This window comes from Actinomycetospora cinnamomea, from assembly GCF_003096675.1.
In the GTDB taxonomy this organism is placed as follows: Bacteria; Actinomycetota; Actinomycetes; order Mycobacteriales; family Pseudonocardiaceae; genus Actinomycetospora; species Actinomycetospora cinnamomea.
Genome location: NZ_QEKW01000007.1, coordinates 1 through 56,898 on the forward strand (window position 1 = coordinate 1; position 56,898 = coordinate 56,898).

53 protein-coding genes (1 of these 53 only partly in view) are annotated in these 56,898 nt (G+C 75.5%); 11 read left to right on the forward strand and 42 right to left on the reverse strand.

Translation table 11 applies throughout. The features are described from left to right. Positions 1-342 precede the first annotated feature (342 nt). From tyrS to C8D89_RS14610, 15 genes are all read right to left on the reverse strand, one after another. Positions 343-1,644 carry a tyrosine--tRNA ligase gene (tyrS, locus tag C8D89_RS14540; RefSeq protein ID WP_116708862.1) on the reverse strand — a complete coding sequence of 434 codons (1,302 nt, stop codon included), beginning with the start codon at positions 1,642-1,644 and terminating at the stop codon, positions 343-345. Positions 1,645-1,683: 39 nt separating this feature from the next. Then, complete coding sequence (locus C8D89_RS14545) at positions 1,684-2,313, reverse strand: DNA-3-methyladenine glycosylase (protein WP_116708863.1); 630 nt, start codon at positions 2,311-2,313, stop codon at positions 1,684-1,686. Positions 2,314-2,344: 31 nt separating this feature from the next. After that, on the reverse strand, positions 2,345-3,298 hold the full coding sequence (locus tag C8D89_RS14550; protein WP_207787229.1) for a lytic transglycosylase domain-containing protein: 954 nt from the start codon (positions 3,296-3,298) through the stop codon (positions 2,345-2,347). Between the two features lie 145 nt (positions 3,299-3,443). After that, the gene (argH, locus tag C8D89_RS14555) at positions 3,444-4,880 is read right to left on the reverse strand and encodes an argininosuccinate lyase (protein WP_116708864.1); all 1,437 of its coding nucleotides are present in this window, start codon (positions 4,878-4,880) and stop codon (positions 3,444-3,446) included. Further along, positions 4,877-6,070 carry an argininosuccinate synthase gene (locus C8D89_RS14560; RefSeq protein ID WP_116708865.1) on the reverse strand — a complete coding sequence of 398 codons (1,194 nt, stop codon included), beginning with the start codon at positions 6,068-6,070 and terminating at the stop codon, positions 4,877-4,879. The genes argH and C8D89_RS14560 overlap by 4 nt, the downstream gene beginning before the upstream one ends. After that, positions 6,067-6,639: an arginine repressor gene (locus C8D89_RS14565; protein ID WP_116708866.1), complete on the reverse strand. Its 573-nt coding sequence runs from the start codon at positions 6,637-6,639 to the stop codon at positions 6,067-6,069. Before C8D89_RS14565 ends, C8D89_RS14560 begins: the two co-directional genes overlap by 4 nt. After that, positions 6,636-7,583 (reverse strand): ornithine carbamoyltransferase, encoded by a 948-nt coding sequence (argF, locus tag C8D89_RS14570; protein ID WP_243418107.1) that lies wholly within the window; start codon positions 7,581-7,583, stop codon positions 6,636-6,638. The genes C8D89_RS14565 and argF overlap by 4 nt, the downstream gene beginning before the upstream one ends. Further along, complete coding sequence (locus C8D89_RS14575) at positions 7,580-8,788, reverse strand: acetylornithine transaminase (RefSeq protein WP_279323385.1); 1,209 nt, start codon at positions 8,786-8,788, stop codon at positions 7,580-7,582. Before C8D89_RS14575 ends, argF begins: the two co-directional genes overlap by 4 nt. 2 nt (positions 8,789-8,790) lie before the next feature. After that, a complete protein-coding gene (argB, locus tag C8D89_RS14580) occupies positions 8,791-9,759 on the reverse strand; it encodes an acetylglutamate kinase (protein WP_243418108.1) in 969 nt (322 codons plus the stop codon). Continuing rightward, positions 9,756-10,931 (reverse strand): bifunctional glutamate N-acetyltransferase/amino-acid acetyltransferase ArgJ, encoded by a 1,176-nt coding sequence (gene argJ, locus C8D89_RS14585; protein WP_116708867.1) that lies wholly within the window; start codon positions 10,929-10,931, stop codon positions 9,756-9,758. Before argJ ends, argB begins: the two co-directional genes overlap by 4 nt. Next, entirely contained in the window at positions 10,928-11,968 is a 1,041-nt protein-coding gene (gene argC / locus C8D89_RS14590; protein ID WP_116708868.1) for an N-acetyl-gamma-glutamyl-phosphate reductase, read from the reverse strand. Before argC ends, argJ begins: the two co-directional genes overlap by 4 nt. A 30-nt stretch (positions 11,969-11,998) precedes the next feature. Next, the gene (locus C8D89_RS14595) at positions 11,999-12,526 is read right to left on the reverse strand and encodes a hypothetical protein (protein ID WP_116708869.1); all 528 of its coding nucleotides are present in this window, start codon (positions 12,524-12,526) and stop codon (positions 11,999-12,001) included. 59 nt (positions 12,527-12,585) lie between these two features. Further along, positions 12,586-14,670, reverse strand: coding sequence for an NAD(P)/FAD-dependent oxidoreductase (locus tag C8D89_RS14600; RefSeq protein ID WP_116708870.1), 2,085 nt, complete (start codon positions 14,668-14,670; stop codon positions 12,586-12,588). Positions 14,671-14,898: 228 nt separating this feature from the next. After that, positions 14,899-15,939, reverse strand: coding sequence for a winged helix DNA-binding domain-containing protein (locus tag C8D89_RS14605; RefSeq protein WP_165825710.1), 1,041 nt, complete (start codon positions 15,937-15,939; stop codon positions 14,899-14,901). Then, positions 15,936-16,739 (reverse strand): alpha/beta hydrolase family protein, encoded by an 804-nt coding sequence (locus tag C8D89_RS14610; RefSeq protein WP_116708872.1) that lies wholly within the window; start codon positions 16,737-16,739, stop codon positions 15,936-15,938. The genes C8D89_RS14605 and C8D89_RS14610 overlap by 4 nt, the downstream gene beginning before the upstream one ends. A 61-nt stretch (positions 16,740-16,800) precedes the next feature. On the opposite strand from C8D89_RS14610, the gene C8D89_RS14615 reads away from it, so the two are divergent. Then, positions 16,801-17,355 (forward strand): TetR/AcrR family transcriptional regulator, encoded by a 555-nt coding sequence (locus C8D89_RS14615; RefSeq protein ID WP_165825711.1) that lies wholly within the window; start codon positions 16,801-16,803, stop codon positions 17,353-17,355. A gap of 43 nt (positions 17,356-17,398) precedes the next feature. On the opposite strand, the gene pheT is transcribed toward C8D89_RS14615, so the two are convergent. From pheT to C8D89_RS14650, 7 genes are all read right to left on the reverse strand, one after another. Then, the gene (gene pheT, locus C8D89_RS14620) at positions 17,399-19,960 is read right to left on the reverse strand and encodes a phenylalanine--tRNA ligase subunit beta (protein ID WP_116708874.1); all 2,562 of its coding nucleotides are present in this window, start codon (positions 19,958-19,960) and stop codon (positions 17,399-17,401) included. A 47-nt stretch (positions 19,961-20,007) separates the two neighbouring features. Continuing rightward, positions 20,008-21,075 (reverse strand): phenylalanine--tRNA ligase subunit alpha, encoded by a 1,068-nt coding sequence (gene pheS / locus C8D89_RS14625; protein WP_116708875.1) that lies wholly within the window; start codon positions 21,073-21,075, stop codon positions 20,008-20,010. Positions 21,076-21,191: 116 nt separating this feature from the next. Further along, positions 21,192-22,022 carry a TrmH family RNA methyltransferase gene (locus C8D89_RS14630; protein WP_116709088.1) on the reverse strand — a complete coding sequence of 277 codons (831 nt, stop codon included), beginning with the start codon at positions 22,020-22,022 and terminating at the stop codon, positions 21,192-21,194. Further along, positions 22,019-22,402, reverse strand: a complete 384-nt coding sequence (gene rplT, locus C8D89_RS14635) for a 50S ribosomal protein L20 (RefSeq protein ID WP_116708876.1) — start codon at positions 22,400-22,402, stop codon at positions 22,019-22,021. The genes C8D89_RS14630 and rplT overlap by 4 nt, the downstream gene beginning before the upstream one ends. 73 nt (positions 22,403-22,475) lie before the next feature. After that, complete coding sequence (gene rpmI, locus C8D89_RS14640; RefSeq protein WP_116708877.1) at positions 22,476-22,673, reverse strand: 50S ribosomal protein L35; 198 nt, start codon at positions 22,671-22,673, stop codon at positions 22,476-22,478. Positions 22,674-22,810: 137 nt separating this feature from the next. Beyond that, a complete protein-coding gene (gene infC / locus C8D89_RS14645; protein ID WP_116708878.1) occupies positions 22,811-23,416 on the reverse strand; it encodes a translation initiation factor IF-3 in 606 nt (201 codons plus the stop codon). Positions 23,417-23,692: 276 nt separating this feature from the next. Further along, a complete protein-coding gene (locus C8D89_RS14650; RefSeq protein ID WP_116708879.1) occupies positions 23,693-24,430 on the reverse strand; it encodes an alpha/beta fold hydrolase in 738 nt (245 codons plus the stop codon). 214 nt (positions 24,431-24,644) lie between these two features. Here C8D89_RS14650 and C8D89_RS14655 point away from each other — a divergent pair, with 214 nt between their 5' ends. Continuing rightward, entirely contained in the window at positions 24,645-26,744 is a 2,100-nt protein-coding gene (locus C8D89_RS14655; protein WP_116708880.1) for an alpha/beta hydrolase, read from the forward strand. Between the two features lie 6 nt (positions 26,745-26,750). On the opposite strand, the gene C8D89_RS14660 is transcribed toward C8D89_RS14655, so the two are convergent. The 3 genes from C8D89_RS14660 to C8D89_RS14670 form a co-directional block, all read right to left on the reverse strand. Continuing rightward, a complete protein-coding gene (locus C8D89_RS14660; RefSeq protein ID WP_116708881.1) occupies positions 26,751-29,900 on the reverse strand; it encodes an ATP-binding protein in 3,150 nt (1,049 codons plus the stop codon). Positions 29,901-30,044: 144 nt separating this feature from the next. Next, positions 30,045-32,945, reverse strand: a complete 2,901-nt coding sequence (gene uvrA, locus C8D89_RS14665; RefSeq protein WP_116709089.1) for an excinuclease ABC subunit UvrA — start codon at positions 32,943-32,945, stop codon at positions 30,045-30,047. Positions 32,946-33,120: 175 nt separating this feature from the next. Next, positions 33,121-33,948 (reverse strand): AraC family transcriptional regulator, encoded by an 828-nt coding sequence (locus tag C8D89_RS14670; RefSeq protein WP_243418109.1) that lies wholly within the window; start codon positions 33,946-33,948, stop codon positions 33,121-33,123. Between the two features lie 52 nt (positions 33,949-34,000). Here C8D89_RS14670 and C8D89_RS14675 point away from each other — a divergent pair, with 52 nt between their 5' ends. The 4 genes from C8D89_RS14675 to C8D89_RS14690 all read left to right on the forward strand — a co-directional run bounded on the left by C8D89_RS14675 (position 34,001) and on the right by C8D89_RS14690 (position 36,717). Next, the gene (locus C8D89_RS14675; protein ID WP_116708882.1) at positions 34,001-34,573 is read left to right on the forward strand and encodes a TIGR03086 family metal-binding protein; all 573 of its coding nucleotides are present in this window, start codon (positions 34,001-34,003) and stop codon (positions 34,571-34,573) included. 26 nt (positions 34,574-34,599) lie between these two features. Continuing rightward, on the forward strand, positions 34,600-34,821 hold the full coding sequence (locus tag C8D89_RS14680; RefSeq protein WP_133251915.1) for a hypothetical protein: 222 nt from the start codon (positions 34,600-34,602) through the stop codon (positions 34,819-34,821). Between the two features lie 20 nt (positions 34,822-34,841). After that, positions 34,842-35,519 (forward strand): MBL fold metallo-hydrolase, encoded by a 678-nt coding sequence (locus C8D89_RS14685; protein ID WP_116709091.1) that lies wholly within the window; start codon positions 34,842-34,844, stop codon positions 35,517-35,519. A gap of 274 nt (positions 35,520-35,793) precedes the next feature. Next, a complete protein-coding gene (locus C8D89_RS14690) occupies positions 35,794-36,717 on the forward strand; it encodes an alpha/beta hydrolase (RefSeq protein ID WP_116708884.1) in 924 nt (307 codons plus the stop codon). A gap of 9 nt (positions 36,718-36,726) precedes the next feature. On the opposite strand, the gene C8D89_RS14695 is transcribed toward C8D89_RS14690, so the two are convergent. The 4 genes from C8D89_RS14695 to C8D89_RS14710 form a co-directional block, all read right to left on the reverse strand. Beyond that, on the reverse strand, positions 36,727-37,176 hold the full coding sequence (locus tag C8D89_RS14695; protein ID WP_116708885.1) for a pyridoxamine 5'-phosphate oxidase family protein: 450 nt from the start codon (positions 37,174-37,176) through the stop codon (positions 36,727-36,729). Positions 37,177-37,254: 78 nt separating this feature from the next. After that, positions 37,255-38,244, reverse strand: coding sequence for a magnesium transporter (locus tag C8D89_RS14700; protein WP_243418110.1), 990 nt, complete (start codon positions 38,242-38,244; stop codon positions 37,255-37,257). Between the two features lie 155 nt (positions 38,245-38,399). Then, entirely contained in the window at positions 38,400-38,819 is a 420-nt protein-coding gene (locus C8D89_RS14705; RefSeq protein WP_116708886.1) for a TIGR03668 family PPOX class F420-dependent oxidoreductase, read from the reverse strand. Next, positions 38,819-39,664 (reverse strand): LLM class F420-dependent oxidoreductase, encoded by an 846-nt coding sequence (locus tag C8D89_RS14710; RefSeq protein WP_165825712.1) that lies wholly within the window; start codon positions 39,662-39,664, stop codon positions 38,819-38,821. Before C8D89_RS14710 ends, C8D89_RS14705 begins: the two co-directional genes overlap by 1 nt. A gap of 68 nt (positions 39,665-39,732) precedes the next feature. Between C8D89_RS14710 and C8D89_RS14715 the strand changes: the two genes are divergently transcribed. The 3 genes from C8D89_RS14715 to C8D89_RS14725 all read left to right on the forward strand — a co-directional run bounded on the left by C8D89_RS14715 (position 39,733) and on the right by C8D89_RS14725 (position 43,784). Further along, entirely contained in the window at positions 39,733-40,110 is a 378-nt protein-coding gene (locus C8D89_RS14715; RefSeq protein ID WP_116709094.1) for an RNA-binding S4 domain-containing protein, read from the forward strand. A 132-nt stretch (positions 40,111-40,242) separates the two neighbouring features. Further along, positions 40,243-43,344, forward strand: a complete 3,102-nt coding sequence (locus tag C8D89_RS14720) for an ATP-binding protein (protein ID WP_116708887.1) — start codon at positions 40,243-40,245, stop codon at positions 43,342-43,344. A 77-nt stretch (positions 43,345-43,421) separates the two neighbouring features. Then, positions 43,422-43,784: a hypothetical protein gene (locus C8D89_RS14725; RefSeq protein ID WP_116708888.1), complete on the forward strand. Its 363-nt coding sequence runs from the start codon at positions 43,422-43,424 to the stop codon at positions 43,782-43,784. Positions 43,785-43,790: 6 nt separating this feature from the next. Here C8D89_RS14725 and C8D89_RS14730 read toward each other — a convergent pair whose 3' ends face one another. The 5 genes from C8D89_RS14730 to nadA all read right to left on the reverse strand — a co-directional run bounded on the left by C8D89_RS14730 (position 43,791) and on the right by nadA (position 49,366). Continuing rightward, positions 43,791-44,531 (reverse strand): GH12 family glycosyl hydrolase domain-containing protein, encoded by a 741-nt coding sequence (locus tag C8D89_RS14730; protein WP_243418111.1) that lies wholly within the window; start codon positions 44,529-44,531, stop codon positions 43,791-43,793. A 127-nt stretch (positions 44,532-44,658) separates the two neighbouring features. Then, on the reverse strand, positions 44,659-45,801 hold the full coding sequence (locus tag C8D89_RS14735; RefSeq protein ID WP_116708890.1) for an NAD(P)/FAD-dependent oxidoreductase: 1,143 nt from the start codon (positions 45,799-45,801) through the stop codon (positions 44,659-44,661). Positions 45,802-45,837: 36 nt separating this feature from the next. Then, positions 45,838-46,713, reverse strand: a complete 876-nt coding sequence (gene nadC, locus C8D89_RS14740) for a carboxylating nicotinate-nucleotide diphosphorylase (RefSeq protein WP_116708891.1) — start codon at positions 46,711-46,713, stop codon at positions 45,838-45,840. Further along, entirely contained in the window at positions 46,710-48,341 is a 1,632-nt protein-coding gene (locus tag C8D89_RS14745; RefSeq protein WP_116708892.1) for an L-aspartate oxidase, read from the reverse strand. The genes nadC and C8D89_RS14745 overlap by 4 nt, the downstream gene beginning before the upstream one ends. Further along, on the reverse strand, positions 48,338-49,366 hold the full coding sequence (gene nadA / locus C8D89_RS14750; protein ID WP_116708893.1) for a quinolinate synthase NadA: 1,029 nt from the start codon (positions 49,364-49,366) through the stop codon (positions 48,338-48,340). The genes C8D89_RS14745 and nadA overlap by 4 nt, the downstream gene beginning before the upstream one ends. A 230-nt stretch (positions 49,367-49,596) precedes the next feature. Here nadA and C8D89_RS14755 point away from each other — a divergent pair, with 230 nt between their 5' ends. Continuing rightward, positions 49,597-50,316, forward strand: coding sequence for an NUDIX hydrolase (locus C8D89_RS14755; RefSeq protein ID WP_116708894.1), 720 nt, complete (start codon positions 49,597-49,599; stop codon positions 50,314-50,316). A gap of 63 nt (positions 50,317-50,379) precedes the next feature. Continuing rightward, the gene (locus C8D89_RS14760) at positions 50,380-51,081 is read left to right on the forward strand and encodes an LON peptidase substrate-binding domain-containing protein (RefSeq protein ID WP_116708895.1); all 702 of its coding nucleotides are present in this window, start codon (positions 50,380-50,382) and stop codon (positions 51,079-51,081) included. On the opposite strand, the gene C8D89_RS14765 is transcribed toward C8D89_RS14760, so the two are convergent. The 8 genes from C8D89_RS14765 to C8D89_RS14800 all read right to left on the reverse strand — a co-directional run. Beyond that, positions 51,078-52,151 (reverse strand): M20 family metallopeptidase, encoded by a 1,074-nt coding sequence (locus C8D89_RS14765; RefSeq protein WP_116708896.1) that lies wholly within the window; start codon positions 52,149-52,151, stop codon positions 51,078-51,080. The genes C8D89_RS14760 and C8D89_RS14765 overlap by 4 nt on opposite strands. 33 nt (positions 52,152-52,184) lie before the next feature. Next, positions 52,185-52,793: a DUF2567 domain-containing protein gene (locus C8D89_RS14770; protein WP_116708897.1), complete on the reverse strand. Its 609-nt coding sequence runs from the start codon at positions 52,791-52,793 to the stop codon at positions 52,185-52,187. A gap of 38 nt (positions 52,794-52,831) precedes the next feature. Beyond that, positions 52,832-53,110, reverse strand: coding sequence for a biotin synthase auxiliary protein BsaP (bsaP, locus tag C8D89_RS14775; RefSeq protein ID WP_165825708.1), 279 nt, complete (start codon positions 53,108-53,110; stop codon positions 52,832-52,834). Further along, positions 53,107-54,144, reverse strand: coding sequence for a biotin synthase BioB (gene bioB, locus C8D89_RS14780; RefSeq protein WP_243418112.1), 1,038 nt, complete (start codon positions 54,142-54,144; stop codon positions 53,107-53,109). Before bioB ends, bsaP begins: the two co-directional genes overlap by 4 nt. A gap of 56 nt (positions 54,145-54,200) precedes the next feature. Then, a complete protein-coding gene (gene bioD / locus C8D89_RS14785; RefSeq protein WP_116708898.1) occupies positions 54,201-54,902 on the reverse strand; it encodes a dethiobiotin synthase in 702 nt (233 codons plus the stop codon). A 27-nt stretch (positions 54,903-54,929) separates the two neighbouring features. After that, positions 54,930-55,826: a hypothetical protein gene (locus C8D89_RS14790; protein ID WP_133251916.1), complete on the reverse strand. Its 897-nt coding sequence runs from the start codon at positions 55,824-55,826 to the stop codon at positions 54,930-54,932. Beyond that, positions 55,823-56,701, reverse strand: a complete 879-nt coding sequence (locus C8D89_RS14795; RefSeq protein WP_165825713.1) for an STAS domain-containing protein — start codon at positions 56,699-56,701, stop codon at positions 55,823-55,825. The genes C8D89_RS14790 and C8D89_RS14795 overlap by 4 nt, the downstream gene beginning before the upstream one ends. Positions 56,702-56,850: 149 nt before the next feature. After that, positions 56,851-56,898, reverse strand: the 3' portion of a protein-coding gene (locus tag C8D89_RS14800; RefSeq protein ID WP_207787250.1) for an 8-amino-7-oxononanoate synthase. 1,104 nt of this gene lie beyond the right edge of the window; the window shows 48 of its 1,152 coding nt (coding positions 1,105-1,152); its start codon lies beyond the right edge, outside the window; it ends in the stop codon at positions 56,851-56,853.

Sequence of the window (56,898 nt, forward strand, 5' to 3'; positions counted from 1 at the left end):
ACCCCACGACACCACAACCACAAAGCCATGGCGCCGACGAGGACAAACACACCAAACATTCAGCACACTGTTGAGTTCTCAAAGGACAACCACACGCAACTCACCCGGACCGTTTCCGGCCGAGTTCCTCGCGGTGACGACCACCGTACCACCCGCTTCGGGAGCGGGCCATCGGGAGGGCGACCTCCCAACCTACTTGCCTGCGTGGCCCGGGGACAACCCCTGACCTCGCGATGAGCAGAACTCTACACACACCGGAATCGTGCTCTCACGAGGGGGGTCGATCACCGCGTCTCCGCTGGTCAGAGGGGGTTCCCGCCGCGGAGCGCGCGCAAACCCCCGTCAGGTGCCGGCGAGCTCGACGCCGGCGGCGTTGCGCTTGCCCCGGCGCAGCACGAGCCAGCGCCCGTGCAGGAGGTCGGCGTCGGCGGGCGTCCAGTCCTCGGTCTCGACCTTCGCGTTGTTCACGTAGGCCCCGCCCTCGGCAACGGTGCGCCGGGCCGCGCCGCGGCTGGCCGACAGCCCGCTGCCGACGAGGAGGTCGACGATCGTCGGGTTCTCGGACCGTGCCGCGGTGTACGAGGGGATCTCCGCGACGGCGGCGGCCAGCGTCGTGGCGTCCAGGGCCGCGAGCTCCCCGCGCCCGAACAGCGCGCGGCTGGCGGCCTCGGCCCGGGCGACCTCGTCCTCGCCGTGCACCAACGTGGTCACGGCCCGGGCCAGCGCTCGTTGGGCCTCGCGGGCCTGGGGCTTCTCCTCGGTCAGCCGCTCGAGCTCGGTGATCTCGTCGTGGGAGAGCCACGTGAACGCCCGCAGGTAGGTGCCGACCATGGCGTCCTCGGCCTGGATCCAGAACTGGTAGAAGGCGTAGGGGCTGGTCAGGCCGGGGTCGAGCCACACCGTGCCGCTCTCGGTCTTGCCGAACTTCGTCCCGTCGGCCTTGGTGATCAGCGGCGTGCCGATCGCGTGCAGCGACCGTCCCTCCACGCGGTGGACGAGGTCGGTGCCGGCGGTGAGGTTGCCCCACTGGTCGCTGCCACCGGTCTGCAGCGTGCAGCCGTAGCGGCGGTAGAGCTCGAGGAAGTCGTAGGACTGCAGCAGCTGGTAGGAGAACTCGGCGTAGCTGATGCCCTCCTCGGACTCCATCCGCCGGCTCACAGCCTCCTTGGCGAGCATCCGCCCGACGCGGAAGTGCTTCCCGACGTCCCGGAGGAAGTCCAGCGCCGACAGGCCCTCGGTCCAGTCGAGGTTGTTGACCAGCAGGGCGCCGTTCGGCGCGTCGGAGAAGTCGAGGAACGGCCGCAGCTGCGCGCCGAGCTTGTCCACCCACCCGGCGACGACGTCGCGGTCGTTGAGCGTGCGCTCGGAGGTCGGCTTGGGGTCGCCGATCAGACCCGTCGCCCCGCCCACGAGCGCGATCGGCCGGTGACCGGCCTGCTGGAAGCGGGCGAGCGTGAGCCACTGCAGCAGGTGCCCGATGTGGGCGCTGGGCGCGGTCGGGTCGATGCCCGAGTAGAGCGTGACCGTGCCGGTGTCGAGGTCGCGGCGCAGCGCGTCGAGGTCGGTGCTCTGGGCGATGAGGCCCCGCCAGGCGAGGTCGTCGAGGATGTGCAGGCCCCCGGTGGATGCGGTCACGCCGTCCATTCTGGCGATCGGCGGCGGCCCGTCGCAGGGGTGGTGGCCCTACCAGTCGGGACCGTCGGGACGGGCGCGCCCGGCCTTGTAGGGCGTGACGGCCGGGGAGCCGGCCACCCAGAACCGCCACGGGCGCTGCTGCCCGGCCGCCACGCCGACGCGGGGGCCGGTGCGGACGTCGGCGTCGGCTACCGCTTCGCCGACCTCGAGGCGCACCGACGACGTGGGGTCGAGCACATCCACGCCGTTGTGCTGGCGGTCGAGCCCGAGCAGCGTGCAGAGCCGGGCGGGCCCGCGGGCGAGCTCCGCGTCGCGGCCCCGCGCCGTCGGGCGGCGCACGTGGGCCGGACCGGTGTCCGAGAGCACCTCCCCCGCCCGCAGCAGGACCGCACCGGCGACGCCGTCCTGCAGGCAGACGACGTTCGCGCAGAAGTGCATGCCGTAGACGAAGTAGACGTAGAGGCGCCCGGCGGGGCCCCACATCACGGCGTTGCGGGCGGTCCTGCCGCGATGGCAGTGCGAGCCCGGGTCGTCGGCGCCGCGGTAGGCCTCGACCTCGACCAGGCGCAGGCGTACCTCGCCCTCCGGGACCTCGGCGACGAGCTCGGTGCCGAGCAGGCGCCGCGCCGCGCCCAGGACGTCGTCACGCAGGGCGTCGGCGGAGAGGAGGGAGGCCATCGCCGACGATCCTCCCCGGAGGGGTCGGGGCTCAGCGCGGGGAGGTCCGGGCGAGGTGGTCGACGGCACGGATCGCCCGCGGCTCGTCGTAGCCGACGGGCAGGTGGACGCGGCCCGCGGTGGTGCGGAAGTAGACCTCCCAGGCGTGGAAGCCGAGGAAGGCGCGCTCGTCGGCGGCCATGACCTCGGCGTAGGCGCGCACCGCCCGGACGTAGCGGACGTCGTTGTTGTAGCGCTTCAGCGCGTGGTCGAGGCCGCCCTCGGAGGCCCCGCCGTTGGCGCTCAGGTAGTGGGCGGCGCCGAGGACGGCGTCATGCGGGTCGTCCACGTCGCCGCCGAGGCCGTAGCTCGCCCAGGTGGCGGGCATGAACTGCATCGGCCCGCGAGCGCCGTCCTCGGAGTGGGAGGCGATACGGCCCATGCGGCTCTCGACGAGGTTGACCGCGGCGAGCACGGTCCAGGGCACACCGAAACGGCCCTCGGCCTCGACGTAGATCGCGCGGAGCCGGTCGGGCGGGAGCGGCGCGACGATCCGCCAGGCGGGCAGCTCGTCCCCGGGGCGGCCGCGGGCCATGGCGAGCAGGTCGCGGCCGGCGGTGACGGTGCGCTCGGTGACGCCGGCCCACCGCGGCGGCAGGGCCGCGAGCACGGGGGCCAGGCGCTCGGGGTGGAACGCCAGCTCCTCGTGCGCGACCTGGGCGAGCCGCGCGGCCGCCGCGACCTCAGCCGGCGACCGGGCGGGGTCGGCGACCACGTCCTGCGCGTGCGCGATCGTCCCGGCCAGGGCCACCGGGTCCTCCGGGACGGTGGGGCCGTGCGGCCCGATCGCGGCGGGCAGGGGCGGTGTCGACGGCGCCGACGATGTCGCGGCCGCCGGGGGCGGCGGTGCCGGTGCGTCGGGTGCGCCGGGCGCGTCGGCGCAGGAACCCAGGGTCGCGAGCAGGGCGAGCGCCACCGTCAGCCCCGTCGCCCGTGCCGCGCCCACGTCGTCCCACGCTAGCGAGCGCCCGGGCCGTTCGGCCGGTCGGCGTCCTGGGCCGTCGCCCGGACGGACGCGAGGTCGGATCGAGCGTGTGGCGTTACGGACACTCAGTGTCTGCGATGGCCCACCGCTGACACGGGGAACCGGGTCAGCGGCGGTCGATCGGACGGCCGGCCCAGGCGTGGGCCTCGATGGCGGCGCCGAAGATGCGATCGAGTTGCTCGGATACACGCTCCGGTGCGGTGCCGCCGTGCGCGTCGCGCGAGGCGATCGACCCCGCGACGGTGAGCACCGCGCGCACGTCCGGGGTCAGGGCCGGGTCGCAGGCGGCCAGCTCGTCGTCGGTGAGCTCGTCGAGCCCCACCCCGCGGGCCTCGGCCGCCCGGACGCACGCGCCCGCCGCCGTGTGGGCGCGCCGGAACGGGACGCCCTGGCGCACGAGCCACTCGGCGAGGTCGGTGGCCAGCGTGAAGCCCGCCGGGGCGAGCTCGGCGAGCCGGTCGGTGTGGAACTCCAGCGTCCTGACCATGCCCGCCATCGCCGGGAGCACCATCGCCAGCTGGGCCGCGGAGTCGAAGAGCGGCTCCTTGTCCTCCTGCAGGTCGCGGTTGTACGCCAGCGGCAGGGCCTTGAGCGTCGTCAGCAGCCCGGAGAGGTTGCCGACGAGGCGCCCCGCCTTGCCGCGGGCAAGTTCGGCCACGTCGGGGTTCTTCTTCTGCGGCATGATCGACGACCCGGTCGACCACGCGTCCGCGAGCGTCACGTAGCCGAACTCCGCGGTCGCCCAGAGGATGACCTCCTCGGCGATCCGCGACAGGTCCACCGCGATCATCGCCAGCACGAACGCGCCCTCGGCGGCCAGGTCGCGCGACGCGGTGCCGTCGATGGAGTTGTCGACGGCGTCGGCGAAGCCCAGGTCGTAGGCGACCGCCGCCGGGTCCAGGCCCAGCGACGTCCCGGCCAGGGCTCCCGACCCGTAGGGCGAGTACGCGAGCCGGCGGTCGAGGTCGCGGCACCGGCCGACGTCGCGCAGCAGGGCCTGGGCGTGGGCGCCGAGGTGGTGCGCGAGCAGCACGGGCTGGGCGTGCTGCAGGTGGGTGCGCCCCGGCATCGCGGCGTCCGGGTGCGCGCGGGCCTGGATCAGCAGCGCGTCGACGACACCGGCCACGCCCCGCACGACCGACCGCAGCGTGTCCCGCAGCCACATCCGCAGCTGCGTCGCGATCTGGTCGTTGCGGGAGCGCCCCGCCCGCAGGCGGCCGCCGAGATCCTCCCCCACCCGCTCGATCAGCCCGCGCTCCAGCGCGGTGTGCACGTCCTCGTCCTCGGGCGCCGGTCCGAACGCCCCGGACGCCACGTCGGCCTCGAGGCGCGCGAGCCCGTCGAGCATGCCCTCGAGCTGGGAGTCGGTGAGCAGCCCGGCGCCGTGCAGCACGCGGGCGTGGGCGCGGGAGCCGGCGATGTCGTAGGGCGCGAGCACCCAGTCGAACTGCGTCGAGCGCGACAGCGCCGCCATCACCGCGTCGGGGCCGGACGCGAAGCGCCCGCCCCAGAGCCCCGTGGACTCGGTGCCCGCGGAGCTCACTGCTGGTCGCGCCGGGCGGCGATCTTCGACGGCAGGCCCCAGAGCTGCACGAAGCCCTTGGCCAGCGACTGGTCGAACAGGTCGCCCTCGTCATAGGTGGCGAGATTGAAGTCGTAGAGCGACTCGGCGCTGCGCCGGCCCGTCGGCACCGCGCGGCCGCCGTGCAGCGTCATCCGGATCTCGCCGGTGACGTGCTCCTGGGTGGAGTCGACGAAGGCGTCGAGGCTTCGCCGCAGCGGGGAGTACCAGAGGCCGTCGTAGACGAGCTCGCTCCAGCGCTGCTCGACCTGGCGCTTGAACCGCGCCTGCTCGCGCTCGAGCGTGACGTTCTCCAGCTCCTGGTGCGCCGTGATCAGCGCGATCGCGCCCGGCGCCTCGTACACCTCGCGGCTCTTGATGCCGACCAGGCGGTCCTCGACCATGTCGAGCCGCCCGACGCCCTGGGCGCCCGCGCGCTCGTTGAGCTGCTCGACGGCCTGCAGCACCGAGACCTTCTGCCCGTCGATCGTCACCGGCACGCCGGCGGAGAACCCGACGACGACCTCGTCGGCCTCACGGGGCTCGGCGGGGTTCGCGGTGTAGGCGTAGACGTCCTCGATCGGCCCGTTCCAGATGTCCTCGAGGAACCCGGTCTCGACCGCGCGGCCCCAGACGTTCTGGTCGATCGAGTACGGCGAGCGCTTGTTCACGTCGATCGGGAGCGCACGCTCCTCGGCCCAGGCGATCGCCTTCTCCCGCGTCCAGGCGAAGTCGCGCACCGGGGCGATGACGTCGAGGTCGGGGGCGAGCGCGCCCACGCCGACCTCGAAGCGCACCTGGTCGTTGCCCTTGCCGGTGCAGCCGTGCGCGACCGTGGAGGCGCCGTGGGCGCGGGCGGCGTCGGCGAGGTGCTTGACGATCAGCGGCCGCGACAGCGCCGAGACCAGCGGGTAGCGGTCCATGTAGAGCGCGTTGGCCCGCAGCGCCGGCAGGCAGTACTGCTCGGCGTACTCGTCGCGGGCGTCGGCGACGGCCGCCTCCACCGCGCCGCAGTCCAGGGCCCGCTTGCGGATGACCTCGAGGTCCTCGCCGCCCTGCCCCACGTCGACCGCGACGGCGACGACCTCGCGCCCGGTCTCCTCGGCGATCCAGCCGATGGCGACCGAGGTGTCGAGGCCCCCGGAGTACGCCAGCACGATCCGCTCGCTCACTGCTCTCCCTCTTCCTGCTCGTGCTCGTTCACGTGTGTGGTGGACGACCGCGCCGTCGTCCGGGTGCCCAGTGCCCGCAGCCGCCTCGCGAGGCCGGCCCCGTCGAGGGGCTCACGGGCGACGACGAGCACCGTGTCGTCACCGGCGATGCAGCCGACCACCTCCGCCAGTGCCGCGCGGTCCAGCGCGCTGGCCAGGTAGTGCGCGGCTCCGGGCGGGGTGCGCAGCACCGCGAGGTTGCCCGAGTGGTCCGCGGAGACCAGCAGCTCGGCGAGCAGCCGCGACAGTCTGTCGGTGCCGCCCACGACCCCGCGCACCGGGCTGCCGTCGTCGGGCACGACGTAACGCCCGACCCCGCCGTCGGCGCCGCGCAGCTTCACCGCGCCCAGCTCGTCGAGGTCCCGCGACAGCGTCGCCTGGGTGACCTCCACCCCCTCGCCGGCCAGCAGCGCGGCCAGCTCGGCCTGGCTGTGGACCTCGCGCTCGGTGAGCAGCGCGACCACGCGGGCCTGGCGCGCGGCCCGGGTCCCGATCGGCGTGCTCCCCTGGATGCCTCGCGTCTCGGTCACGACGAGTGCTCCAGCACCCACGCCAGCACCGCCTTCTGCGCGTGCAGCCGGTTCTCGGCCTCGTCCCACACCGCCGAGCGCGGCCCGTCGATGACCTCGGCGGTGATCTCGTCGCCGCGGTGGGCCGGCAGGCAGTGCAGGACGGTGACATCGGGTTTCGCGCGGGCGACGGCCGCCCCGTCGAGCCGGTACGGGGCGAGCACCGCGCGGTCGCGGCCGTCGCCCTCCTGGCCCATCGAGGTCCAGGTGTCGGTGACCAGCACGTCGGCGCCCTCGGCCGCCGCGGGGTCGTCGGTGACCTCGACCGACCCGCCCGTCCCGGCCGCCCGCGCCCGCGCGGCGTCGACCACGGCCTCGGCCGGGGTGAACCCCGCAGGTCCGGCGATCCGCACGTGCAACCCGGCGGTCGCGCCGCCGAGCAGCAGGGAGTGCGCCATGTTGTTGGCGCCGTCGCCCAGGTAGGTCAGGGTCAGCCCGGCGGTGCGCCCGTGACGCTCGACGATCGTCTGCAGGTCGGCGAGGACCTGGCAGGGGTGGAAGCCGTCGGTCAGCGCGTTGATCACCGGGACGGTCGCGTGCGCGGCCATCTCCTCGATGCGCTCGTCGCGGCTCGTGCGCCAGACGATCGCGTCGACGTAGCGCGAGAGCACCCGCGCGGTGTCGGCGATCGTCTCGCCGCGCCCGAGCTGGGCGGCGTTCCCGTCGATCATCACCGGGGTGCCGCCCAGCGCGGCGATGCCGACCTCGAACGACACCCGGGTGCGGGTCGAGGCCTTGTCGAAGACGACGGCGACCGCGCGCGGGCCGGCCAGCGGCCGGTGCCCGTAGGGTTCGGCCTTCATGGTCGCGGCCAGCTCGAGGACCTCGGCCTGCTCGGCCGGGGCCAGGTCGTCGTCCCGCAGCAGGTGCCGCACGCCGGTGGCGACCCTCGTCACCACGGTCACGAGCCGGCCGCCTCGGCCGCCGCCGCGCCCTGGTCGAGGACCTCGGGCAGCACGGCCAGGAAGCCGTCGAGCTGGGCGTCGGTGACGACGACCGGCGGGGCGAGCCGCACGCGCTCCGGGACGGCGTTGTTGATCAGGTAGCCGGACTCGCGGGCCGCGCCGGTGACCTGGGTGGAGATCGGCTGCCGCAGCGCGATCCCGATGAGGATGCCGACCGCGTCGACGTGGTCGACCACGCCGTGGCCCAGCCCCTCGACGCGCGCGGCCACGTCGCGGCCCAGGGTCGTGGCGCGCTCGAGCAGCCCCTCGGAGGCGATCGTGTCGAGCACGGCGAGCGCCGCGGCGCAGCACACGGGGTTGCCGCCGAAGGTCGTGCCGTGCTGACCCGGGCCGAGGAGGTCCCCGGCCGCGCCGACCCCGATGCACGCGCCGATCGGCAGCCCGCCGCCGAGACCCTTGGCGAGCGTGACGACGTCGGGCACGACGTCGGTGCGCTGGTGGGCGAACCAGCGGCCGGTGCGTCCGACCCCCGTCTGGACCTCGTCGAGCACCAGCAGGGCCCCGCGCTCGGCGGTGATGTCCCGGGCCGCGCGCAGGTAGCCGTCGGCCGGGACGATCACGCCCGCCTCGCCCTGCATCGGCTCGAGGAACACGGCGGCCGTGTCGTCGTCGACGGCCGCGCGCAGCGCCTCGACGTCGCCGTAGGGCACGAACTCCACCCCGGGCACGAGCGGCTCGAACGGGGTCCGCTTGGCCGGCTGCCCGGTCAACGAGAGCGCACCCATGGTGCGACCGTGGAAGGCGTTCTCCGCGGCCACGACCTTCGGGCGCCCGGTCCGGCGGGCGATCTTGAACGCGGTCTCGTTGGCCTCGGCGCCGGAGTTGCAGAAGAGCACGCGTCCGGCGTGGCCCAGGAGGTCGAGCAGGCGTTCGGCGAGCTCGACGGTCTGCGGGTTGATGACGAGGTTCGACGTGTGCCCGAGCGTCGCGACCTGGCGGGAGACGGCCTCGACGACGGCCGGGTGGGCGTGGCCGAGGAGGTTGACCGCGATGCCCCCGAGCAGGTCGAGGTACTCGCGCCCGTCGGCGTCCCACACCTGGGCGCCCTCGCCGCGCACGAGGCTGATCGGCGGGGTGCCGTAGTTGTCCATGAGCGAGGTGCTCCACCGGCGGCGGAGGTCCTCACCCGAGATCGTCCGGGTCACCGTCAGGCCTCCTTGCCGTCGGCCGGGACGACCATCGTCCCGACCCCTGCGCTCGTGAACACCTCGAGCAACACCGAGTGCGCCACCCGCCCGTCGATGACGTGGGCGCGCGGGACCCCGCCCTGGACCGCCCGCAGGCAGGCCTCCATCTTCGGGATCATCCCGCTGGCCAGGCCCGGCAGCAGGGCCTCGAGCTCGACGTCGTCGATCTGCGAGCGCAGGCTCGAGCGGTCGGGCCAGTCGGTGTAGAGGCCCTCGACGTCGGTGAGCACGACGAGCTTGCGCGCGCCCAGCGCCTCGGCCAGCGCGGCCGCGGCGGTGTCGGCGTTGACGTTGTGCACGACGCCGTCGACGTCGGGGGCGACGGTCGAGACGACGGGGATGCGGCCCCCGGCGACGAGGTCGAGCACCGCGGCGGGGTTGACCTCGACGACGTCGCCGACCAGCCCGACGTCGACCTGCTCGCCGTCCACGCTGGCGGTGCGCCGGGCGGCGGTGAACAGGCGCGCGTCCTCACCGGAGAGCCCGACCGCGTAGGGGCCGTGGGCGTTGATGAGCCCGACGAGCTCGCGGCCGACCTGGCCGACGAGCACCATCCGCACGACGTCCATCGTCTCGGGGGTGGTCACGCGCAGGCCGCCGCGGAACTCGCCCTCCATCCCGAGCCGGCCGAGCATGCTCGTGATCTGCGGCCCGCCGCCGTGGACGACGACCGGGCGGATGCCCGCGAGGCGCAGGAAGACCATGTCCTCGGCGAACGCGCGGCGCAGCGCGTCGTCGGTCATCGCGTTGCCGCCGTACTTGACGACGACCACCGCGCCCTGGAAGCGCTGCAGCCACGGCAGGGCCTCGGCGAGGACGCCGGCCTTGGCGGCGGCCTCGTGGTAGCGGTCGGGGACGTCGGCCGGGACGGGGATGGACGTCAGCGTCCGGTCGGTGTCGGGGTCGGTGTCGGTGTCGGTGTCGGTCATGTCGAGTACGCGCTGTTCTCCTCGACGTAGGCGTGCGACAGGTCCGTGGTCAGCACGGTGGCCCGCCCCTCGCCGGCGCCCAGGTCGACCTCGACGGTGATCTCCGGGCCGGACAGGTCGGCCTTGCTGCGGTCGCCGACGGCGGCGGCGGCCTCGCACAACAGGACGCCGTTGACCGTCACCGACAACGTCTGCGGATCGACGAACGCCTCGCTCGCGCCGACCGCGGCCGCGATGCGGCCCCAGTTGGGGTCGGAGCCGAAGAGGGCGGTCTTGACGAGGCTGTCGCGGGCGATCGCGCGGGCGCCGACGAGGGCGTCGCGGTCGTCGCGGGCCCCGGTGACCGTGACCGCGATGCGCTTGGTGACGCCCTCCGCATCGGCCTGCAGGCCCTTGGCGAGCTCGTCGCAGACCTCGGTGAGCACCTCGGTGAACGCGTCGGCGTCCGCCTCGACCCCGGACGAGCCCGACGACAGCAGCAGGACGGTGTCGTTCGTGCTGGTCGAGCCGTCGATGTCGAGGCGGTCGAAGGTCATCGCGGTGGCGGCGCGCAGGGCCGTGTCGGCGGTGGCCGCGTCGACGACGGCGTCGGTGGTGACGACGACGAGCATCGTCGCGAGGCTCGGGGCCATCATCCCGGCGCCCTTGGCGAAGCCGCCGACGGTCCACCCAGTGGCGGGTGGCGTCCCGTGATGACGAACAGCCTGCTTGTCGACGGTGTCGGTGGTCAGCACGGCGGTGGCGGCGGCGGTGGCGGCGTCCTCCCCGTCGGCGAGCGTCCCGGCGGCGTCGTCGACACCCGACAGGAGGCGCCCGATCGGGAGCCGTTCACCGATGAGACCGGTGGAGCACACGGCGACCTCGATGGCCCCGCAGCCCAGGACGTCGGCGACCTTCTCGGCCGTGCGGTGGGTGTCGCCGAAGCCGTCGGGCCCGGTGCAGGCGTTGGCCCCGCCGGCGTTGAGCACGACGGCGCGCAGCCGCTGCTCGCGCAGGACCTGCTGGGACCAGAGCACGGGGGCGGCCTTGACCTGGTTGCGGGTGAAGACGCCGGCGGCGACCTGCTCGGGGCCGTCGTTGACGACGAGCGCGAGGTCGGGGCGTTCGCCGTGCGCCCTCAGGCCGGCGCGGACCCCGGCGGCCCGGAAGCCCTGCGGGGCGGTGACGCTCACGGGTGCATCCCTGTCGTCGGGAGACCGACGGTCTCGTCGAGGCCGAGGGCGAGGTTGACCGACTGGAAGGCGCCGCCGGCCGTGCCCTTGGTGAGGTTGTCGATGGCCGCGGTGACCACGAGACGCCCGGCGTCGGCGTCGACCGCGACCTGGACCTGGACCGCGTTCGCGCCGACCACCGACTTCGTCTGCGGCTGGGTGCCCGCGGGCAGCAGGTGCACGAACGGCTCGGCGTCGTAGGCCTTGGCGTAAACCTCGCGGGCCTGCTCCTCGGTCACGGCGTGGGCGGCGAGCGGGGCGCTGGCCACCGCGAGGATGCCGCGCGGCATCGGCGCGAGGACCGGCGTGAACGAGACCCGCACGGGCACTGTGCTGGCTGCGCTGACCGCCGCGAGGTTCTGCACGATCTCGGGGGTGTGCCGGTGGCCGCCGCCGACGCCGTACGCGCCGGCCGAGCCCATGACCTCGGCGCCGAGCAGGTGCGGCTTGGCCGCCTTCCCCGCCCCGGAGGTGCCGGAGAACGCGACGATGCTGATCTCGGGCTCGACGAGCCCGGCGGCGACCGCGGGGAACGCGGCGAGCGTGCCGGCGGTCGGGTAGCAGCCGGGGACGGCGATGCGCCGGCTCCCCCGCAGCGCGTCCCGGGCGCCGGGCAGCTCGGGCAGGCCGTAGGGCCAGGCGCCCGCGTGCTCGCCGCCGTACCACCGCTGCCAGGCCGCCGGGTCGGTGAGACGGTGGTCGGCGCCGCAGTCGACGACGAGGGCGTCCTCCGACAGCTGCGCGGCCAGCTCCGCGGAGCGTCCGTGCGGCAGGGCGAGGAAGACGACGTCGTGCCCGGCGAGCTGCTCGGGAGTGGTCTCGGCGATCGTCCGGTCGGCGAGCGCCGGCAGGTGCGGCTGGTGGGCGCCGAGGGGGGAGCCCGCGGACTCCCCCGCCGTCACCGCCCCGATCTCGACCTCGGGGTGGCCCAGGGCCAGTCGCAGCACCTCACCCCCGACGTACCCACTGGCTCCGGCCACGGCGATGCGCATACGCATCACTATGCACGTCTGCGGAAGACCATGCAATCAACGACGGCGGCGCGCCCGGGGTGGGGTCGGCCACGTGTACGGGATCGTCCCGCCGACGGCGAGGCGGCGCCAACGCTCGCGCAGCGTACGTAGCTCCCGGACCGCCGTCGCCGCCTGGTCGACGGTGTACGGGCTCGCCCCCGTCGCGGTGATGCCCCACGCCGCGTCCAGCGCCGCCTTCGTCGAGTCGCCGTCCCCGTCGACGCACTGCTGGAGGACCCCGACGACGGACTCCGCGTGCCGGAGCTGCGCCGCGTTCTCGCGGCGGACGGCGTCGGAGCGCCGGTGGCGGTCGTGGCGCGGGCGACCCGCGACGACCTCGACGCTGTCGAACAGCGCCCCGGCCGCGAGCGAGCCCCACAGGCCGCAGGTCAGGCCGAGGGCGCGCTCGCCGACGAGGTGGACCGCGTCGTGCGGCACCTCGCCGGTGCGGTCGTAGGACCGCAGCCGCAGCCGGACGCCGTCCTCCCGGTCGATCAGCGCCAGCGAGCCGCCGTCGGCGCGCTTCGAGAACTCGACGTGCACGCCGGCATGCCACCAGCTCCGGCTTCGTGGTGCAGCCGGTTATCGGCGTGGCGGGCGGGTCAGTTCGCCCGGCTGCGGTCCTCGCCCAGGGAGTGCCGCGGGCGGGAGGTCGACGGGTAGGGCGCGCGGGGGCCGTCCTCGCGGGGCCGATCGGGAGCGGGCGGGAACGACGGGTGCGGCTCGCGGAACGAGGCCGAGGGGTGGGGCTCGCCGAACGGGTCGCCGACGGGTCCACCGAACGACAGCGAGGACGTGGGTTCGGCGAACGGGACCGACGGGTGGGGCTCGCGGACCCCGGCGCCGCTCGTCTGGGCCGCCGCGATCTGCCACGCCGGGAGACCCTGCGAGTCGGTGGCACTGGACGGGGCCGGGGTAGGTGCCGGGGTCCGGGCCGGGGTCCGGGTCGGGGTCCGGGGCGCGACCGGCAGCGGGCCGGTCGGCGGCGACGGGGGCTCGGCTCCCCAGGCGGGGGTTCCACCGGTCGCCGGGGACGCCGGCTGCTCACCGGTCTCCTCCACCCGCGGCGCGACCGTCGGCGGCGCGTCGGCCTCGGGCACCGGGGCGGCGTCGCGGCGGCCGACGGCGACGAGGTCGCGGCCGAGCAGTCCCGACACGAGCCAGTCCAGGGCGATCCGCACCGTGCGGTCGGCGGTCGGCATCGCCCAGAGGTGGTAGGCGCGGTGCAGCAGGAACGCGGGCCAGCCGGTGAAGCGCAGCCGTCCGATCTGGGCCGCGCCGCGGCGGCGGCCGAGGCCCGCGACGGCGCCGGCGTTCTGGTGGCGGTAGCCGCGCAGCAGGCGTCCGGCGAGGAACGCGTCGACGTTGCGGGCCAGGAGGCGGGCCTGGCGCACGGCGTGCTGGGCGGTCGGCGCCGTGGTCACGGGGTCGCCGTCGCGCGGGGTCGGCACGGTCACGTCGGGGACCGCGGCGCAGTCGCCGGCGGTGAAGACGTGGGCGCGGTCGCGGACCTGCAGCGTCGTCGAGCAGCGCACCCGCCCGCGGGGGTCGAGCGGGAGGTCGGTGCGCTCGAGCAGGGGGTTGGGCACCGAACCCGCGGCCACGACGATCGTGTCGGTGGCGAAGCTCGTCCCGCCCGCGAGGACGACCTGGCCGCCCTCCGCCGAGCTGATCTTCGCGCCGACCCGGACCTCGATCCCGCGCCGCAGCAGCTGGGCGTGGACGCGGGCGGCGAGCGCCGGGCTGACCTCGGGCATGATCCGCCCGGCCGCCTCCAGGAGCACCCAGCGGATCTCCTCGGCGATGTGTCCGGGCTGGTGGCGGGCGGCGCGGCGGGTCATGTCCTCGAGCTCGCCGAGCACCTCGAGGCCCGCGAACCCGCCGCCGATCACCGTGAAGGTCAGCAGCCGGCGGCGCTCGGCGGGGTCGACGGTCGAGGCGGCCGCGTCGAGGCGGGACAGGACGTGGTCGCGCAGCGCGAGCGCGTCGGTGACCGACCGGAACGGCAGCGCGCGCTCGTCGAGCCCGGGGATCGGCAGCCGGCGCGGCGTGGTGCCGGGCGCGACGACCAGCACGTCGTAGGTGAGCTCGCGGGTGCCGCCGTCCGGCAGCGTGACGACGGCGCGGCGCGAGGCGTCGTCCACCGCGGCGACCGACCCGGTGATCACGTCGCACCGGCGCAGGACCCGGCGCAGCGGCACGGTGAGGTGACGCGGCTCGATCGCGCCCGCGGCCGCCTCGGGCAGGAACGGCTGGTAGGTCATGTGGGCCTGCGGGTCGACCACCGTGATCCCCGCGATGCCCGACGCCGCGCCCCCTGGGCCGAGGTGGCGGCCGCCGCGCGTGCCACCCGGCAGGCGGGCCTGCAGCGCCCGCGCCGCGACGAGGCCCGCGTAGCCGCCGCCGACCACGAGCACGCGAGCGCCCTCGGCGGCCTCGGCGTCCTCGGCCTCCTCGGCCGGGCCCCGGCCCCGCAGACGGGCGAGGAAGACGAGCGCGACGACGCACAGGGCCCCGCCGCAGGCCGCCGCACCCCACGCCGGCAACGCGCCGAACGCCCACAGCAGGGCGACGACGGCCGGCCCGATGACCAGCAGCGTGCCGCGGCCCACCACGAAGTCCGCGGTGGACCAGGAGCTCCCGGCGGACGGCTCGGGGTCGTGGGGTGGCTCGGGCGCGCTGGACATGCGTGAGAGCTCCTCGCTGTCGGGGTCGAGGCGGCCGGCCCGGGCGAAGGGGGAGCCCCCGGGTCACGGCCAGGTCACGCTACGAAGTCCGATCATGGGAGGGCCCGGAGCTGAGAGCGCGAGGCGCCGCGAGCCGTCCACGGCGTCCCGCCACGCGGTCACCGGTCGTGCGTTCCCCCGATCGGCGCAGTCCTCGGCCGCTGGTCTCTCAGGAAGGGCGATGAGCGGTCACCGCGGCAGCCGGGCGAACGCCCGCGTGACGGCCGTCTCGGACGGTGGCGTCGCGGTCGGGACCGGGGTGACCTCCGGCCGCCCGCGCGTCGCCGTCCACGTCCCGGTGATGCGGCCGCGGTGGACGACGGTGGCACGGAAGACGCCGTTGCCGCCGGGCACGACCCGGTCGCGGTGGGCGGGGTCGAGGACGTCGTCGCGGTGGCGGTAGCCGAGGACGTACTCGTCGAAACCGGGCAGCAGGTGCACGCCGAGCGCCGCCCGGCGGTGGGCGGCGAGGAGGTCCGGGACCGCGGGGTCGAGGAGGTACTCGACGCCGTCGACGTCCATGGCCGCGAGGGCGGGGCGGGCGAGGGCGACCGCGGTGCGGGCGTCGGCGGCGGGGATGTTCGTCCACCGGGCGAACTCGGCGACGGGCGCGGGGCCGTGCGAGCGGAAGTACCGGCGCGCCCACTCCCCCAGCGCCTCGTCGCGGTCGAGGACCCGTGGCGTGGGGATCCAGCGGGCGACGTCGACGATGACGGGCTCGCCGGCGTCGATCGGCCCGAAACAGAGGACGCCGGTCTGGGCCAGCTCGGCGAGCAGGTGGTAGCCGCGCCCCCCGGCCGGCGCGAGCCCCGCCTCCTCCCACACCGCGAACAGCCCGGCGCGGGTCGCGGGCACGGCGGCCAGCGCCAGCTCGCGGGCCCGATCGACGTCGGCGAGCCCGAGCTCGCCGCGCCTGCGGGCCGACTGGACGCGGGGGCGCGGCGTGCCCAGCCGGAGCATCCAGCCGAGGTCCTCGGCGGGCACCGCGTGCAGCGTCCCGCGCATCGGCCAGCTGCGGACCACGGTGCCCGCGTCGCACGCCGCGACGACCGCGGCGCGCGACCGGGACGCGGTGCGCAGCGCCAGCGAGGTCAGCGCCCCGGGCAGGTCCTGGGCCTGCACCGCGCCGAGGTGACGGACCACGCCGGCGACGTCGTCGGTCGCCGGCGGCACCAGCCCCAGGGCCACCAGCCGCAGCAGCCCGACCTCCGACGCCCCGCGCGTGGTCACGCCCCGAGATGCTGCCGGAACCACGCCACGGCGTGGCCGTCGACCTCGGCGGCGTGGCGCGTCTGCGGCGCCGGCTCGAGCCCCGGCTCCTCGGCGAGCGCGTGGCCCATACCCGGCACGGTGACCACCTCGCCGGCCGGCAGCGCCTTCGCCAGCGCCTGCGCCGGGTGGAGGAACGCCTCGGCGTCGTCCTCCTCGCCGACGATCGACCGCACCGGCGTGGCCCCGAGCTCGCCGGCGCGGGCGACGTAGTCCATCCGCGCCGCGACGGCGTCCGACGCCGGCGACCAGGCGTAGTCGACCCCGAACAGCCGGCCGAGCGCCGAGACCACCGGGCGCAGCTGCACCATCGGGCTGATCGCGACGAGTGCCGCGACGTCCGACCGGCGCGTCGCCACCTCCAGCGCGACGCCCGCCCCGGCCGACCCGCCGAACAGCCCGAGCGGACCCGTTGCGCACCCGAACCGCTCGCGCAGCGCGGCCAGCGCCGCGTCGAACTCCTCGGCGGCCTGGGCGTTCACCGGCCCCTGCAGGAGCAGGACCGCGTCCTCGTAGCCGCGCCCCATCACCTCGTCCAGCCCGCCCGCGGGCAGCCGGCTGCCCATCATCGGCAGCCCGAGGTACACCCGCCAGGCGTCGAGCCCGTCGAGCGGCAGGGCCGCCGCGAACGCCGCCTCGGTGCGCGGCGCGTCCATGAGGTGCCAGCCGACGACGAGCGGCGCGTCGGGGCGGCGGTCCGCCGGCGCCCGCAGGACGTAGGGCACGCCGGCGGCGACACCGGTCTCGACCTCCGTGGTCATGGCGGCTCCTCGTGATCGCGCTGTACACCGTCCAGCTTACTGGACACTGTACAGTACGTCCATGCCCCGGACCCCCGGTCAGCGTGCCGGGCTCACCCGCGACGCGGTCCTCACCGCGGCGCGCACCGTGTTCGCCGAGCGCGGACTGCCGGGTCTCTCGATGCGGTCGGTCGCGCGGGAGCTCGACGTCGCGCCGAACGCGCTCTACAGCCACGTCGCGGACAAGGACGCGCTGGTCGACGACCTGCTCGACGACCTGCTCGGCGCCCTCGACCCGCCGGCGCCCGACGCCGAACCGCTCGCCGGCCTGCGCGGCGTCATGCTCGCGACGTTCGACCTGCTGGTCGTCCACGCCGATCTCGTCCCGCTCTACCTCGCGCGCCAGGGTGCGCGCGGGGAGAACGCCCGCGCGTTGGGCGCGGCGATGACGGTGCTGCTCGGGCACCTGGGGCTCGACGGGGACGCCGCGGGTCGCGTGGTGCGCGCCCTCGTCGTGAGCACGATCGGCTACGCCGCCCTGGCCACCGCCGACGGGCCGGCCCTCGCGCCCGCGCAGCTGCGCGCCGACCTCGAGGTCACGCTCGACTGGCTGCTGCTTGGCGCTACGCGCTCGTGAGTGGTTGTCCGTGCCCTGGCACGGACAACCACTCACAAGTGCGTCAGCGCAAACGGGCCCCGTGGCGTTCGGCGGCCGTGGCCACGGCGGCGTCGCGGCGGGCCGAGGCCTCCTCGAGGGTCAGCGTCCGGTCCGGGGCGCGCAGGCGCAGCGCGAACGCCAGCGAGCGCTTGCCCTCACCGACCTGCGCGCCGGTGTAGACGTCGAACAGGCGCACGTCCTCGAGGAGGTCACCCCCGCCGTCGCGCAGCGCGGTCGCCACCGAGGCGGCCGGCACGTCGGCGTCGAGCACCAGCGCGACGTCGAGCAGCACCGGAGGGAACGGCGAGACCGCCGGCGAGGGGCGCACCTCGACCAGCGGGAGCCGGTCGAGCTCGAGCTCCATCGCGCACGTGCGCGCGGGCAGCCCGAGCGTCTCGAGCACCTTCGGGTGCAGCTCGCCCGCATGGCCCACGAGCGTGCCGTCGGGCAGGCGCAGGGCCGCGCACCGGCCGGGGTGCCACGGCGCGTGCCGGTCGGCGGCCACCTCGAGATCGGCGCCGTACACCCGGCCGACCAGGCGCGCGGCCTCGATCGCGTCGGCCCAGTCGGCGGCACGTCCCGGCCCCCACCAGCCGGCCCGGTCCCAGGCGCCGGCGAGCACCGCGCCGACCCGCAGCGGCTGGTCGGGCAGGCCCGCGAGCACCTCGGCGATCGCCGCGTCGTCGGGCCGGGAGTCGACGGGCAGCACCGGGGCCTGGTTCGTCGAGCCGGGCTCCTCCGCACCGGGCCGCACGACCTGGCCGACCTGGTAGAGCGCGAGGTCGCGCAGCCCGCGGGAGACGTTGCGGACCACGGCGTCGAGCAGGCCGGGCAGTAGCGTCGTCGCCATCAGCGCGCGGTCGGCGTCGAGCGGGTTGGCCAGGCGCAGCGCCCGGCGGCGCGGGTCGTCGGCGTCCAGGCCGAGCGCGTCGAACACCGAGGGCGCGACGAACGGGGAGGGCAGCACCTCGTCGTAGCCCGCGTCGGCGAGCGCCCGAGACACCTGGCGGCGCCGGCGCTGGCCCAGCGTCAGCCCCGTGCCCGGGTGTGCGGCGGGCAGCTCGGAGGGGATGCCGTCGTAGCCCTCGAGCCGCAGGACCTCCTCGACGAGGTCGGCGGGGCGGGTGAGGTCGGGGCGCCAGGTCGGCGGTGTGGCCCGCAGGCCCGCGGCCCCGCCGTCGCCGGGGTCGGCGGCGGCCACCTCGACCCCGCAGCCGATCTGGCTCAGGCGCCGGACGACCGCACCTCGCTCGTAGCGCCGGCCGGCGACGCGGTCGGGCAGGTCGAGGGCCATCAGCACGGGCGCCGGCGTGGGCACCGGGTCGGAGAAGGGGCCCTCGTCGGTGACGCCGGACGCCACGGTCGCGCCGCCGTAGTGCGCGAGCAGCCACGCGGCGCGGTCGGTCGCGGCGCGCGCCACGGCCGGGTCGACCTCGCGCTCGTAGCGCCGCGCCGCCTCGCTGGGCAGGCGGTGGCGCCGGGCGGTGCGCGCGACCGACGGCGGGTCCCACACCCCCGCCTCGAGCAGGACGTCGCTCGTGCCCGCCCCCACCTCGGTCGGCCCGCCGCCCATGACGCCGGCGAGGCCGATCGGCCCGGACTCGTCGGTGATCACGACGTCGTCGGGGTCGAGCGCCCGCTGGACGTCGTCCAGGGTGGTGATCTTCTCGTCGGCGGCGGCCCGCCGGACGACGATGTCGCCCCGTACCGCCGACGCGTCGTAGGCGTGCATCGGCTGGCCCAGCTCGAGCATCACGTAGTTGGTGACGTCGACGGCCAGCGAGATCGGGCGCACGCCGCAGAGCAGCAGCCGGCGGCGCATCCACCACGGCGACGGGGCGGTCGGGTCGAGGTCGGTGACGCGGCGGGCGACGAAGCGCCGGCACGCCGACTCCGGCTCCAGCCGCACCGGCCAGGCGTCCCCGTCCGCCGCGGGCAGGTCGTGGCCCAGCAGCGCCGGGTCGCCGTAGGGCGCGTCGAGCGCGCACGCCAGCTCCCGGGCCAGGCCGCGGACGGACAGGCAGTACCCGCGGTCGGGGGTGACGGCGATGTCGAGCACCGCGTCGTCGAGCCCCAGCAGGGCGGTGGCGTCGTCGCCGGGGTCGGCGGTGCCGGGCGGCAGCACGAGGATGCCGCTGTGGTCGTCACCGAGGCCCAGCTCGTCGAGCGCGCAGATCATGCCGTCGGAGACGTGGCCGTAGGTCGTGCGCGCGGCGATCGCGAAGTCGCCGGGCAGCACCGCACCGGGCAGCGCGACGACGACGAGGTCGCCCTCGACGAAGTTCGTGGCCCCGCAGACGATGCCCCGCGTCCCGGCGCCCTCGCCCTCGGCGTCCCCGCCCGTGTCACCGTGCTCGGGACCCACGTCGACCCGGCAGTACCGGATCGGCTTCTTGTACTCCGTGAGCTCCTCGATCGACCGGACCCGGCCGACGACCAGCGGGCCCGTGGTGGCCGGGATCGGCGCGACGTCCTCCACCTCGAGCCCGACGCGGATCAGCGCCTCGCCGACCGCGTCGGCCGACGGCACGCCGTCGGGCGGCAGGTCGACGTGCTGGAGGAGCCACGAGACGGGGACGCGCACGGGACTTCAGGGCCTTCCTGGTCGGAGCTTCAGCGGTGGACCGGCGATCAGGGTTCGACGGCGAACGCGGAGGTGAACCGCACGTCGCCCTCGACCATGTCGCGCATGTCGGGCAGCCCGTTGCGGAACTGAAGCGTGCGCTCCAGCCCCATCCCGAAGGCGAACCCCGAGTACTTGTCCGGGTCCACCCCGCAGGCCCGTAGGACGTTCGGGTCGACCATGCCGCAGCCGCCCCACTCGACCCAGCCGGCGCCGCCGCGCTTCTCCGGGAACCACACGTCGACCTCGGCCGACGGCTCGGTGAACGGGAAGAACGACGGCCGCAGCCGCGTCACGGACTCGCGGCCGAACATGGCCTGGGCGAACGCGTCCAGCGTGCCCTTGAGGTGCGCCATCGTGATGCCCTCGTCGACCGCCAGGCCCTCGACCTGGTGGAACACCGGGGTGTGGGTGGCGTCGAGCTCGTCGGTGCGGAACGTCCGGCCGGGGCAGACGACCCACACGGGCAGGTCGCGCTCGAGCAGCGTGCGGATCTGCACCGGCGAGGTGTGGGTGCGCAGCACCTGGCGCGCGGCGGGCGGCTCGACGTGGAACGTGTCCTGCATCGTGCGCGCCGGGTGGTCGGGCAGGAAGTTCAGCGCGTCGAAGTTGAGCCACTCGGACTCGACCTCGGGACCCTCGGCCACCTCGTAGCCCATGCCGACGAAGATGTCGGCGATCCGCTCGGAGATCTGCGTCAGCGGGTGCCGGCTGCCCCGCGCGTGCCGGTCGCCGGGCAGCGTGACGTCGACGGCCTCCTCGGCCAGGACGCGCTCGTCGCGCTCGGCGGAGAGCACGGCGTGGCGCTCGTCGTACGCGGCCTGGATGGCCTGGCGGACCTCGTTGACCCGCTTGCCCGACTCCGAGCGCGCCTGCGGCGGCAGCGCCCCGATCTCGCGGCGCGCGGTGAGCACCGGCGAGCGGTCCCCCAGGTGCGCGGGCTTCAGCGCCGTGAGGGCCTCGAGCGTGGTGGCGCCGGCGAACGCCGCGGACGCCTCGGTGCGGGCGGCGTCGAGCGTCTCGGGATCGAGCGCCGCAACCTGCTTGGGATCGTAGAGATCGTTGGTGCCGGACATCGGCGTGGTCTCGCTCCTGCTGCGGCTCTCGGTGGTGGCCCTGTCCTCGCCCTGCCGTGGCCCGGTGACGGCCCGGTGCTGTCCGTCGATGGTATCGGAGCAGGTCGAACGCGATCTCAGGCGTGCTGGGCACGGGCCGAGGCGTAGAGGCACACCGCCGCAGCGGTGGCCAGGTTGAGGCTCTCGGCCCGTCCGTGGATCGGGACGCGGACGCGGTGGTCGGCCCGTCCGGCCGTGTGCTCGTCGAGCCCGTGGGCCTCGCAGCCGAACAGCCAGGCGGTGGGCCGCGCGAGCAGGTCGTCGGCGCCGGCGTCCAGGACGGTCTCGCCGTGACCGTCGGCGGCCAGCAGCGCCAGGCCACGGGCGCGCAGGGCGTCGAGCACGGCGTCGACGTCGCGGTGCGCGGCCACGGGGACGTGGAACAGGCTCCCCATGCTCGCCCGCACGCACTTGCCGTTGTGGGGGTCGACGGCGTCCCCCGCGAGGACGACGGCGTCCGCGCCCGCGGCGTCGCTGGTGCGCACGACGGTGCCGGCGTTGCCGGGGTCGGCGACGCCGACCAGCACCGTGACCAGGCGCGGCTCCCCGGCGAGAGCGGTGTCGAGGTCCACCGCGACCGTCGTGCACACGGCGGCGATCCCCTGCGGGGTCACGGTGTCCGACAGCCCGGCGGCGGCCTTCTCGGTGACCCGCGCGACGCGGACGCCCGCGGCGTCGGCGCGACGCTCGAGCTCGGGGTGGCGCTCGGCCACCGCCGAGGTGAGGAAGAGGTCGTGGACCCTGGGCGACTCCCTGGCCGGGTCCTCGGCCCAGGCGAGCGCGTCCCGCACGGGACGGACGCCCTCGACGAGGAAGCGCCCGGTCTCCAGACGCGCCGCGCGCCGCAGCAGCTTGCGGGCTGCGGCGACGCGCGGCGTGCGTTCGGTGAGGAGGTGCCCGTCGGTCAGGCGGCGTCCCCGCTCTTGTCCTGCGCGGGCACCGCGGCCCGGGCGACCTCGACCAGCGCGGTGAACGCGGCCGGGTCGGAGACGGCGATCTCCGCGAGGTTCTTGCGGTCGACCTCGACGCCCGCGAGCTTGAGGCCCTGCATGAACCGGTTGTAGGTCATGTCGTTGGACCGGGCCGCCGCGTTGATGCGGGTGATCCACAGCTGCCGGAAGTCGCCCTTGCGCTGCTTGCGGTCGCGGTAGGCGTAGGTCAGCGAGTGGAGCGTCTGCTCCTTGGCCTTGCGGTAGAGCCGGGAGCGCTGGCCGCGGTAGCCGCTGGCCATCTCCAGGGTGGTGCGACGCTTCTTCTGCGCGTTGACCGCGCGCTTCACGCGTGCCACGTGGTCCTGCCTTCGATCTGATCAGGGAGCGGAGGAGATCCGGTCCGGGGTGGGGTCGGCGGGCGGGGGTGTGTCAGATGCCGCCGAGCAGGCGCTTGACGCGCTGGGTGTCCTGCGGCGCGACCTCGGTCGTCCCGGAGAGCGCGCGGGTCTTGTGGCTGGACTTCTTCTCCAGCAGGTGGCGCTTGCCGGCCTTCTCGCGCAGCAGCTTGCCGGCCCCGGTCACCTTGATGCGCTTCTTGGTGCCGCTGTGGCTCTTGTGCTTCGGCATGTCCTGTCCTCGCTCCTCGTGCGGACCGTGTGCGCTCCGCCGGGGTGGTCGACGCCCGTCCCGTCCCACGCGGGACGGTACGGGCGCCCGGGAACCCGGCCGCACCCGCAGGGGTACGGCCGGTCGTGCGGTCGCGCTCAGCCCGCCGGCTCGGGGGCCGGCTCCTGCTGGGCGCGCGGGGCCTTCTGGGGCTTCTTGTTCGGCGCCAGGACCATGGTCATGTTCCGGCCGTCCTGCTTCGGCGTGGCCTCGACGTAGCCGAGGTCGCCGACGTCCTCGGCCAGGCGCTGCAGGAGGCGGAAGCCCAGCTCGGGCCGCGACTGCTCGCGGCCACGGAACATGATCGTGACCTTGACCTTGTGACCCTGACCGAGGAAGCGGGTGACGTGACCCTTCTTCGTCTCGTAGTCGTGCGGGTCGATCTTCGGCCGGAGCTTCTGCTCCTTGATCACGGTCTGCTGCTGGTTGCGCCGCGACTCGCGGGCCTTCTGCGCGCTCTCGTACTTGAACTTGCCGTAGTCCATGAGCTTGCAGACCGGCGGGCGGGCCTGGGCGGCCACCTCGACCAGGTCGAGGTCGGCCTCACGGGCCAGGCGCAGGGCGTCCTCGATGCGGACGATCCCCACCTGCTCCCCGTTCGGGCCGACCAGTCGCACCTCGGGAACGCGGATGCGCTCGTTGATGCGGGTCTCTGCGCTGATGAGTTCTCCTCGGGTCGTGACGATGTCGCTGCGACCCGACACGAGGTGCCCCGGAAGACGTCGGGCCCCGCGCCGGCAACGGCGTCGGGGCCCACGGTCGACCGATCCGGGCGTCCGCGAGGACGCCTGCGCCGACGGCGTGTTCCACCGACGGCTGGACCGGACCCGCTCACCTCGCGGTGGACGGGTGGGAGCCGGGGCTCCACTTGCCGCTCGGTGGACGCGCTGCATCCGCCGAGCTGGTCGCTCATCACACAACGTACCACTCCCGCCGGGTGTTCCCTGCACCACGGGCAGGTCGGCGCGGCAGTGGGACCCTCACACCGCCGCGCCGGGCCGCCCCCTCGCGCCGGCGGCTTCAGCGGGGCCGGCTGCGGACGCCGCCTCCTCGAGCAGACGAGCGAGCCCACGCGGGTCGACCAGCATCGGCGAGTGTGAGGTGTCGATGCGGGCGACCCGATCGGCCCGGGCGGCCATGCCCTCCTGGAGCGAGGGCACGAGCGCGGCGTCCCGCTGGCAGATCAGGTAGGTGACGGGATGCCGTCGGTCCGGGGCGATCGCGCGGTGTGCGAAGTCGGCGAGCGACGAGTAGCCGAGCGCGTCGTGCCAGGGCCGCCAGCGCTCGGCGTCGAGGTCCGCAGCGAGACCCCGGCGAGTGACCTCCGGGTCCCCGGAGGTGCCGACGGCTGCTCCGCCGGGGTGTACCTGCATCCAGTCGAGCAGCTCGGGGAGCATGTCGGTGATGCCCTGTCCCCGGGCCGGCCAGAATGCGCTCACGTACACCGAGCACGCGATCCCCGGGTGGTCGGCGATCTCCGTGAGCACCAGGCCGCCGTAGGAGTGGCCGACGAGCACCGCGCGCCCGTCGCCGCCGTCCAGCAGCCGCCGGACCTCGGCGACGTCGTCGGCGAGCCCGCCGAGCGCCGCGGGGTCGGGCCCGGTGCTGGGCAGCTCGGCGAGCACGACCTCGTGGCCGGACACCTCCAGCGCCGCCCGTGTCTCGCCCCAGTAGGTGCTGTCCACGAAACCCCCGTGGACCAGGACGAAGCGTGCCATCGTCTTCCTCCGTTCCGTCGCCACACCGGGAGGCGGGAGCAGGCGCCGTACCTCCGCAGCGTCCCGAGGGAGGCGCGTGGACCAGCCGGTGCGTCGCCATCGGTGTCCTCCCCGCTCGGTGTCGCGACGACGTTCCTCGGCGGGGTTGCGCCGCCGTTGCAGTGGCGCTGCAACGGCGTGCGCGACGCTCCCGGTGAGAGCGAGGGGAGGTCCGGTGCGCGCGAGGTATCCCGACGTCGAGGACGTCGTCGTCCGCGACGGGGTCCGGGTGGGGTTCGAGGTCTACGAACCGAGGGACGAGCCCACGACGGATGCGACGATCCTGCTGGTCACGCCGATGCCGCTCGTGCACGCGCGGCAGTGGAAGCTGCAGATCCCGATGCTCGCCCGCCACGCACGGGTCCTCGTGGTCGACCACCGCGGCAACGGCCGCAGCGACCGCCCGACGGAACCTGCGGGGTACGCGATCGAGGAGGACGTCGCGGACGTCGTCGCGATCCTCGACACGACGGCCACCGCGCGGGTGATCGCCGTCGGCGTCTCGGGCGGCGGCCGTCGCGCGCTCGAGCTCGCCGCCCACTGTCCCGAGAGGGTCGCCGGGGTCGTCGCGATCGCCCCGACGGTCGTGTTCGCCGTCGACGACTTCGAGGCGGTGCGTGAGCACTACGAGGGCATCCAACGCTTCAACCGCCACCACATCCGCGACGACTTCGACGACTTCGTGTCCTGGTTCTTCGCCCAGTGCTTCACCGACGACCACGCGCTGCACCCGTTCGAGGACGCCTGGGCGTACGCCCACGAGACGACCCCCGAGGTGCTGGTGTCGTTCTTCGGGGCGGCTTCCCTGCCCGACGTCGAGGGCGCGCGTGCCCTCTGCCGGGCGGTGCGGTGCCCGGTGCTCGTGCTGCACGGCACGGACGACGCCCTCATCCCCCACGAGGTCGGCGAGGCCGTGGCCGGCTGGACCGCAGGGAGCCTGGTCTCGCTCGAGGGCGTCGGCCACGTGCCGACCGTTCGGGAGCCGGTACGGACCAACCTCCTGATCCGCGACTTCGTCCGGGAGACGGCTGGCCGCCGGTCCCCCACCCCGCGGTGGACGCCGCCCCGGAAGCGGGCGAGGCGCGCGCTGTTCCTGTCGTCGCCGATCGGGCTCGGGCACGCGCGGCGCGACCTCGCGATCGCCGACGAGCTGCGCGGGCTGCGTCCGGACGTCGGGATCGAGTGGCTGGCGCAGCACCCCGTGAGCCAGGTGCTCGCCGCCCGTGGCGAACGGATCCACCCCGCCTCACGGTGGCTCGCCTCCGAGGCCGGACACGTCGAGGGCGAGTCCGGCGAGCACGACCTGCACGCCTTCCGGGCGTGGCGGTCGATGGACGAGATCCTCGTCCACAACTTCCATGTGCTCGCCGAGCTCGCCGAGTCCGACCACCACGACCTGTGGGTGGGTGACGAGGCCTGGGAGCTCGACCACTTCCTGCACGAGAACCCCGAGCTCAAGTCGGCGGCGTACGCGTGGTTGACCGACTTCGTCGGCTTCCTGCCGATCGACGGCGACGACGCGTGGGAGCAGCGGATCGCCGCCGACCACAACGCGTGGATGATCGAGCAGGTCGACCGGCTGCCGCGGGTGCGCGACGGGGCCCTCTTCGTCGGGGACGTCGAGGACGTCGTGCCCGACGCGTTCGGACCGGGGCTGCCCTCGATCCGTGCGTGGACGCGCGAGCACTACGCCTTCCCGGGCTACGTCACCGGCTTCACGCCGCTGGACCCGGCCGACCGGGCGGGCGTCCGGGAAGAGCTCGGCTGGCGTCCGGGCGAGCCGGTGTGCCTGGTGACGGCCGGGGGCACCGGGATCGGGCTGCCGCTGCTGCGCCGCGTCGTCGACGCCGTCCCGGCGATCCGCGAGCGGGTCCCGGAGATGCGGGTCGTCGTGGTCACCGGCCCGCGCCTCGATCCGGACACCGTGCCTCCGGCCCCCGGCCTGGAGGTGCACGGATGGGTCCCCGACCTCCACCGCCACCTCGGGGCCTGCGACGTGGCGATCACCCATGGCGGGCTGACCACCACCATGGAGCTGACCGCCCACCGGCGCCCGTTCCTCTACGTCCCGTTGCAGCGGCACTTCGAGCAGCAGCGTCACGTCACCCACCGCTTGGCGCGCCACCGGGCCGGCCGCCGCATGGACTGGGGCGACCTACGGCCCGACGCGCTGGCCGACGCGCTGCACACCGAGGTGGCGCGAGCGGTGGACTACCGCCCCGTCGATGCGGGCGGCGCGGCCCGGGCGGCCACCCGGTTGGCGTCGTTGCTCTGATCCCGCTCAGCGGGACGCGGCGAGGGCCTCGTCCACCACCGCGTCGGCTGAGCGCCACAGGACCCACCCGTGGTGCCCGGCAGCGACGGCGAGCGGGCGCACCACGGAGCGGGCTCGATGCCGGTCCCCACGGGCGACGTGCGCCCGGGCCACCGCCAGGTAGGCGTCCGCCCCGCCGAACCAGGCGCTCCGGGGCGGTGCGTCGATCGCCGCCACGAGCCGCTCGGCCCGCTCGAGGAGCACGTCGTCGCGCGTGGCCTGCGCCAGCGGCGCGAGGCAGCGCAGGACGTAGGCCTCGGTCCCGCCCTGCTCGGCGAGCGCGAGGCCCTCGCCGAGGACCTCCACGGCCTCGGCGACGTCGTGCGGGTCGGCCCGCGCGAGCAGCGCCGTCCCCAGCTGGGAGGCGGCGGTCGGCCACCACCACGGGTGCCGCTCGTCGGTGGCCACGGCGGAGCGCGCCAGGTCGACGGCCTCGTCGAGGCGACCGTCCACCCGGGCCATGAGCGCCAGGTGGGCCCCGAACCACGGCTCGAACCCCTCGAGTCCACCGCCACGGCACACCTCGCGCGCCTCCCGGACCCTCGCCGCGGCCGCGGCGGCGTCGCCCGCGGCGAGCACCGGGAGCGCGGACTCGAAGATCGTCCAGAAGAGGATCTGGCGCTCGCCGCGGCGGCGGGCCAACGGGGCGAGCTCGGCGAGGACCCGCCCGAGGGCCCCGACGTCCCCGGTGTAGGCGAGCGGGGTCTTCAGGCCGTCCAGGGCCGCGAGCAGCGCGCCGTCGTCCCCGGTCTCCCGCGCGGCGGTGACGGCGCGGCGTCCCCAGGCCAGGGCCTCGGTGAAGCGCAGGCGATTGCTGGCCGCCACCGCACGCCACCCGCAGGTCTCGGCTTCCGCGGAGCGGTCGATCCGGGCCTCGGCGACGCGCCGGGCACCGTCGAGCCCGGCGGTGACGCGGCCGCCGAGGGGCGCGGCCGGAGACGGATCGGCGTCCGGGACGTCCCGCATCGCGGCGATCGCCGCGCTCACCCCCGCCTCGGTCGCCGTCGCGTCGGCGAGGGCGTCGAGCGCGTGCGAGCGGACGAGGTGGACCCGACCGTGCAGGACGGGATCGTCGACCTCGGCCGCCGCCTCGAGGGCGGTGTCGAGGACGGCGAGCGCGTCGCCGGCCGCACCCCGGCCGAGGGCACGCTGGCCGGCCACCAGCCACGCGCGTGCCGCACGGGCCAGGTCGCCGATCTCGGCGGCGTGCCCGGCCAGCGCCTCGGGCCGGCCGGCGAGCAGGTCGGCCGCGACGCCGTGGTGGGCCGCACGGACCGGGCCGGACGTCGACGCGTAGACGATCTCGCGGACGAGGTCGTTGGCGAACTCGTACCGGGTCTCGGTGCGCCGCAGGACGTGCGCGGCCGTCGCGCGCTCGAAACGGTGCAGCACCTCGACCGTCGGGAGGTCGAGCATCGCGGCGACGATCTCCGGGGAGGGCGCGGAGCCGAGGACGGCGGCCGCCCGGAGGGCGTCGGCGACCGCATCGCGCAGGTGTCGCAGCCGCGAGACCACCGCCTCCTGCAGCGAGCCCGGGACGCCGTCCTCCCCGGCGGCGAGGGCGCGGAGGGACTCGGTGACGGAGAGGGGGTGGCCGCGGGTGCGGCGGACGACGTCCTCGGCGTGCCGGGGCACGCCCGCGCGGGCGGCGAGCAGCGCCACGGCCTCGGGGCCGAGGGGGCCCAACGGCAGCCGCCGCGCCACGTCGTCGAGGGCGACGAGGGCCGCGTCGCCCTCGCCGTCGCGCACGGCGGCGAGGAGCAGCACGGGGGCCCGACCGAGGCGGCGGGCGGCGTAGTGCAGGAACTCGGTGGTGGCCGTGCCGGCCTCGTGAAGGTCGTCGATCACGAACAGCACGGGCCGGCGGGTGGCCATCGCCTCGAGCAGGCCGCGCAGCGCCGCGAACGCGCGCCCGCGGAACACGTCCCCCTCGACCTCCGCGACCCGGGTTCCCCACGCCCTGGCGAGCTCGGGGACTAGCCCGGCCAGGACCGGGGCGTGCTGGCCGGCCAGCACGCACAGCTCCTCGGCCGGGCACGCGCGCAGCGAGGGGATCAGCGCGTCGAGGACGGGCTGCAGGAACAGGGACCGCTCCGTGGCGTGCGCGCGGGCGCGGAGCACGGTGGCGCCGTCGCCCGCGGCGACCTCGGCGACCGTCTCCGCGAGCGTGGTCTTGCCGATGCCGGCCTCGCCGACGAGCAGCCACAGGGCCGCACCGCGTGCGCGGCAGTCGGACCACGCGGCCACGAGCCGCGCGAGCTCATCGTCACGGCCGACGACGTCCGGACGTGCCGTGGTCGCGGCGCCGCGCCGGTCGACGGGCGGCCCGACGGTCGGCCGTGGGCCCGGCGCGGCGGGCGCCCGACCCCGCAGGATCGCCAGGTGGCGCTCGCGGGTCTCGGGGGCCGGGTCGACGCCGAGCTCCTCGGCCAGCGTCGCGCGGAGGCGTTCGTAGGCCCGGAGCGCGCGGGCGGGCTGGCCGGCCGCGTGGTGGGCGGACATGAGCAGGCGGTGCGCGGTGTCGTCGAGCGGGTCGGCGGCGGCCGCCGAGGACGCCGCCGCGACCGCCCGCGGCGGATCACCGACGGCGAGCGCGGCCTCCGCGAGCCCGTGGCGCAGCGCCCGTCGCAGGTCCTCGGCCTCCGCCCGGAGCGCCCCCACCCAGTCCGCGTCGGCCTCCCCCTCCAGTGCCTCCCCGCGCGCGAGGAGGTCGAGCCCGGCCTCGGCGGCACGCAGGGCGCGCGCGGGATCACCGGCCGTCGTCGCCTCGCGGACGTCAGCGGCGTGGCGCACGACGAGGTCGAGGTCGACCCGGACGGCGGGCTCGCCGCCCAACCGGTAGCCGTCGCGGCCCCCGACGACCGCGTCGGCCCCGAGCCCGGCACGCAGCCGGCTCACGAGGACGGCGACGTTGTCCTCGGGTCGCCGGGGCGGTCGGGCGCCCCAGAGCTCGGCGACGGCGGCGGTCGCCGACACCGACCGGCCGCGCGCGGCGACGAGCATGGCGAGCAGGCGGCGGGCCTTCCGACCGGGCAGCGCGATCGGGGCCCCCGGGCACGCGACGTCCGCGCCGTCGTGGACGGCGAGGCCGCCCACGACGCGGACCGTCACGCCCATCTCGCCGTCTCCTCCACGCGTCCTCGGACCGGTTGTCCCATGACGGTGCGTGACGGGACAAGGGGACGGAGGGAGAACCTCGCGAGCCGGCGGATCGTCAGCGACGCGGCGCGCCCGGAGGGTCACCGACCGTCGCCGCGATGGTCAGCCCGCCTTCCTCGCCCGCGCGCGGCGTGCCGGTGCCACCTCCGGCGCGACCAGGTTCGCCAGGAACTGTCCCGTGTAGCTGCCCTCGACCGCCGCGACCTGCTCCGGCGTGCCCTGCGCGACGACGGTGCCGCCGCCGTTGCCGCCCTCGGGCCCCATGTCGACGACCCAGTCGGACACCTTGATGACATCGAGGTTGTGCTCGATGACGAGCACCGTGTTGCCCTTGTCGACCAGGCCGTTGATGACGCCGAGGAGCTTGCGGATGTCCTCGAAGTGCAGCCCCGTGGTGGGCTCGTCGAGGATGTAGATCGTCCGGCCCATCGAACGCTTCTGCAGCTCGGCGGCCAGCTTGACGCGCTGCGCCTCGCCGCCCGACAGGGTCGGCGCCGGCTGGCCGAGCCGGACGTAGCCCAGGCCGACCTCGGTGAGCGTCTGCAGGTGGCGGTGGATCGCGCCGATCGGCTTGAAGAACTCGGCGGCCTCCTCGATCGGCATGTCGAGGACCTCGGCCACGTTCTTGCCCTTGTAGTGCACCTCGAGGGTCTCGCGGTTGTACCGCGCTCCCCGGCACACCTCGCAGGGGACGTAGACGTCGGGCAGGAAGTTCATCTCGATCTTGATAGTGCCGTCGCCGGCGCACGCCTCGCAGCGCCCGCCCTTGACGTTGAACGAGAACCGCCCGGGCCCGTAGCCGCGCACCTTCGCCTCGTTGGTGGCGGCGAACAGCTTGCGCATGTGGTCCCACACGCCGGTGTAGGTGGCCGGGTTGGACCGGGGGGTGCGGCCGATCGGCGACTGGTCGACCCGCACGAGCTTGTCGAGGTGGTCGAGCCCGGTGACACGGGTGTGCCGCCCGGGGACCTGGCGCGCGCCGTTGAGCTTGTTGGCCAGCACCGTCGCGAGGATGTCGTTGACCAGCGTCGACTTGCCCGACCCCGAGACCCCGGTGATCGACACCAGGCAGCCGAGCGGGAACGAGACGTCGACGTCGTGCAGGTTGTGCTCGCGGGCACCGACCACCGACAGCTGGCGCTTCTTGTCGATCGGGCGGCGGATCTCCGGGACCGGGATCTGTTCGCGCCCCGACAGGTACGCCCCGGTGAGCGACTCGGCGCTCTGCTCGAGCCCCTCGACGGGGCCCGAGTAGACGACGCGCCCACCGTGCTCGCCGGCGCCCGGGCCGATGTCGACCACCCAGTCCGAGGCGCGCACGGTGTCCTCGTCGTGCTCGACGACGATCAGGGTGTTGCCGAGGTCGCGCAGGCGGGACAGCGTGTCGATCAGGCGGCGGTTGTCGCGCTGGTGCAGCCCGATCGACGGCTCGTCGAGCACGTAGAGCACGCCGACCAGGCCCGACCCGATCTGCGTGGCCAGGCGGATGCGCTGGGCCTCGCCGCCGGAGAGCGTCGCCGCGGCCCGGGCCAGCGAGAGGTAGTCGAGACCGACGTCGAGCAGGAAGCCGAGCCGGGCGTCGATCTCCTTGAGCACGGCGCCGGCGATGACCTGCTCGCGCTCGCCGAGCACCAGTCCCTTCATGAACTCGGCGCAGTCGGCCACCGAGAGCGCCGTGAGCTCGGCGATCGAGCGGTCGCCCAGCGTCTCGTGGCGCAGGGTGACCGCGAGGATCTCGGGCTTGAGCCGCGTGCCACCGCAGACCGGGCAGGGCACGTCGCGCATGTAGCCCTCGTAGCGCTCGCGGGCGCTGTCGGACTCGGCCTGGTCGAGCCGTCGCTCGAGGAACGGCACGACGCCCTCGAACGAGGCGTAGTACGAGCGCTCGCGGCCGTAGCGGTTGCGGTAGCGCACGTGCACCTGCTCGTCGGAGCCGTGCAGCACCGCCTTCTGCACCCGCGCCGGCAACTTGCGCCACGGCGTGTCCATACGGAAGCCGACCTGCTCGGACAGCGCGGTGAGCAGGCGGGTGAAGTACTCGGCGGACTGGCCCGTGGCCCACGGGGCGATCGCACCGTCGGCCAGCGAGAGCTCGTCGTCGGGGACGAGCAGCTCCGGGTCGACCTCCTTCTTGATCCCCAGACCCGTGCACGTGGGGCACGCGCCGTAGGGCGCGTTGAAGGAGAAGGCGCGGGGCTCGAGGTCGTCGACCTGGAGCTGGTGGCCGTTCGGACACGCCATCCGCTCGGAGAAGCGCTGCTCGCGGTGCGGGTCGTCCTCGGGGAGGTCGACGAAGTCGAGCACGACCACGCCCTCGGCGAGGCGCAGCGCGGTCTCGACCGAGTCGGTGAGCCGCTGCTTGGCGCTGGCCTTGACCGACAAGCGGTCGACCACGACCGCGATGTCGTGCTTCTCCTGCTTCTTCAGCGTGGGCGGCTCGGAGAGCGGATACACCGTGCCGTCGACGAGCACCCGCGAGTAGCCCTGGCCCTGGAGCTGGCTGAACAGGTCGACGTACTCGCCCTTGCGGCCGCGGATGACCGGCGCGAGCACCTGGAAGCGCCGACCCTGCTCCATGGCGAGCACCTGGTCGACGATCTGCTGCGGCGTCTGCTTGGAGATCACCTCGCCGCACGTGGGGCAGTGCGGCGTCCCGGCGCGGGCGAAGAGGAGCCGCAGGTAGTCGTAGACCTCGGTGATGGTGCCGACCGTCGACCGCGGGTTGCGGCTCGTGGACTTCTGGTCGATCGACACCGCCGGGGAGAGGCCCTCGATGAAGTCGACGTCGGGCTTGTCCATCTGGCCCAGGAACTGGCGCGCGTACGCCGACAGCGACTCGACGTAGCGGCGCTGGCCCTCGGCGAAGATGGTGTCGAACGCCAGGCTCGACTTGCCCGAGCCCGACAGCCCCGTGAAGACGACCAGGCTCTCCCGCGGCAGGTCGAGATCGACGCCCGTGAGGTTGTGCTCACGGGCGCCCTTGACGACGAGACGATCGACCACGTGCAGGGCCTCCAGGCTCTCCGGCGTGACGCGCCGGGGTGGGAACACGCGACGTCGGATGTCTCTTCCCCCGGTCCACTCCATGCTAGGAGCGCCCCCCGACAACGGGCCTCCGGGCCGGGATCCGGGCGTCGGACGGGGGCCGCGGGACGACGAGCACGCCCGTCCACCCGGCTCAGGCCGGCGGGTAGCGGCGGGCGTACCAGGTGGGCGGTTCGCCGAAGAGATCGGCGAAGTCGCGGGACAGGTGCGCCTGGTCGGCGTAGCCCAACGTCGCGGCGAGGTCCGCCCAGTCGACCGGTCCCCCGACCTCCAGCCGCGCCACGACCTCCTGCAGCCGGTACCGCCGGATCACCCACTTCGGCCCGAGCCCGACGTGCTCGGCGAACAGGCGTTGCAGCGTCCGGACGCCCAGGCCCGCCGCGGCGGCGAGGCGCTCGACCCGGGCGATGGTCGGGTCGGCGGCCACCCGGGCGACGAGGTCACCGGCCTCCCGCGCGGCACGGCCGGGGCCGGCCTCGGGCAGGTGCGCGCGCAGCCAGCCGGACAGGCTCCCGCCCCACCCCGGCTCCCCCGCGAGGCCCGGCACGGCGGCGGCGTCGAGCGCGCGGTCGACCAGCGCGCTCACCGGCTGCCCCGCCACCGCGCGGAACACCCCGGGGCGGAAGGCCGCGCCCACCACGGCGCCGCGTCCGGCCAGCTCACGGATGACGTGCCGGCTCGCCGGCCCGACCACCCGCGGTGCGAGGGCGTCCCCGGCTGCCTCCCGCGCAGCGAGGGCGTCCCTCGCTCCCGCATCGGCGCCCCCGGCGCCCCTCGTCACCACCGTCACGTGGACCTGCGGCAGCGGGACGATCTTCTGGCGGTAGGGGTCCGCGTAGTCCCACGACGCGGCCCACAGCCGCTCCACCCACGGCGTGAGCGCGGCGTCCGGCTCGTGCACGGCGATCCGCTGCGCCGTACGCCAGTGCCCGCCGAGCTCGCGGGGATCCCGCCCGCCCACCTGTCGCGTTCCTCCATGACCGGCCCGTCCGACGTCACTAGCGTCCCGTGCCGTGTTCGGAGACTTCACGCCCCGCCCGCACCTCGTCGCCCCCGCCGCCGCACCGCACGCCGAGCTCGTCGCCGCGGCCGCCGACCACCTCGACGCCCGCGTCCCGTGCGCGGGCTGGACCGTGCGCGACCTCGTCGAGCACATGATGACCTGGACCCCCGTGCTCGCCGGCGCGGGCCGCGGCGCCCCGCCCGAGCCCGGCGCGCCGAAGGCCGAGGGCGACTGGCCGAGAGCGCTCGGCGCCGCACGCAAGGACCTCGTCGCGGTGTGGAGCGATCCGGCCTCGTGGGCGGGCACCACGTCTATGGCGGGCTCGGACCTGCCCGGCGCCGTCGTCGGCACGATGGCCCTGGACGAGCTCGTCCTGCACGCCTGGGACCTCGCCGCCGCGCTCCGACGCCCGGTGCAGTGGGACGAGGCACTGCTGGAGGAGGTGCACGCGTCGCTGACCCAGCTGACCCCGCTCGGCCGGAGCATGGGCGCGTTCGGGCCCGCGGTCCACGTCCCGACCGATGCGCCGCTGCTCGACCGCGTCGTCGCCCTCGCCGGCCGGGATCCGCTCTGGACGCCCTGACCCCCGCGCCGGGCACCATGGTCGCCATGAACGAGGTCGATCCGGCGGATCTGGCGCGGCTGCGGTCCCGGACCACCTGGAGCGGAGATGGGGACGCGGACCGGCGCCGGGCGGAGTGCGGCGCCACACGGGGCGGCCACCTCGCCGTGGTCGTCGCCTCCGGCGAGGTGCCGCGGTGCGAGCACTGCGGTGAGGTCCTGAGCCCGGACGCCCTGCGACGGGCGGGATACCGGCCCGCGAAGCCGTGACCGCCACTACCCTGCCGTGCGTGGACCTCCTCGACGACTACACCGGCCACGTCGAGCCCGGCGGCCCCGCCGCCCGGCGCGACCTGCAGGACGTCTCGATCACCAAAGTGTCGGTCGGGCCGATGGACAACAACGCCTACGTCCTCGTGGACCGCGGGTCCGGCGAGGCGCTGCTCATCGACGCCGCCAACGAGACCGAGCGGCTGCTCGACACCGTCGACACGGTGGCCTCCCGCGACCACGTCCGGTCCCTGGCCACCACGCACAAGCACTGGGACCACGTCCAGTCGCTCGAGGACGTCGTCGGCGCGCTCTCGCCGAGGACGTACGCGGGCGAGGCCGACGCGCCCGAGCTGCCCGTCGCCCCGGACCGGACGGTCGGCGACGGCGACACCGTGCGCTTCGGGGGCTCGCAGGTCGAGATCATCCATCTCGACGGGCACACGCCGGGCTCGATCGCCCTGCTCTACCGCGATCCGGCCGGGCACGGGCACCTGTTCACGGGCGACTCGCTCTTCCCCGGCGGCCCGGGCAAGACCGCCGGGCCCGCGGAGTTCGGGTCGCTGATGGACGACCTCGAGGCCAAGGTCTTCGGTCGGCTCGACGACGACACCCACGTCTACCCGGGCCACGGTGACGACACGACGCTCGGCACCGAGCGCCCGAAGCTCGGTGAGTGGCGCGAACGCGGCTGGTGAGCGCGAGCAAGATCCGGGATCGTGGCGCGAGCGTTGCGCTCAGCGGAGCGTTCGCGCCACGAAACCAGATCTTGCTCCGGTGGTGACCGTGACCCGTCGCCGGTCCCGTCGGGGGGGCGGTCACCGCCGCGTCCGCTCGGTCGACCCCGGCTCCACCGAGGGGAGGACCCCAGGACCGTGTCCCGACCGTGACCGGGTCGGCGTCCGCGGCGGTACCCACGCCGGACTCCGCGGAGCAGGCTCGGGTCGTCACGGTCGACGACAGGAGGCGTGCATGCGCGAGGACATCGAGTTCGACGCCGAAGGCGTCACGCTGCGCGGGTGGTTCTACGCGCCGGACGACGCCGGGTCCGGCAGCCACCCCTGCATCGTCATGGCGCACGGCTTCTCCGCGGTGAAGGAACAGCACCTCGACGACTACGCCGAGGTGTTCGCCGCGGCCGGGTTGGCGTGCGTGGTCTACGACAACCGCGGCCTCGGCGCCTCCGACGCCGCACCGGGCACGCCGCGCCAGGAGATCGACCCCTGGGCCCAGGTCCGCGACTATCAGCACGCCATCACCTATGCGCAGGGCCGTGACGACGTCGACGCCGACCGGATCGGTGTCTGGGGATCGAGCTACTCGGGTGCCCACGCGTACGTGGTCGGCGCGATCGACCGACGGGTCAAGGCGGTGTCGGGGCAGGCGCCGCTGGTCTCGGGACGCCGGTCGTTCGAGTCGCTCGTGCGCATCGACCAGTGGGACCCGACGTGGGAGGCGTTCGCGGCCGACCGTCTCGAGCGGGCCCGCGGCGGCGAGCCCGCGATGATGCCGGTCATCACCGAGGACCCGACGGCACCCGCTGCCCTGCCGACCCCGGATTCGTACGAGTTCTTCACCCGCACCCAGCGCGATCGGGCACCGTCCTGGCGCAACGAGGTGACGCTGCGCTCGATCGAGCTCTTCCAGGGCTACGAGGCGGGCGTGTACCTCCCGCTCGTCGCACCCACGCCGGTGCAGATGGTGGTCGCGGCACGCGACCGGCTCGTCGCGACCGAGGCCGCGACCGACGCGTACGAACGCGCGTTGCACCCGAAGAGACTGGTCATCGCCCCCGGCGGGCACTTCGACGCCTACACCGGACCGGGCTTCGAGGTCAGCTCCGGCGCCGCGCGCGACTGGTTCGTCGAGCACCTGGGCGTCGGCAAGGTCGGGTGATCCGCTTCGTCACGGCTCCACCTCCTCCGCGGGCAGGTCCACGACGGTGACCCCACCGGGAGCGAGCCGTACGCGGCGACCGGTGATCCGCTCGGGCCGCAACCGCACGGCCCAGGGTCGGTCTCCGCGGGCCCATGGCGTCACCCGTCCCGCCACGGCTCCCGCGGCGTCCTCGATGCCGTGCCCGACGACCACGACGGTCCACCCCGTGCGCAGGGCGGCCTCGATCCGGTCGGCCTCGAACGTGAGCGGGCACCCGGTCCGCACGGCGTCCAGCACGGAGCCGTCGGCCACGCGGAAGACGAGCTCGTCCCCGTCGAGGCCGACGTTGAGCAGCCGGATCTCGACACGCCCGTCCGGACCGGCCCAGGCCAGTCGTCCCACCGGGACCGTGCGCAACAGGTCCCGGCACGAGGCGGCGTCGAGGACCTCCAGCCCGTCGTCGTCCGTACCCATCATGGGGTTCTCCTCCCGTCCGGCCCGGAGCGACGACACCGCACCCGCGGCGACGACGGCAGGGCCGGTGGGCCCGTCGGATCAGGTCACGAGGGCGGTCGCGGCGAGGAAGTAGATGACGATCGAGAGCAGGTCCTGGATCACCGTGGCGAGGGGCCCCGAGCCGAAAGCGGGGTCGAGACCGAGGCGGTCCAGCGTCCACGGCAGGGCCAGCGCGAGCACGGTCGCGATCGACGACGCGACCAGCAGGGCCACCGCCACCGCTGCGGCCACCCGGGGCTCGTCCCACAGCACCGTGATGAGGGGGAAGGTGACGAGGGCGAACATCACCCCGAGCAACGGCCCGGTGACCGCCTCGCGGAACGCGATGCGGCCGATGCCGACGCCTGCGGCGAGCCCCCGGATCGCCAGTGTCACCGTCTGGGCGCCCACGGCGCCCGCGAGGTAGACGACGCCGGGCACGAAGAAGGCGATGAGGACCTGTGTCCGGAGCTGGTGCTCGAACGCCCCGACGATCGCCGCGGCCAGCAGCGCGCCCCCGAGACCGACGAGCAGCCACGGCAGCCGGTGCCACAGCCGACGCCAGACGCTCTCCGTGGCCGCGGACCGGGCGACAGCGGACGAGCCCAGGAACCCGCCGAGGCGGGCGACGTCCTCGTCGTGCTCCGCCAGCAGCACCGCCAGCAGCCGGTCCGGCGGGATGAGGCCCAGGAACCGTCCGGTCCCGTCCACCATGCCGAGCGCGGACTCCCCCCGGCGCACCGCCCGCCAGGCGGCCTCCTCCTGGTCGGTCGCCGGGGTGACCGTCGGCGGCTCGGGGTCCATGACGTCGCGGACCGGCGTGTCCCCGGCAGCCGCCAGCAGCCGCTCCATGGTGGCCATCCCGACCAGCGTCCCGTCCGCGGCGCAGATCGCCACGGCGGCCGCGCACTCGAACGTGCGCCCCCGCATCTCGTCGAGGATCCGTCGGCAGCTGTCGTGCGGGGCGGCGACCGGAACGGCCACCGAGGCGTGCGTGGCGGCCGTCCTCGTCGCGGCCTCGCCGACGGGGTCCACCGCGGTCGTGCTCACGTCGGTGCTCCGGGTGGCGTCGGCACGCTCCCGCCGGCGCGCTCGGGCATGGCGACTCCTCTCACACGGGTCGCCCCATCGTCACGACCCGGCGGGCGCCGTCCCAGGGCCGATCGGCTCCCGCCCGGACCCCGGCGCCGCGCGCACACCGGGGATCAGCTCGCCGACCACCCCGTCCAGCGGGCGACCTCCACGACGATCGCCGGGCCCTCGGGCGGCTGCTCGCGGTGCTGGGGGTAGCGGGCGCCGAGGGCGTCACGCGCCCGCGCGAGCAGGGGCTCGGCGTCGCTGACCGTCGCGGTGCCGTCGGCGCGCACCCACCACAGCGCGCTCCAGTCGTCGCTGTAGGAGTCGACCAGGAGCGAGACGGCCGGGTTCTCGCCGATGTTGCGCAGGCGCTTCAGCCCGCGGTGTCGCTTGGGCTTGGCGTCGACGGCGATGAGCACGGTGTCCTCGTCGACGGCGAAGACCACGGGCACGACGTGGGGCTGCCCGTCGCCCGACACCGTGGCCAGACGCGCGACGCGCGCCGCCGCGAACCGGCCGCGCGCGTCGTCGGCGTCGAGGGTGGGCATCAGCCCTGGCCGACGAGCTTCGCCAGGTCGTCGAGCTCCTTCAGGACGGTGTCCCGTTCGGCCGAGCTGACCCCGTAGATCGCGCGCTCGAGGCCGACGCGGCGGTAGCCGTCGAGGGCCTCGGGCGAGGTCTCGGCGCCGAACAGCGACATCGGGATGCGGTCGCGGCCGGCGTCGGCGGCCCGCTGCTGCAGGGCGTCCGCGCGCTGCGCGAACTCGTCGAGGTTGTCCGGCCCCACACGCTGGGGCAGCCAGGCGTCGCCGAAGTCGAGGATGCGGTCCTCGACACCCGGGCCCATGCCGCCGACGTAGACCGGCGGGTGCGGCTCCTGGAGCGGCTTGGGCCAGGCCCAGCTGCGCTCGAAGTCGACGAACTCGCCGTGGAACTCGGCCTCCTCCTGCGTCCAGAGCGCCTTCATCGCCGTGACCTGCTCGGCCATCTTCCGCATGCGCGTCCTCGGATCCGTCCCGTGGTCGGCCATCTCCTCGCGGTTCCAGCCGCCGCCGACGCCGAACAGGAAGCGCCCGCCGGAGAGCCGGTCGAGGCTCGCGACCTCCTTGGCGGTGTGGATGGTGTCGCGCTGGATGACCAGGCAGATGCCGGTGGCGACCTTCAACGTCGTCGTTGCGGCGGCCGCGGCGGTGAGGGCGACGAACGGGTCGTAGGTGTGGACGTACATCCGCGGCAGCTCGCCGCCGCCCGGGTAGGGCGACTCCCGCTTCGTCGGGATGTGGCTGTGCTCGGGGAACCAGAGCGAGTCGAAGCCCCGGTCCTCCACCTCCTTGGCCAGCTCGGCCGGGTCGATGGCGTAGTCCGTCGGGAACATCATGATGCCGTGGTCCACGTCGCGACGGTTATCCCGCGGCCGGGACTCCCATGCTCGGGGCACACTGGGCCGCGATGGAGTCGGCCATGGAGAGCGTGCGCGTCGACCGCTGGCTGTGGGCGGTGCGGCTGACCAAGACCCGCGCCGACGCGGCCGCGGCCTGCCGGGGCGGGCACGTGCGCGTCAACGACACCCCGGCGAAGCCCGCCACGCCCGTGAGGCCGGGCGACACCGTGCGCACCCGGGTCTACGAGATCCCGCGGACGGTCGAGGTCACGCGGGTCATCGAGAAGCGGGTCGGCGCGCCCGTGGCCGTGATCTGCTACGTCGACCACACCCCGCCGCCCCCGCCGCCCGAGGAGCGCCCCGCGCCGGTCGCGGTGCGCGACCGCGGCACGGGACGCCCGACGAAGCGGGACCGGCGGATGATCGACGCGCTGCGGGAGCACGCCGGCGAAACCTGACCGCCGGGACGGGCCGGACGGGTGAGCGCTGCGGTCACACCCTGGTGCCGCCGTGGCGGAAGGAGTAGGTCAGAGGCCCGAGAGGACGACCACGCCCGGGGACGACGACCCGTGGCGCGGAGGTGAGCACCCATGCGGCCGTACGAGTCCGTGCGGGTCGAGCTGCTCGGTGGCGCCCGGATCCGGTGGCGGGGCGTAGAGGTGGCGCTCGACGCCTGGCCGCGCCGGGCTGCCGAGCTCGTCGAGCTCCTCGCGCTCGCCGGAGATCGCCACCGCCTCCTGCGGGACCAGGTGCTCGAGGCGCTGTGGCCGCACCTGGACGCCGCGGCGGGAGCGGCCAACCTGCGCAAGGCCGCCCACCACGCGCGGCGGGCCCTGGGGGCGCCGGACGCGGTCGTGCTGCGTGGCGGGGTCGCCGCGCTGTTCCCGGACACCCCGGTGGAGACCGACGTCGCGCGGTTCGAGCACGTCGCGGAGGCGGCCCTGCGCGGCGCCGACGCGGAGCGGTGCGCCGCCGCCGCCGACCTCTACGCCGGGGACCTCCTGCCGGGCGCGCTCTACGCGGAGTGGACCCAGGACCGGCGCACCGCGCTCCGGCTGCGCCACCGGGAGCTGCTGCGCGGGTGCGGCCGCTGGGAGCGGCTCGTCGCCGACGACCCCACCGACGAGTCCGCGTACCAGGGGTTGATGCGCGCGGCGCTCGACCGGGGTGACCGGGCCTCGGCCCTCCGGTGGTACGGCCGCCTGCGCAGCGTCCTCGAGCGCGAGCTCGGCGTGCTGCCCGCACACGAGTCCGAGGCGCTCCACGACGAGTGCGTCGCCGGCCTGCGCCCCGCCGAGCCCGAGCTCGTCGGGCGTGCCCTGGAGCGCGCGCGGGCCGAGGCCGCCCTGGACGGCGCGTCGCGCGGAGAGGTGGGCGCGCTGGTCGTGCGCGGCACCGCCGGGCTCGGCAAGACGGCGGTGTGCCGGCGGGTCGCGGCGACGGCGCGCGAGCGGGGCTGGACGGTCACCGCGGTGACCGCGGTCGGCCGCAGCGCGCCCTACAGCCCACTCGTGGCCGTGGTCGAGCGCGTCCTGGCCCGCGAACGAGACCTGCTCGACCGCCTGCCGGAGCGGACACGGTCGGTGCTCGCCGAGCTCACCGCGCTGGCCGCCCCGGCGCCACCGCTCGAGGGCGGGCTGACCCGTCACCAGGTGATCGGCGCCCTACGACGGGTGCTGGACACCGACGGCACCCCGGCGCTGGTGGTGATCGACGACGCGCACCGGGCCGACGACGCCACGCTCGACGTGCTGCTGCACCTCGCCGGCGACGCGGCGGGCGACGTGCTCGTCGTCCTCGCCCACCGCCCGGGACCCGCACCGGAGGCGCTCGAGCGCGGGGTGGCGCGCCTGGTCCGCGCCGGGACGGCGCTGACCGTGGACCTCGCGCCGCTCGACCGCGAGGACGCCGGCCTCCTGGTGCGGACGGCTGCGCGCGGGACGGTCGACGTCGACGCGGTCGTGGACCGGGCGGGCGGCAATCCGTTCTTCCTGCACGAGCTCGCCCGGCGACCGGCGGGCAGCGCGTGGCAGGCCGTCGCCGAGCGGTTCGTCGACCTCGACGCCGACGCGCTGGACCTGGTGGAGCGGCTCGCCGTGGCCGGTGACGACCTCGGGCCGGCGGAAGCCGTCGCCGTCGCGGAGCTGCCCGAGTCACGGGCGGGCGTCCTGCTCGACGCCGCGCTCGACGCCGATGTGCTCGTCGTCGACGGCGCCCGGTACCGGTTCCGGCACGACCTCGTGCGGCAGGCCCTGGTCGAACGCGTTCCCCCGCACCGGCGCGTCGGACGGCACCGGGAGATCGCCCGCGCGCTCGCCACGGTGGACGGGCGGCCGGCCGCGGTCGCCGAGCACTGGCTGGCCGGCGGACGACCCGACGAGGCCGTCCCGTTCCTGCTCACGGCCGGGCAGCGGGCTGTGGATCTCGGCGCCTACCGGGACGCCCTGGGCCACCTCGACCGCCTGCTCGCGCACGACCCGCGCCACGGCCGGGCGCTGTTCCTGCGCGCCGAGGCGCTGGAGGCGCTGGGCGACGACCGCGCGCCGGCCGCCTTCGCCGCCGCCGCTCGCGTGACCGAGGGTCCGGCGTGGCATGACGTGCGCGCCCGTCAGGCGCTCGCCAGCGTGCGTGCGGGCCGTCCCCAGGAGGCGCTCGACGCGCTCGACGGGGTGCAGGCCGATTCGCTCGACGGCCGGCTCGCCCACGCCCTCGCGTTGTGCGGCGCCGCGGCGATGGGGCGCACGGACCCGGAGCTTGGCGTCGCGAAGGCCGTGGAGACGCGCCGGCTGGCGGTCGCGTCGGGCGACCCGGCGGCCGTCGTGATCGCCTCCTGGGCCGAGGCCGCGGCCGCCCACGCCAGGGGCGACCTGCCCGCCACCGTCCTCGCGGGCCTGCGGGAGACGTACGCGTTGCCGCAGCTGGCGATCACGGTCTTCGACGGCCAGCTGTGCGTGGTCGAACGGCTCCTCTACGGCGGCCGTCCCTACCCCGAGCTGATCGCCTTCGCCGACGCCCTCGAGGCGGAGGCCGAGCGGCTCGGCGCGGCGCGGGGGCGGGCGTTCGCCGCGACGTTCCGCGGGGAGGCGAAGCTGCTGACCGGCCGTCTGGACGAGGCCGAGGACGATCTGGTCGTGGGCGAGCGGCGCCACCGCGAGATCGGGGCCACGGCGGGCGCCGCGGTCGCGCTGCAACGCCGCGCGGAGGCCGCGCTGTACCGCGGCGACCGCGGGCGGGCGGAGGTCCTGCTCGACGAGGCGCTGACGGTGGCCCGGGAGTCGAGCATCGGGTTCCACCTGCTCGACCGGATCTACGGCACGCGCATCGCGGCCGCGCCCGACGCGGCGACCGCCCTCGTCGCGCTCGACGAGGCCGAGTCCGCCGTGCAGGGGGCCCGCGAGACGTGCCCGGGCTGCCGGATCGCACTGGCCGTCCCGGCGGCGATCGCCGCGGCCGGGGCGGGCGACATCGAGCGCGCCGACGGCTACCGGGGCACGGTGGAGGCGCTGACGACGATCCTCATGCGCCTGCCGGGCTGGTACGCCGCGCTCGACGAGGTCCGCGGGCACCGGGAGCGGGCCGCCGGCGACCTCGCCGCGGCGAGCCGGCACTTCGCCGCGGCGGCCGCCCGCTTCCGCACCGCGGGGCACCCGCTCGACGCCGACCGGTGCGACGCCGCCGCCCGCCGCGCCTGAGGAACGTTCCGGGAACGGCGGCGGAGGAGCGTCTCCCGCGGCCGGGGCGACGGACCCGGACGACGAGAGGAACGACGATGTACGCAGTGACCCAGCAGGACGTCCCGGTGGTCATCGAGGGCGACGGCGTCGAGGTGCGCGTCCAGGAGATCGGCGGCGGGATGTCGATCTCGTTCATCCGCCTGCCGGAGGGCGCCGATCTCGGGCCGGCGCTGAAGGGCCAGCCCGACGACCGCTGCCCCTGCCCGCACTGGGGCTACCTGCTGCGCGGGCGGGTGAAGATGCGCACCGCCGCCGGCGACCAGGTCTACACCGGCGGGCAGGGCTTCTACTGGGGGCCCGGCCACGTCCCGGTGGCGCTGGAGGACAGCGAGTACGTCGACTTCTCGCCCACCGACGAGTTCACGGCGGTGCTCGACCACATCCGCGGCCAGGGCTGAGGAGGCCTACAACGTCGCCGAGAACGAGCGTGTCGTCAGGCCCGAGCCGCCGATCCAGGGCTCGAAGCCGGCCTGCACGCTCGTCATGTACCACTCCGGCTTCGCCAGCCCGCGGTCCTGCGCGTCGGCGACGAACCGGTCCAGCGGCAGGTCGGTGACCTCCAGGGTGGGCTGCTGGCGCACGTAGGTGATCGTCGGCAGGTCGATCGCCCCGAGCCACACGTCCCACGTCGTCCCGCCGATCGTCACCTCCGCCTTCTTCGACCCGATGGGCTGCACGCGGGGCGTGTTCTTCAGCCAGATCATCAGCTCGAGGCCGGTCGGGCGTCCGTTGCGGCGCGGGGTCGGGTCCATCCAGAGGTCGTAGGCGACGTTGTAGTCGCCGGTGGGCGGGACGGAGACCGCCCACGAGGAGCGCAGGCCGGCGAGCTCGGTGATGCGCTTGGGGAACGGGGTGTCCCGGGTGCAGTTGCCGTAGTTGCAGCCCCAGACCATCGAGGGGTACGCGGCGGGCTCGTCGGTCTTGTGGTGCTCGGCGGGGTCCACGACGAAGCCGACGTCGAAGGCGGTGATGCACTGGCGGGTGTCCGCGCCCCAGACGTTGTTCTGCACCTCGTAGCGTCCGCCCGCCACCGGGGTGGACTCGGTCTTGCCGCACACGCGGGTGCCCTCGACGCGGGGCGTCGTCCCCAGCGCGGGACTGCCACCCAGCAGGACCGCGAGCACGGCGACGATTGCCACGATCATCCCGCTCGTCGCCCGACGTCGACCGTTCATCTGCCTTCATCCTCGCTACTCGACCGTTCGGCGCAGCAGAAGCTACGTTCACCGCGGCCCGTGCGGCAGCTCCACTCCCCCGATCGATCGGGTGGACTCAGGCGCCGCGGTGGGTGGGGAGCCGCCGCGCGAGCAGGGCGTCCACCCCGGTGTCGTGCGCCCGGAGGGCGGCGAGGACGTCGGGCGGCGGCTCCTCGCCGCGGATGACCGCGGCGGCGAGGGCGGCGGCGGCCGGGGCGGTCTCGATGCCCGACCCGCCCTGCCCGGCGAAGAGGTGCAGGCCGGGGTGTTCGGGGCGGTCGCCGATCACGAGCCCGCGGTCGGGGACGAAGGTGCGCAGGCCGGTCCAGCTGGTCACGACGCTGCGCAGGCCCAGGATGGTGACGGCGTTGACCCGCTCGAGGGCGGAGGCGACGTCGAGCTCGTCGGGACGCGGGTCCCCGGGCTCGGCCGGGGTCTCCTCGGACGGCGAGACGAGCAGGTGCTCGCCCTCGGGCTTGGCGTACCAGCGCTCGCCGGCCGAGACGACGAACGGGTCGTCGCGGCGCACGGGCGCGCCGTCCGGGATGCGGGCGATGGCGATGGTGCGGCGGAGCGGGCGCAGGCCGACCGGGTCGGCGCCGGCGAGGGCGAGCAGCCTGTCGGTCCAGGCCCCCGCCGCGAGGACGACGAGGTCGGCGTCGAGGTACTCGGTGTGTCCGTGGTGGCCCACACCGACCCGCCAGCCGCTGCCGGTGCGCTCGAGGGCGGTGACGGGCCGGCCCGTACGGATCGTCCCGCCGCGCTCGCGCAGGGCGCGACGGTGGTGCTGGTGCAGGCCGAGCGGGTCGGCGTCCTGGGCGTCCTCGACGACGCCGGCCGCCCGCAGCACGTCGGGACGCAGCGCGGGCCAGCGGGCGACGGCCTCGTCGACGGTGAGCTCGTCGACGGTGTCGAGGGGCAGCAGCTCCTCGCGCAGCACCCGCTCCTCGTCGGCCTCGTGGGCGACGTGGAGGACGGGGCGCGGGCGCAGGAACGGGTGGCCGGCCTCCTCGGCGAGGACGTCGAAACGGGTGCGCGAGGCGGCGATCAGCGCGCGGGTGGGCGCGGCGCCGTGGCCGGGGATGTAGCTCGCGGCCGAGCGCCCCGTGGTGTGCCGGGCCAGCTCGGCCTCGCCCTCGACGAGCACGACCTCGCCCGCGCGCGCGAGCTCCGCGGCCACCGACACCCCGGCGATGCCGCCGCCGACGACGACCTCCATGTGCGTGATCTTCCCTGCTATAGCCGGGGAAATCACTCACATACGGAGGTCGAGGCCGAGGTCGAGCACCGGCGCGGAGTGGGTCAGGGCGCCGACGGCGAGATAGTCGACGCCGGCGGCGGCGTGGGCCGCGGCGGCATCGAGGGTGAGCCCGCCGGAGACCTCGAGGCCGGTGCCCGGGGCCGTGGCGTCACGGCGGGCGACGGCCTCGGCGGACTGCTCCGGGGTGAAGTTGTCGAGCAGCACCAGGCCGACGCCCAGGGCGAGGACCTCGTCGAGCTGGGCGAACGAGTCGACCTCGACCTCGCACGGCAGCTCCGGTGCCGCTGCGCGCGCGGCGGCGAGCGCCGCGGTCACCGAGCCGGCGGCCGCCACATGGTTGTCCTTGATCAGGATCGCGTCACCCAGCGACATGCGGTGGTTGACCCCGCCGCCGCAGCGCACCGCGTACTTCTGCAGCGCCCGCAACCCGGGCACGGTCTTGCGGGTGTCGCGGATGCGGGCGCGGGTGCCGGCGACGGCGTCGACCCACGCCGCGGTGGCCGTCGCGACCCCGGAGAGCTGGGTGAGCAGGTTCAGCGCCGTCCGCTCGGCGGTCAGCAGGGTGCGCAGCGGCGCCCGGACGGCGAGGGCGACGTCGCCGGCGGCGAGGCGGTCGCCGTCGGCGCGGGCGTCGAGGACCTCGAGGTCGGGCCCGCAGACCCGTTCCAGCACCCGCACGGCCACGCCGACGCCCGCGAGCGTGCCGGCGGGACGGGTGCGGAACTCGCCGACCGCGATCGCGCCCTCCGGCACGCAGGCCGTGGTCGTCGCGTCGGGGCCGTCGCGCAGGTCCTCGTCGAGGGCGCGGGCGACGACGTCGTCGACCTCGGCGGGATCGAGGGACTCGGGGAGCGTGAGCGTGGCGGTCATGCGGCACCCCCGCGGCGGGCGTCGGTCGTCCCGACGTGCAGCCGCCCATCACCGTCGAGGACGACGGTGCTCGAGGTGCGCTGCCAGCGGTCGTCGGTGACGGGGTGGTCGGTGCGGACGTGGCAGCCGCGGGTCTCGGTGCGCGAACCCGCGGCCGCGAGCAGGACATGGGCGGCGAGGGTCAGGGCCGCGTCCTCGGCCTCGGCGCGGGTCGTGGGCACCCGCAGGTCGCTCGCGGCCTCGACCGCGTCGGACGCCGCCGCGAGACCGGCGGCGTCACGACCGATCCCGGCGCCGCGCGTCATGGCCGCCTGCAGGACGGCGCGGTCGGCGACGGGCACGGGGCGCGGGGCGGCGGCGTCGACGCGACCCAGCGCGCGGGGACCGGCCAGGGCGGCGACGACGTCCTCGGCCGCGCGCCGCCCCGTCACCAGGCCCTCGAGCAGGCTGTTCGACGCAAGCCGGTTGGCGCCGTGCAGGCCCGTCCGCGCGACCTCGCCGGCGGCCCAGAGCCCGGCGACGCCGGTGCGGCCGCGGGTGTCGGTGACGACGCCGCCGCACGCGTAGTGCGCGGCGGGGCGCACGGGGACGGGGTCGCGGGCGAGATCGACGCCGATGGCGGCACAGGACGCGGCGACGGTCGGGAAGCGGGCGGCGACGTCGGGGACGCCGGTGGCGTCGAGCCACACGTGCTCGGCCCCGAGCTGCGCGAGCCGGCGGGTGATGGCCGCGGCCACCACGTCGCGGGGGGCGAGGTCGCCGAGGGGGTGCACGCCCGCGGTGACCGGGGCGCCGGTCGTGTCGCGCAGCACCGCACCCTCACCGCGCAGGGCCTCGGTGACCAGCGGTGCGCGACCCGGGCCGGCCCGCCCGGTGTGGAGCGCGGTCGGGTGGAACTGGACGAACTCGACGTCGGCGAGCGCCGCGCCGGCGTGCAGGCCCAGCGCCCAGCCGTCGGCCGTCGCGACGGCGGGGTTGGTGGTCGTCTCGTAGAGCGCGCCGACCCCGCCCGTCGCGAGCAGCACCGCGGGCGCGGCGAGGCGGCCGGGGCGCCCGTCGTCGTCGCGGACCTCGAGACCCTGCACGGAGCCGTCGGGGCCGGTGAGCACCGCGGTCGCGGCGTGCCCGGCGAGCACCGTGAGCGCCGCCCGGCTCGTCGCCGCGAGCAGGGCGCGCTCGACCTCCGCGCCCGTGGCGTCCCCGCCGGCGTGGACGACGCGCAACGCCGAGTGCCCGCCCTCGCGGGTGCGGGCGAGACGCGCCGCCCCGCCGTCCGGCTCCGCGTCGAACACGGCGCCCTGGCCACGCAGGGCGGTGACGGCGGCGGGCCCGGCGGCGAGGATGGCGCGCGCCGCGGACGCGTCGACCAGCCCGCCGCCCGCGGCGAGGGTGTCGGCGAGGTGGGCGTCGACCGAGTCGCCCGTGACGTCGCCGAGCACGACGGCGATGCCGCCCTGGGCCCAGCGCGTGCTGCCCTCGTCGGGCACGTCCTTCGTGACGACGACGACCCGGACCCCGGCGCGGCGGGCGGCGAGCGCGGCGGTCAGCCCCGCGACCCCGGAGCCGACGACGACGAGGTCGGCAGCGGTCTCCCAACCGGCGTCCCCGCCGGTCTCCCGGCCGCTCACTCCCCGCCCCCCGGCCGGCCGATCTCGATCATGCGCTGCACGGCGCCCCGGGCCCGCGCGGCCGTGTCGGGGTCGACGTGGACCTCGTCACGGCCCTCGACCAGCGCCCGGGTCAGCGCACCCGGGGTGATCATCTTCATGTAGCCGCAGGCCGCGCGGTCGTTGACCGGGCGGAAGTCGACCTCGGGGTTGGCGCGGCGCAGCTGGTGGAGCATGCCGACCTCGGTGGCCACGAGCACGCTGGCCTTCGTGGTGTTCTTGGCCGCGTCGAGCATCCCGCCGGTGGACAGGATGTGGACCTGCTCGGCGGGGACCGCACCCGCACCGGCGAGGTAGAGCGCGCTGGTGGCGCAGCCGCACTCGGGGTGGACGAAGAGGTCGGCGTCGGGGTCGGCCTGGGCCTTGGCCGTCAGCGTGGCGCCGTTGATGCCGGCGTGGACGTGGCACTCACCGGCCCAGATGTGGAGGTTCGCGCGCCCGGTGATCCGCTGGACGTGGGCGCCGAGGAACTGGTCGGGCAGGAAGAGGACCTCGCGGTCGGCGGGGATGCTGTCGACGACCTCGACGGCGTTGGACGACGTGCAGCAGACGTCGGTCTCGGCCTTCACCGCGGCGGTGGTGTTGACGTAGCTGACGACCACCGGCGCGGGGTGCCCAGAAGCGGTGAACTCGGCCTTCCAGGCGCGCAGCTCGTCGGCGGTGATCGAGTCGGCGAGGCTGCACCCGGCCAGGGCGTCGGGGATGAGCACCGTCTTCTCCGGCGCCAGGATCTTCGCGGTCTCGGCCATGAAGTGGACGCCGCAGAAGACGATCGTGGACGCGTCGCTCGCGGCGGCGATGCGGGAGAGCGCGAGCGAGTCGCCGGTGTGATCGGCGACGTCCTGGATCTCGGGGCGCTGGTAGTTGTGCGCGAGCACCACGGCGTCGCGCTCCCGCGCGAGCCGGCGGACCTCCTCGGCCCACCCCGGTCCGGCGGTCAGCGGCGCGACGAGTTCGCCGGCGATCTCTGCGTTGGCGACGGTCATCGCCGTCTCCTCCCCCGGGTCCCGCGTCCTCGTCGGCGCGGCCCGGCCCCTCGACTGGTTTTCGCCTCGTGGTCGAAAACGTGCCCGACGGTACCTCCCACCCCCGCCCTCGCGCCAGCACCCGTCACGCGCCGTGGCGAGCGCCACCGTGCCTCGTGTCAGCCGTGGGCCCCTACGGACACTGGGTGTCTGCGGTGGCCCACCGCTGACACCACCTACGATCACGCTCCGTGGAGAGCGTCGGCACGCAGGGGTCCGCGGCGGGCGAGCCGGGGACGTACGCGCACGACGTGCTGGCCGTGGTCCTGCGCATCACCGGGGTCGTACCGAGCGTGTTGCTCTGGCAGCGGGCGCGGGAGCCGCACGCCGGGCGCTGGTCGCTGCCCGGCGGTCGGTTGGGCGCCGACGAGGACGTCGAGGCCTCGGTCCGCCGGCATCTCGCGGAGAAGGTCGACCTCGCCGAGGTCGCGCACGTCGAGCAGCTCGGCGTGTACTCCGACCCCCACCGCGGGCCGGCGCCCCGACGGGTCGCGACGGCGTTCCTCGGCCTCGTGCCCACCGACGCCGACCCCGCCGTCCCCGGCGACACCGCCTGGCACCGCGTCGACGCGCTGCCCACCACCGCCTTCGACCACGGCGCCATCACCCGCGACGGCGTCGACCGCCTGCGCGCGAAGCTCTCCTACACCAACATCGGCTTCGCGCTCGCCCCCGCCGAGTTCACGGTCTCCGAACTGCGCGACCTCTACGCCGCCGCCCTCGGCCACCGCGTCTCGGCCACCAACCTCCAGCGCGTCCTCACCCGCCGCGGCGTCCTCGTCCCCACCGGCGAGACCGCCGCGCCCGGTCCCGCGGGTGGGCGCCCCGCGGCGGTCTTCCGCTTCTCCGAGCACGTCCTGCGCGTCACCGACCCGTTCGCGGCCCTGCGACCGCCCGGCGAGCCGGGGTAGACGCCCGCGACGCGCGTCCCGCGCCACCCGGCGGGGTGGCCCCAGTGGTCGTAGCGTGGTGCCGTGGTCGAGACGCTGCCGCTGTTCCCTCTGGGGACCGTCCTGCTGCCCGGCGCCTCACTGCCACTGCACATCTTCGAGCCCCGCTACCGCCAGCTCACGATCGACCTCGTCACCGGCACGATCCCCGGCAAGCAATTCGGTGTGGTCGCCGTCCGCGAGGGCTGGAGTCCCGACGACGGTCGCGAGGGCCTGCACGACGTCGGCTGCACGGCGAGCCTGCGCGAGGTGCGGCGCCTGCCCGACGGCCGCTTCGACATCCAGACCACGGGTGACCGCCGCTTCCGGCTGCTCGAGGTCGACGACGGCACCGCCCCCTATCTGGTGGCGAACGTCGAGTGGCTGCCCGACGACGAGGGCGACACCGAGCACGACCTCGCCCCGCTGGCCATGGCCGCCCGGGCCGCCCACCGCCGCTACTGCGCCACCGCGTGGCGCCAGCAGGGCGGCGGCGACGGCGAGCTGCCCACCGAGCTGGGGACCGAGGCCGCGCCCGACGTCACCGAGGCCGAGCTCGCCCACATCCTCGCCGGCGACTGCCTGCTGCCGCTCTCCGACCGCCAGGAGCTGCTCGAGCAGACCTGCCCGATGGAACGGCTGCACCTCATCCGACGCTCGATGACCCGGGAGGCGATCCTTCTCGGCGAGCTCCGGGCGGTGTGGGCCCCGACGGCCAAGTTCGCCGTCGAGCACAGCCCGAACTAGGTGAGCTCCGCCAGGACCCGCCGGTAGGCCTCGGTCGCCGGCGCGATGAGGCCCGCCGGCGCGGTCTCGTCGGTGACGTGGGCCTGCTCCGGCTCGCCCGGGCCGTACACGACCACGTCGGCGCCGCCGAGCGCCGAGGCCAGCACGCTCGCGTCGGTGAAGTACGTGGCGTAGCGCCCCGGTCCACTCCCGCTGCCGCCCCGGAGCAGCTCCACGGTGCGCGCCGCCCGTGCCGGGTCGGTGTCGATCAGCGGCAGCTCGACGAGGCGCTCGGTCTCGACCGGGCAGCCGGCGAGCCCGACGACCGTGGCCTCCGCCGCGTCGGCCGTGTCGCCGGGCACGAGGCGCAGGTCGACGGTGAGCGCGGCGTGGTCCGGGACGACGTTGGGCTGGACGCCCGCCCGCATCATCCCGACGTTCGCGGTGGTCGCCCCGTGCGTGGGGCTGGTGGGCCACGCGTCGTGCTCGTGGATCCGCACCGCCGCGCGGGCGAGGTCGACCAGCGCGTTGTGGCCGAGGTCGGGCCGAGAGCCGTGGGCCGGGACGCCCGTGGCCCGCAGCACCAGCCACAGCACGCCCTTGTGCCCGAGCACGACGTGGTTGGCCGTCGGCTCGGCGACGAGCAGCGTCCCGGACGGCGCCAGCGCGTCGCCCGGGAGCTCCCGGGCGCCCTCGCAGCCGGTCTCCTCGCCGAAGGTGAGCACGACCTGCACGCCGCTGCCGCCGGCGCGGACGTGCGCGGCGGCCGCGACCACCGCCGCGGCGACGCCGGCCTTCATGTCGCTGCTCCCCCGGCCCCGCAGCCGCCCGTCCACGACGTCGCCCGCGAGCGGGTCGAACGACCACACCGACTCCTCGGCGGGGACGGTGTCCAGGTGCCCGGTGAGCGTCACCGGGGTCTGCGTGCCGCGTCGGGCGACGACGTTGGCGCGGCCGGACCGCGTCTCGTGCACGGTCACGTCCAGGCCGGCGTCCTCGAGGCGCTCGGCGAGCAGCGCGGCGGCCGCGCTCTCCCCGCCGCCGCGGGTGTCGAGACGCACCAGCTCACACGCCAGGTCGACGGGGTCCACGGTGCCTCCCGGGGTCGGTGGTGGAGGGCACGGTCACGACGCCGCGGGGTCGCGACCCATCTCCTCGTGCCCGTCGATGATGGCGGCCAGGACGTAGGTGAGCGCGGCCGCGAGCCCGGCGACCAGCGCGAGCCACCACGGGCCCGGCGACGGCGGCACGCTCGTGAGCACCGCGGGCACCGGCCCGCCCGGGGCTCCCGCCCGGTCCAGCGCCGCCGGGTCGACGAGCACCGGGATCGGTGACGCCGCCCAGGCCAGGAGCCCCCCGATCCGTCCCGCCACCCAGGCCCCGGCCAGCGACCCCACGACGAGGGCGACGAGCAGCACCGGACCGCGGCGATGGCGCCGCCGCCACGCCACCGCGCCGGCGATGACCCCGAACGCGGCGATCAGCAGGACGTGGATCGCCACGGCGTCGAACGCGTGGTCGGCCTCCCCCGCCGGGACACCCGACCCGCCGCCGGGCAGCGCGACGGTGTGCACCACGGGCGCGAGGAACGCCCACAGCGCGCCCAGCGGGAGCCCGACCACCACGAGGATCGCGGCGTAGCGCAGGCCCGCGGGCAGGTCGGCGCGCAGCTCGTCGCGCGACAGCCGGTGGGCGGGCGGCTCGCCGGGCAGGAAGTCGTCGTCGACGGTCATGGTCGAGCTCCGCTGCGCCGCGTCTCCCGGACGCTCATTCACGGATGCCCGAACCCGCCGGCGCCCGTCGACTCGCCGTGGCGGCTGCACCGCGCGGTCCAGCCCATGGGGTCGACCTGCACGACCATCCGCCGCGCGCACACCGGGCAGTGCCGCGGCGGGTCGACGGTGGCCAGCCGGCGGTCGCACGGCGCGTGGTCGCCCTCGACCCGCGCGCGGCCGCACCACGCGCAGAACGGCTCCGACGCGGCGCCGGCTCCGTCGCGCTCCGCGTCGCGGTCGGCCGGGCCCTCCGCCGGCTCCACCGGCGCGCTCACAGCGTGTCGTTCAGGGCCTTGATCGGCATCTTGAGCTCCTCGAGCATGTCGAGGTCCTGCTCGGCCGGGCGCCCGAGGTTGGTCAGGTAGTTGCCGACGATGATGGCGTTGACCCCACCGAGCATGCCCTGCTCCGCACCGAGGTCCCCGAGGGTCAGCTCCCGGCCGCCGGCGAAGCGCAGCACCGTGCGCGGCAGCGCCAGACGGAACGCCGCCACCGTCATCAGCGCGTCGGCGCCCTGCGGGACCTCGAGGTGCGCGAAGGGCGTCCCCGGGTTGGGGATGAGGAAGTTCAGCGGCACCTCGTCGGGCTCGAGCTCGGCGAGCTGCACGGCGAACTCGGCGCGCTGCTCGAGGGTCTCGCCCATGCCCACGATGCCGCCGCAGCAGACCTCCATGCCCGCCGCGCGCACCATCTGCAGGGTCTCCCAGCGCTCCTCCCAGGAGTGCGTGGTGACGACCTCGGGGAAGTGCGAGCGCGCGGTCTCGAGGTTGTGGTTGTAGCGGTGCACGCCCATCGCGGCGAGCTCGTCCACCTGCTCCTGGGTCAGCATCCCCAGCGAGCACGCGACGTTGATGTCGACCTCGGCGCGGATTGCGGCGATCCCCGCCCGCACCTGCTCCATGAGCTTCGCGTCGGGACCGCGCACCGCGGCGACGATGCAGAACTCCGTCGCCCCCGTCTTGGCGGTCTGCTTCGCCGCCTCGACCAGCCGGTCCTTGTCCAGCCACGCCGCGCGCACCGGCGAGTCGAACAGCCCGGACTGCGAGCAGAAGTGGCAGTCCTCGGGGCAGCCGCCGGTCTTGAGCGAGACGATGCCCTCGACCTCGACCTCCGGCCCGCACCAGCGCATCCGCACCTCGTGCGCCAGCGCCAGCGCCTCGCCGAGCCGCTCGGTCGGCAGCGACAGGACGGCCAGCACCTGCTCCTGCGTGAGGCCCTCCCCCCGCTCGAGCACCTGCTCGCGGGCCACGGCGAGGACGTCCTCCCCCTGCGTGTCCTCGGTGCTCGCGCCGGTCTCCACGGCCGTCACGCCGGGCTCCCTTCGTCGGGTCGCGGGGACGGGGACGTCCCGGGCGGCAGTGTGCCTCACGAGGAGGTCTGGGGGGACCACCCACCTCCGAGGACGGGACCGAGGCCACACCGCGCGGCGACGAGGAAGGCGTCGTGATCGACTCCGCCGAGGCCCGCGGGCAGCACCCCGAGCAGCGGGGCGTCGGTGACGCGCGGCAGGTCGTCGAGGTTGGTCCGCTCGGCGAGGTCCGGGCGCTCCGGGAGGGCGCCGACGACGGTGCCGAGCAGCGGCACCCCGCGCCGGGCGAGCGCCTCGGCCGTCAGCGCGGCGCTGTTGAGCACACCGAGCCCGGCGGACGCGACGAGCAGCACCGGTGCCGCGAGCCCGGAGGCAACGTCGGCGAGGGTCTCGTGGAGATCGTTGAGCCGCACGAGCAGCCCGCCCGCGCCCTCGACGAGCACGAGGTCCGCCGTGCCCTCGAGCCCGCGGACCGCCTCGACCACCTGGGCGGCCATGACCGGCATCGCCCCCGCCCGGCGGGCGGCCGTCGCCGGCGCCAGCGGCTCGGGGAACCGGGCGAGCTCCAGCGTGTCCACCGCCCCGGCGAGGCGCACGACCGCGGCGAGGTCGCCGGGCTCGTCCTCGGCGACGCCGGTCTGCGCCGGCTTGAGCACCGTGACCCGCTCCCCCGCCGCGCGGGCCAGGGCCGCGACCGCGGCGACGACCACGGTCTTGCCGACGTCGGTGCCGGTGCCGGTGACGATCATGGTCCGCATCCGGCGAGGGTATCCGCGGCCCCGTGATCAGACGGTGCAGAGGACGCGGACCGCCCGGCGGACGCCGTCCTCGTGGAGCAGGACGTCGCGGCAGAACGGCCGGACGTGGGCGAGCGGGTCGCCGTCGCGCGCGGCGGTCGTGGCGGACGGCCCGCTCACCTCGGAGAACAGCGTGTGCCCCGGGCGGGCGCGGACCTCGACGGTGAGCCCGGCGCCGTCGCCGCCGCGGACGACGAGCACCGCGGCCTCGTGCACCGCGAGCACCGCCGCGCGGGCGTCGTCGCCGACCAGGCCGACCTGCCCGGCGACGTCGGCCACGCAGTGGCGCACCTCGGCCAGGTCGCCCGTGCCCTCGACCCCGATCCGCGCCGCGACGGCGCCCCAGAGCCCGGCCGGCGTCGGGCTCGCAGTGGCGGGGGCCCGGTAGTCGGGGTTGTCGGTGTGGCCGTCGGCGGTGGACAGATGCGGGTGCGTGCGGCGGGCGACCGCGACGAGGTCCGGGGGGAGGTCGCTTCGGGCGCAGCAGATCAGCGTCAGGGGCAGGTCACCTAGCACCGCGTTGACGGCGTCCTCGCCGAACCCGCAGTCGGGCGCGGACATCGCGGACGGGTACTGCCCCAGCACCGTCGTCCGCCGGTCGGCGCGGGCCCAGCGGCGCACGGTGGCCAGGAAGCCGGGCGCGGACGGCGGGAGCGCCGCGGACGGCGGCGGGAACCGGACGCGCTCGGCGTCGGCGCCCAGGGCCTCGCGGAAGCGGCGGGCGGTGCCGCGGTCGACGATCAGCAGGACGTCGTCGCCGCCGGCCAGCGCCCGCCGGATCGCCGGAGTGGCGCCCGCCACCAGGTCGTCCGGCCCGTCGTGGAGCAGTCCCAGGTGGACGAGACCGGAGGGAGACGCGGGCAGGGCGGGGGCGTCCACGCTCACGGCGCGTCCCCGCCCTCGCGCACCGACGCCGGCCGCCCGACGGCGTCGAACAGTCGCCGCAGGAACCGGGGTCCGCCGTGCAGCACGACGTGCTGGTCCTCCGGCGCGGAGCGGGCCGCGAGCATGAGGATCTGCGCGCAGGCCACGTCCATGAAGTCGACCTCGGAGAGGTCCAGGTGGAGATCCGGGCCGTCGCCGCTCCCGCGGGCCGCCCGCAGCGCACCGTGCACCGCCGCCCCGAAGCGCCGGGCGACGTGGGCGTCGAGGTCGCCCCGCGGCCGCCACCAGCAGACGTCCCCGACCGCCGACCACGCCCCGTCCAGCACGGCGCGGTGATGGACCGCGACGGTCTCCCACACCGCGGTCTCGTTCTCGTCGGGCACCGTGAGCTGGCAGAGCAACCGGACCGGCCATCGCTGGGTGAAGGCGTCGAAGCCGGACTCCCAGGCGGCGTACTCGCCGACCAGGTCGGCGCCGTCGGCCATCGGGAGGGCCGGGCTCTCCTGCGTCATGGCCACCGTGGGCCACTGGCCGTCGAGGGCCCGCTCGATCTCCTCGCGGTACAGGCCGAGCACCCCGTCGGCGGTGATCCCGCAGCGCTCGACGACGGCCGGGAAGTCGAGGAACTCGAGTTGCCCGCTGGCCAGCGCCTCGCGGGCCCCGCGGGCCCCGGCCGGGCCGGCGATCCAGTGCTGATCGGGGCGGCGGCCGTCCGGGAGCCAGCCCTTGTAGTAGACCTTCGACCCGCGGGCGAGCTCCCGCTCGACCCAGGACGCGGTGCCCCGCCGGCCCTGGTCGACGGCGTCGGCGACGAGCAGGGTGTGGGCCGACGTCGCCGATGCGGGATCCGGGCGCGCGTGCAGCAGCGGTGTCACGCTTCCTCCCGGGTCGACGTCCGGCCCCACAGAGTACCGCGCCGACACGGTGGGTGACGACTCGCGCGACGCTGGGTAGATCGGCGGCCTCGAGGCTCCCCCCATCGTGCGGGGCTCGGTCTGCCGATCGGCCGACCGAGCCCGCCTGTTCAGCGCAGGGCGACGAGGGTTCCGAGGACCTTGTGCAGCACCTGGTC

Excerpts from the sequence above, each read along its gene's own strand:
- C8D89_RS14615 (WP_165825711.1), top strand. The coding sequence starts at position 16,801 with ATGCCCCGGACCCCCGGTCAGCGTGCCGGGCTCACCCGCGACGCGGTC.
- C8D89_RS14650 (WP_116708879.1), bottom strand. The coding sequence starts at position 24,430 with ATGGCACGCTTCGTCCTGGTCCACGGGGGTTTCGTGGACAGCACCTAC.
- pheS (WP_116708875.1), bottom strand. The coding sequence starts at position 21,075 with ATGTCCGGCACCAACGATCTCTACGATCCCAAGCAGGTTGCGGCGCTC.
- C8D89_RS14720 (WP_116708887.1), top strand. The coding sequence starts at position 40,243 with ATGCGGCCGTACGAGTCCGTGCGGGTCGAGCTGCTCGGTGGCGCCCGG.
- argB (WP_243418108.1), bottom strand. The coding sequence starts at position 9,759 with ATGACCGACACCGACACCGACACCGACCCCGACACCGACCGGACGCTG.
- C8D89_RS14690 (WP_116708884.1), top strand. The coding sequence starts at position 35,794 with ATGCGCGAGGACATCGAGTTCGACGCCGAAGGCGTCACGCTGCGCGGG.
- C8D89_RS14610 (WP_116708872.1), bottom strand. The coding sequence starts at position 16,739 with ATGACCACGGAGGTCGAGACCGGTGTCGCCGCCGGCGTGCCCTACGTC.
- C8D89_RS14730 (WP_243418111.1), bottom strand. The coding sequence starts at position 44,531 with ATGATCGTGGCAATCGTCGCCGTGCTCGCGGTCCTGCTGGGTGGCAGT.
- C8D89_RS14545 (WP_116708863.1), bottom strand. The coding sequence starts at position 2,313 with ATGGCCTCCCTCCTCTCCGCCGACGCCCTGCGTGACGACGTCCTGGGC.
- C8D89_RS14705 (WP_116708886.1), bottom strand. The coding sequence starts at position 38,819 with ATGCCCACCCTCGACGCCGACGACGCGCGCGGCCGGTTCGCGGCGGCG.
- nadA (WP_116708893.1), bottom strand. The coding sequence starts at position 49,366 with ATGACCGTCGCCAACGCAGAGATCGCCGGCGAACTCGTCGCGCCGCTG.
- C8D89_RS14715 (WP_116709094.1), top strand. The coding sequence starts at position 39,733 with ATGGAGAGCGTGCGCGTCGACCGCTGGCTGTGGGCGGTGCGGCTGACC.
- C8D89_RS14680 (WP_133251915.1), top strand. The coding sequence starts at position 34,600 with ATGAACGAGGTCGATCCGGCGGATCTGGCGCGGCTGCGGTCCCGGACC.
- C8D89_RS14695 (WP_116708885.1), bottom strand. The coding sequence starts at position 37,176 with ATGATGGGTACGGACGACGACGGGCTGGAGGTCCTCGACGCCGCCTCG.
- bioD (WP_116708898.1), bottom strand. The coding sequence starts at position 54,902 with ATGCGGACCATGATCGTCACCGGCACCGGCACCGACGTCGGCAAGACC.
- nadC (WP_116708891.1), bottom strand. The coding sequence starts at position 46,713 with ATGACCGCCACGCTCACGCTCCCCGAGTCCCTCGATCCCGCCGAGGTC.
- C8D89_RS14600 (WP_116708870.1), bottom strand. The coding sequence starts at position 14,670 with ATGTCCAGCGCGCCCGAGCCACCCCACGACCCCGAGCCGTCCGCCGGG.
- C8D89_RS14735 (WP_116708890.1), bottom strand. The coding sequence starts at position 45,801 with ATGGAGGTCGTCGTCGGCGGCGGCATCGCCGGGGTGTCGGTGGCCGCG.
- tyrS (WP_116708862.1), bottom strand. The coding sequence starts at position 1,644 with ATGGACGGCGTGACCGCATCCACCGGGGGCCTGCACATCCTCGACGAC.
- C8D89_RS14725 (WP_116708888.1), top strand. The coding sequence starts at position 43,422 with ATGTACGCAGTGACCCAGCAGGACGTCCCGGTGGTCATCGAGGGCGAC.
- rpmI (WP_116708877.1), bottom strand. The coding sequence starts at position 22,673 with ATGCCGAAGCACAAGAGCCACAGCGGCACCAAGAAGCGCATCAAGGTG.
- C8D89_RS14660 (WP_116708881.1), bottom strand. The coding sequence starts at position 29,900 with ATGGGCGTGACGGTCCGCGTCGTGGGCGGCCTCGCCGTCCACGACGGC.
- C8D89_RS14770 (WP_116708897.1), bottom strand. The coding sequence starts at position 52,793 with ATGACCGTCGACGACGACTTCCTGCCCGGCGAGCCGCCCGCCCACCGG.
- argC (WP_116708868.1), bottom strand. The coding sequence starts at position 11,968 with ATGCGTATGCGCATCGCCGTGGCCGGAGCCAGTGGGTACGTCGGGGGT.